The sequence below is a fragment of the Conexibacter sp. W3-3-2 genome, from assembly GCF_009707605.1.
GTDB classification, from domain to species: Bacteria; Actinomycetota; Thermoleophilia; order Solirubrobacterales; family Solirubrobacteraceae; genus Paraconexibacter; species Paraconexibacter algicola.
In genome coordinates, this window is sequence record NZ_WLYW01000001.1 from 2,977,008 (window position 1) to 3,032,171 (window position 55,164).

General features: G+C 75.4%; 55 protein-coding genes and 1 pseudogene (2 of these 56 running past the window's edge). 13 read left to right on the forward strand and 43 right to left on the reverse strand.

Going from position 1 to position 55,164, the window contains the following annotated elements:
- The 4 genes in view from GKE82_RS14390 to flhA are tightly spaced (at most 3 nt apart) and all read right to left on the reverse strand, a layout consistent with a single transcriptional unit that may run on beyond the window.
- Positions 1-322, reverse strand: the 5' end (the start) of a protein-coding gene (locus GKE82_RS14390) for a glycosyltransferase family 2 protein (protein WP_154733776.1). It extends 914 nt beyond the left edge of the window; 322 of the gene's 1,236 nt are visible here — the first part of the coding sequence; it begins with the start codon at positions 320-322; its stop codon lies off the left edge, out of view.
- Positions 319-714 carry a hypothetical protein gene (locus tag GKE82_RS14395; RefSeq protein WP_154733777.1) on the reverse strand — a complete coding sequence of 132 codons (396 nt, stop codon included), beginning with the start codon at positions 712-714 and terminating at the stop codon, positions 319-321. The genes GKE82_RS14390 and GKE82_RS14395 overlap by 4 nt, the downstream gene beginning before the upstream one ends.
- 3 nt (positions 715-717) lie before the next feature.
- Positions 718-2,001: a hypothetical protein gene (locus GKE82_RS14400; RefSeq protein WP_154733778.1), complete on the reverse strand. Its 1,284-nt coding sequence runs from the start codon at positions 1,999-2,001 to the stop codon at positions 718-720.
- The gene (gene flhA, locus GKE82_RS14405; protein WP_309233610.1) at positions 1,998-4,097 is read right to left on the reverse strand and encodes a flagellar biosynthesis protein FlhA; all 2,100 of its coding nucleotides are present in this window, start codon (positions 4,095-4,097) and stop codon (positions 1,998-2,000) included. The genes GKE82_RS14400 and flhA overlap by 4 nt, the downstream gene beginning before the upstream one ends.
- Positions 4,098-4,315: 218 nt before the next feature.
- Here flhA and GKE82_RS14410 point away from each other — a divergent pair.
- Positions 4,316-4,792, forward strand: a pseudogene (locus GKE82_RS14410) (Uma2 family endonuclease); the annotation flags it as partial.
- A gap of 131 nt (positions 4,793-4,923) precedes the next feature.
- Here GKE82_RS14410 and GKE82_RS14415 read toward each other — a convergent pair.
- Entirely contained in the window at positions 4,924-5,088 is a 165-nt protein-coding gene (locus tag GKE82_RS14415) for a hypothetical protein (protein WP_154733780.1), read from the reverse strand.
- Positions 5,089-5,116: 28 nt separating this feature from the next.
- Here GKE82_RS14415 and GKE82_RS14420 point away from each other — a divergent pair, with 28 nt between their 5' ends.
- Positions 5,117-5,296 carry a ribbon-helix-helix protein, CopG family gene (locus GKE82_RS14420; protein WP_154733781.1) on the forward strand — a complete coding sequence of 60 codons (180 nt, stop codon included), beginning with the start codon at positions 5,117-5,119 and terminating at the stop codon, positions 5,294-5,296.
- A gap of 344 nt (positions 5,297-5,640) precedes the next feature.
- Complete coding sequence (locus GKE82_RS14425) at positions 5,641-5,946, forward strand: hypothetical protein (RefSeq protein ID WP_154733782.1); 306 nt, start codon at positions 5,641-5,643, stop codon at positions 5,944-5,946.
- 269 nt (positions 5,947-6,215) lie between these two features.
- On the opposite strand, the gene GKE82_RS14430 is transcribed toward GKE82_RS14425, so the two are convergent.
- On the reverse strand, positions 6,216-6,356 hold the full coding sequence (locus GKE82_RS14430; protein WP_154733783.1) for a hypothetical protein: 141 nt from the start codon (positions 6,354-6,356) through the stop codon (positions 6,216-6,218).
- A gap of 226 nt (positions 6,357-6,582) precedes the next feature.
- Between GKE82_RS14430 and GKE82_RS14435 the strand changes: the two genes are divergently transcribed.
- The gene (locus GKE82_RS14435) at positions 6,583-7,059 is read left to right on the forward strand and encodes a hypothetical protein (protein ID WP_154733784.1); all 477 of its coding nucleotides are present in this window, start codon (positions 6,583-6,585) and stop codon (positions 7,057-7,059) included.
- 1,463 nt (positions 7,060-8,522) lie between these two features.
- Positions 8,523-11,489, forward strand: coding sequence for a hypothetical protein (locus tag GKE82_RS14440; RefSeq protein ID WP_154733785.1), 2,967 nt, complete (start codon positions 8,523-8,525; stop codon positions 11,487-11,489).
- A gap of 92 nt (positions 11,490-11,581) precedes the next feature.
- Here the strand turns inward: GKE82_RS14440 and flhB are convergent, their stop codons facing one another.
- Genes flhB through GKE82_RS29945 form a run of 5 tightly spaced genes read right to left on the reverse strand, consistent with a single transcriptional unit; the run spans position 11,582 to position 14,890 of the window.
- Positions 11,582-12,655 carry a flagellar biosynthesis protein FlhB gene (gene flhB / locus GKE82_RS14445; protein ID WP_154733786.1) on the reverse strand — a complete coding sequence of 358 codons (1,074 nt, stop codon included), beginning with the start codon at positions 12,653-12,655 and terminating at the stop codon, positions 11,582-11,584.
- A 6-nt stretch (positions 12,656-12,661) separates the two neighbouring features.
- Positions 12,662-13,450, reverse strand: a complete 789-nt coding sequence (gene fliR / locus GKE82_RS14450; protein ID WP_154733787.1) for a flagellar biosynthetic protein FliR — start codon at positions 13,448-13,450, stop codon at positions 12,662-12,664.
- Positions 13,451-13,454: 4 nt separating this feature from the next.
- Positions 13,455-13,724 (reverse strand): flagellar biosynthesis protein FliQ, encoded by a 270-nt coding sequence (gene fliQ, locus GKE82_RS14455; RefSeq protein ID WP_107567582.1) that lies wholly within the window; start codon positions 13,722-13,724, stop codon positions 13,455-13,457.
- 12 nt (positions 13,725-13,736) lie between these two features.
- Entirely contained in the window at positions 13,737-14,369 is a 633-nt protein-coding gene (gene fliP / locus GKE82_RS14460) for a flagellar type III secretion system pore protein FliP (protein ID WP_107567583.1), read from the reverse strand.
- Complete coding sequence (locus tag GKE82_RS29945; protein WP_196189239.1) at positions 14,366-14,890, reverse strand: flagellar biosynthetic protein FliO; 525 nt, start codon at positions 14,888-14,890, stop codon at positions 14,366-14,368. The genes fliP and GKE82_RS29945 overlap by 4 nt, the downstream gene beginning before the upstream one ends.
- 130 nt (positions 14,891-15,020) lie before the next feature.
- On the opposite strand from GKE82_RS29945, the gene GKE82_RS14470 reads away from it, so the two are divergent.
- The 4 genes from GKE82_RS14470 (at position 15,021) to GKE82_RS14490 (ending at position 18,094) form a co-directional block, all read left to right on the forward strand.
- Entirely contained in the window at positions 15,021-16,175 is a 1,155-nt protein-coding gene (locus GKE82_RS14470) for a glycoside hydrolase family 3 N-terminal domain-containing protein (protein ID WP_196189240.1), read from the forward strand.
- A gap of 305 nt (positions 16,176-16,480) precedes the next feature.
- Positions 16,481-16,903 carry a VOC family protein gene (locus GKE82_RS31460; RefSeq protein ID WP_375337044.1) on the forward strand — a complete coding sequence of 141 codons (423 nt, stop codon included), beginning with the start codon at positions 16,481-16,483 and terminating at the stop codon, positions 16,901-16,903.
- 21 nt (positions 16,904-16,924) lie between these two features.
- A complete protein-coding gene (locus GKE82_RS14485; RefSeq protein ID WP_154733789.1) occupies positions 16,925-17,818 on the forward strand; it encodes a bifunctional 2-polyprenyl-6-hydroxyphenol methylase/3-demethylubiquinol 3-O-methyltransferase UbiG in 894 nt (297 codons plus the stop codon).
- Positions 17,819-17,890: 72 nt separating this feature from the next.
- Positions 17,891-18,094 carry a twin-arginine translocase TatA/TatE family subunit gene (locus GKE82_RS14490; protein ID WP_154733790.1) on the forward strand — a complete coding sequence of 68 codons (204 nt, stop codon included), beginning with the start codon at positions 17,891-17,893 and terminating at the stop codon, positions 18,092-18,094.
- A 17-nt stretch (positions 18,095-18,111) separates the two neighbouring features.
- Here the strand turns inward: GKE82_RS14490 and fliN are convergent, their stop codons facing one another.
- Genes fliN through GKE82_RS14510 form a run of 4 tightly spaced genes read right to left on the reverse strand, consistent with a single transcriptional unit; the run spans position 18,112 to position 20,786 of the window.
- Entirely contained in the window at positions 18,112-18,489 is a 378-nt protein-coding gene (gene fliN, locus GKE82_RS14495; RefSeq protein WP_154733791.1) for a flagellar motor switch protein FliN, read from the reverse strand.
- Between the two features lie 2 nt (positions 18,490-18,491).
- The gene (locus tag GKE82_RS14500) at positions 18,492-19,070 is read right to left on the reverse strand and encodes a flagellar basal body-associated FliL family protein (protein ID WP_154733792.1); all 579 of its coding nucleotides are present in this window, start codon (positions 19,068-19,070) and stop codon (positions 18,492-18,494) included.
- Entirely contained in the window at positions 19,067-19,954 is an 888-nt protein-coding gene (locus GKE82_RS14505; RefSeq protein ID WP_154733793.1) for a flagellar motor protein MotB, read from the reverse strand. The genes GKE82_RS14500 and GKE82_RS14505 overlap by 4 nt, the downstream gene beginning before the upstream one ends.
- Before the next feature lie 10 nt (positions 19,955-19,964).
- Positions 19,965-20,786: a flagellar motor protein gene (locus tag GKE82_RS14510; RefSeq protein ID WP_154733794.1), complete on the reverse strand. Its 822-nt coding sequence runs from the start codon at positions 20,784-20,786 to the stop codon at positions 19,965-19,967.
- Positions 20,787-20,912: 126 nt separating this feature from the next.
- On the opposite strand from GKE82_RS14510, the gene GKE82_RS14515 reads away from it, so the two are divergent.
- On the forward strand, positions 20,913-22,502 hold the full coding sequence (locus GKE82_RS14515) for a hypothetical protein (RefSeq protein WP_154733795.1): 1,590 nt from the start codon (positions 20,913-20,915) through the stop codon (positions 22,500-22,502).
- A gap of 77 nt (positions 22,503-22,579) precedes the next feature.
- Here the strand turns inward: GKE82_RS14515 and GKE82_RS14520 are convergent, their stop codons facing one another.
- The 3 genes from GKE82_RS14520 to GKE82_RS28590 form a co-directional block, all read right to left on the reverse strand.
- Positions 22,580-25,540, reverse strand: a complete 2,961-nt coding sequence (locus tag GKE82_RS14520) for an amidase (protein WP_154733796.1) — start codon at positions 25,538-25,540, stop codon at positions 22,580-22,582.
- Positions 25,541-25,848: 308 nt separating this feature from the next.
- Entirely contained in the window at positions 25,849-29,313 is a 3,465-nt protein-coding gene (locus GKE82_RS14525; protein ID WP_309233810.1) for a PKD domain-containing protein, read from the reverse strand.
- Positions 29,201-31,537 carry a PKD domain-containing protein gene (locus GKE82_RS28590; RefSeq protein WP_230316175.1) on the reverse strand — a complete coding sequence of 779 codons (2,337 nt, stop codon included), beginning with the start codon at positions 31,535-31,537 and terminating at the stop codon, positions 29,201-29,203. The genes GKE82_RS14525 and GKE82_RS28590 overlap by 113 nt, the downstream gene beginning before the upstream one ends.
- 130 nt (positions 31,538-31,667) lie before the next feature.
- On the opposite strand from GKE82_RS28590, the gene GKE82_RS14530 reads away from it, so the two are divergent.
- Complete coding sequence (locus tag GKE82_RS14530; RefSeq protein WP_154733798.1) at positions 31,668-34,547, forward strand: AAA family ATPase; 2,880 nt, start codon at positions 31,668-31,670, stop codon at positions 34,545-34,547.
- Here GKE82_RS14530 and GKE82_RS14535 read toward each other — a convergent pair.
- Genes GKE82_RS14535 through GKE82_RS14575 form a run of 9 tightly spaced genes read right to left on the reverse strand, consistent with a single transcriptional unit; the run spans position 34,489 to position 42,382 of the window.
- The gene (locus GKE82_RS14535) at positions 34,489-34,851 is read right to left on the reverse strand and encodes a response regulator (protein ID WP_154733799.1); all 363 of its coding nucleotides are present in this window, start codon (positions 34,849-34,851) and stop codon (positions 34,489-34,491) included. The two genes, GKE82_RS14530 and GKE82_RS14535, sit on opposite strands and share 59 nt — an antisense overlap.
- Positions 34,852-34,856: 5 nt before the next feature.
- Positions 34,857-35,738 carry a FliM/FliN family flagellar motor switch protein gene (locus GKE82_RS14540; protein WP_154733800.1) on the reverse strand — a complete coding sequence of 294 codons (882 nt, stop codon included), beginning with the start codon at positions 35,736-35,738 and terminating at the stop codon, positions 34,857-34,859.
- Positions 35,735-36,718 carry a flagellar motor switch protein FliM gene (locus GKE82_RS14545; protein ID WP_154733801.1) on the reverse strand — a complete coding sequence of 328 codons (984 nt, stop codon included), beginning with the start codon at positions 36,716-36,718 and terminating at the stop codon, positions 35,735-35,737. The genes GKE82_RS14540 and GKE82_RS14545 overlap by 4 nt, the downstream gene beginning before the upstream one ends.
- Positions 36,715-37,233, reverse strand: a complete 519-nt coding sequence (locus tag GKE82_RS14550) for a chemotaxis protein CheD (protein ID WP_154733802.1) — start codon at positions 37,231-37,233, stop codon at positions 36,715-36,717. Before GKE82_RS14550 ends, GKE82_RS14545 begins: the two co-directional genes overlap by 4 nt.
- 13 nt (positions 37,234-37,246) lie before the next feature.
- A complete protein-coding gene (locus tag GKE82_RS14555) occupies positions 37,247-37,831 on the reverse strand; it encodes a chemotaxis protein CheC (RefSeq protein WP_107567596.1) in 585 nt (194 codons plus the stop codon).
- Positions 37,828-39,918 carry a chemotaxis protein CheA gene (locus GKE82_RS14560; protein ID WP_196189241.1) on the reverse strand — a complete coding sequence of 697 codons (2,091 nt, stop codon included), beginning with the start codon at positions 39,916-39,918 and terminating at the stop codon, positions 37,828-37,830. Before GKE82_RS14560 ends, GKE82_RS14555 begins: the two co-directional genes overlap by 4 nt.
- 8 nt (positions 39,919-39,926) lie before the next feature.
- On the reverse strand, positions 39,927-40,739 hold the full coding sequence (locus GKE82_RS14565) for a protein-glutamate O-methyltransferase CheR (protein WP_154733804.1): 813 nt from the start codon (positions 40,737-40,739) through the stop codon (positions 39,927-39,929).
- Positions 40,736-41,830 carry a chemotaxis-specific protein-glutamate methyltransferase CheB gene (gene cheB, locus GKE82_RS14570; protein WP_107567599.1) on the reverse strand — a complete coding sequence of 365 codons (1,095 nt, stop codon included), beginning with the start codon at positions 41,828-41,830 and terminating at the stop codon, positions 40,736-40,738. The genes GKE82_RS14565 and cheB overlap by 4 nt, the downstream gene beginning before the upstream one ends.
- A gap of 9 nt (positions 41,831-41,839) precedes the next feature.
- On the reverse strand, positions 41,840-42,382 hold the full coding sequence (locus tag GKE82_RS14575) for a chemotaxis protein CheW (protein ID WP_107567600.1): 543 nt from the start codon (positions 42,380-42,382) through the stop codon (positions 41,840-41,842).
- 155 nt (positions 42,383-42,537) lie between these two features.
- On the opposite strand from GKE82_RS14575, the gene GKE82_RS14580 reads away from it, so the two are divergent.
- A complete protein-coding gene (locus GKE82_RS14580) occupies positions 42,538-42,942 on the forward strand; it encodes a helix-turn-helix transcriptional regulator (protein WP_230316176.1) in 405 nt (134 codons plus the stop codon).
- Positions 42,943-42,986: 44 nt separating this feature from the next.
- Here GKE82_RS14580 and GKE82_RS14585 read toward each other — a convergent pair whose 3' ends face one another.
- The 7 genes from GKE82_RS14585 to fliJ form a co-directional block, all read right to left on the reverse strand.
- A complete protein-coding gene (locus GKE82_RS14585; RefSeq protein WP_107567601.1) occupies positions 42,987-43,217 on the reverse strand; it encodes a flagellar FlbD family protein in 231 nt (76 codons plus the stop codon).
- Positions 43,218-43,222: 5 nt separating this feature from the next.
- Positions 43,223-44,041, reverse strand: a complete 819-nt coding sequence (locus GKE82_RS14590) for a flagellar hook-basal body complex protein (RefSeq protein ID WP_154733805.1) — start codon at positions 44,039-44,041, stop codon at positions 43,223-43,225.
- A gap of 30 nt (positions 44,042-44,071) precedes the next feature.
- Complete coding sequence (locus GKE82_RS14595; protein WP_154733806.1) at positions 44,072-44,458, reverse strand: TIGR02530 family flagellar biosynthesis protein; 387 nt, start codon at positions 44,456-44,458, stop codon at positions 44,072-44,074.
- A gap of 2 nt (positions 44,459-44,460) precedes the next feature.
- On the reverse strand, positions 44,461-44,868 hold the full coding sequence (locus GKE82_RS14600) for a flagellar hook capping FlgD N-terminal domain-containing protein (RefSeq protein WP_107567604.1): 408 nt from the start codon (positions 44,866-44,868) through the stop codon (positions 44,461-44,463).
- A gap of 18 nt (positions 44,869-44,886) precedes the next feature.
- Positions 44,887-46,212 carry a flagellar hook-length control protein FliK gene (locus GKE82_RS14605; protein WP_154733807.1) on the reverse strand — a complete coding sequence of 442 codons (1,326 nt, stop codon included), beginning with the start codon at positions 46,210-46,212 and terminating at the stop codon, positions 44,887-44,889.
- A 6-nt stretch (positions 46,213-46,218) separates the two neighbouring features.
- Complete coding sequence (locus GKE82_RS14610; protein WP_154733808.1) at positions 46,219-46,809, reverse strand: lytic transglycosylase domain-containing protein; 591 nt, start codon at positions 46,807-46,809, stop codon at positions 46,219-46,221.
- Between the two features lie 76 nt (positions 46,810-46,885).
- Complete coding sequence (fliJ, locus tag GKE82_RS14615) at positions 46,886-47,338, reverse strand: flagellar export protein FliJ (protein ID WP_154733809.1); 453 nt, start codon at positions 47,336-47,338, stop codon at positions 46,886-46,888.
- A 300-nt stretch (positions 47,339-47,638) separates the two neighbouring features.
- Between fliJ and GKE82_RS14620 the strand changes: the two genes are divergently transcribed.
- Entirely contained in the window at positions 47,639-48,472 is an 834-nt protein-coding gene (locus tag GKE82_RS14620) for a CHAP domain-containing protein (protein ID WP_154733810.1), read from the forward strand.
- Positions 48,473-48,499: 27 nt separating this feature from the next.
- Here GKE82_RS14620 and GKE82_RS14625 read toward each other — a convergent pair whose 3' ends face one another.
- The 9 genes from GKE82_RS14625 to fliS form a co-directional block, all read right to left on the reverse strand.
- Positions 48,500-49,957: a FliI/YscN family ATPase gene (locus GKE82_RS14625; protein WP_309233611.1), complete on the reverse strand. Its 1,458-nt coding sequence runs from the start codon at positions 49,955-49,957 to the stop codon at positions 48,500-48,502.
- Positions 49,954-50,580, reverse strand: a complete 627-nt coding sequence (locus GKE82_RS28595) for a FliH/SctL family protein (RefSeq protein WP_107567610.1) — start codon at positions 50,578-50,580, stop codon at positions 49,954-49,956. Before GKE82_RS28595 ends, GKE82_RS14625 begins: the two co-directional genes overlap by 4 nt.
- Positions 50,580-51,656: a flagellar motor switch protein FliG gene (gene fliG / locus GKE82_RS14635; RefSeq protein ID WP_107567611.1), complete on the reverse strand. Its 1,077-nt coding sequence runs from the start codon at positions 51,654-51,656 to the stop codon at positions 50,580-50,582. Before fliG ends, GKE82_RS28595 begins: the two co-directional genes overlap by 1 nt.
- The gene (fliF, locus tag GKE82_RS14640; RefSeq protein WP_154733811.1) at positions 51,657-53,231 is read right to left on the reverse strand and encodes a flagellar basal-body MS-ring/collar protein FliF; all 1,575 of its coding nucleotides are present in this window, start codon (positions 53,229-53,231) and stop codon (positions 51,657-51,659) included. It abuts the gene before it with no gap.
- A gap of 6 nt (positions 53,232-53,237) precedes the next feature.
- On the reverse strand, positions 53,238-53,570 hold the full coding sequence (locus GKE82_RS14645) for a flagellar hook-basal body complex protein FliE (protein ID WP_107567613.1): 333 nt from the start codon (positions 53,568-53,570) through the stop codon (positions 53,238-53,240).
- Complete coding sequence (gene flgC / locus GKE82_RS14650) at positions 53,570-54,025, reverse strand: flagellar basal body rod protein FlgC (RefSeq protein WP_107567614.1); 456 nt, start codon at positions 54,023-54,025, stop codon at positions 53,570-53,572. The genes GKE82_RS14645 and flgC overlap by 1 nt, the downstream gene beginning before the upstream one ends.
- A gap of 7 nt (positions 54,026-54,032) precedes the next feature.
- Positions 54,033-54,392, reverse strand: a complete 360-nt coding sequence (gene flgB, locus GKE82_RS14655) for a flagellar basal body rod protein FlgB (RefSeq protein ID WP_107567615.1) — start codon at positions 54,390-54,392, stop codon at positions 54,033-54,035.
- A 253-nt stretch (positions 54,393-54,645) separates the two neighbouring features.
- A complete protein-coding gene (locus GKE82_RS14660; protein WP_107567616.1) occupies positions 54,646-54,945 on the reverse strand; it encodes a hypothetical protein in 300 nt (99 codons plus the stop codon).
- Positions 54,942-55,164: the 3' portion of a flagellar export chaperone FliS gene (gene fliS / locus GKE82_RS14665; protein ID WP_107567617.1), read on the reverse strand. Its footprint extends 203 nt past the window's final position; only the last 223 of its 426 coding nucleotides appear in the window; its start codon lies off the right edge, out of view; the stop codon is at positions 54,942-54,944. Before fliS ends, GKE82_RS14660 begins: the two co-directional genes overlap by 4 nt.

Here is a 55,164-nt window from a genome sequence, read left to right on the forward strand (position 1 = left end):
CGGCGTCGAGGGCGTGGTGGAGCGCGGCGAGCCAGCCGGGCGTCACGTGCGCTGCGTCGCGCACGAGCGCGACAGTCGGCGCGGCGGCCCGGGCGGTCCCGGCCGCGATCGCCCCGGCCAGGCCGGTGCGGTGGTCGACGCGGACGACCTCGACGTCACCCGCGACGCGCGCGAGGAGGTCGTCGAGGGTGCCGCCGGCGTCGACGAGGAGCAGGACCTCGTGGGCGGGCGCCTCGGGCAGGCCGGCGATCGCCTCGAGCGCGGCGAGCGCGGCAGCGGGGGACGGCGGGAGCGGGACGAGGACCGAGATGAGCGGGGTCATGCGTGACGGGCCTCCTTGGCCTCGAGTTCGGCGCGGCGGCGGGCGACCTCGGCCTCCGCCTGCTCGGCGGCCGCGACGAGGATGCGGCGCATCTCCTCGATCTCGGCGCGCGCGATCTGCTTCCAGACGACGACGGCGACCGCCCACACGAGCAGGTAGGCGACGGCGCCGATCATGATCGCCCGGAGGATCGCGTCGCTCGTCGGCAGCCCGGCGCGGGTGGCGAGCAGCAGGCCCAGGCCGAAGCCGGCGAGGCCGCCCCAGCCCTTCGCGGTGGCGATCGTGCGCCGGGCGCGCGGGTGGTCGGTGAGGCGCAGCCCGCCGCTGGTGTCCGGGCCGGCGGCCGCGCCGGAGGCCTCCTCGTCCTGCCCCTTCTTCGCCTTCCGGGCCATGGTCTAGGCCGCGATGAGCGCGGTGGCCAGCTCGCCGGCGTCGGCCGGTCGCAGGCCGCTGGTGACGCCCTGCCCGCGGCCGAGGAAGGAGAGCGGCAGGCCGCTGTCGATCGCCAGGTCGACGACGGTGCCGAGCGCGTCGGTCTCGTCGGCGTGCGTGAGCGCGATCGCGCAGGGCCGCAGCGACCGGGTGCCCATGACGAGCTCGCGGGCGGGACGCGACGCGATCGTGGCGGGGACGGTGAGGTGCAGCTCGTCGGCGCGCAGCTGCGCGAGCTCGGCGGCGAGGACGCGCAGCTCGGCCTCGGCGCGCGGGCTGACCCCGGGCGTGTCGAGGACGACGAGCGACGTGGCGCGCAGCTCCTCGATGCGGGCGGCGGCCCACTCCGCGTCGAGCGCCGAGTGGACGGTGACGCCGGGCGCGGTCTCGGCGAGCAGCTCGCGCAGCTCGGCGCCCTGGTCGGGGGCGCGCAGCGTCACGCACGCGACCGGGATCTGGGTGCGGGCGGCGTAGGCGGCGGCGAGCCGGGCGACGCAGCGGGTCTTGCCGGAGCCGCCGGGGCCGACGAAGCCGATGACGCGGCCGTGCGCGCCGCGGGTGACGTGCACGGGGATGCGCGCGGCGAGCGTGCGCTGCACGAGCGGGACGAGCGCGCTGCCCGCCCCGGCGAACGGCACGAGCGTGGTGACGGTCTCGGTGACGACCTCGTCGGCGAGCGCGGTCGTCAGGCCCATGTCGACGAGCGTGTCGCGGGCCAGCGCCGCGTCGCTGCCGGGGGCGAGCACCGTCGCGGACGGCACCGGGACGGGCGCGGCGACAACGGGCTCGACGGCGAGCGACACGAGCGCGTCGGCGTCGTCCTCCACGACCGGGGCGGCGGCGAACGCCTGGGCCATCGCCTCGGCGGTGAGCGCCGGCTCGACGGGCTCGGGGACGGCGGTGACCTCGGGCGCGACGACGGGCCGCACGACCGGGGCGGGCGGCGCGGCCTGACCGGCCAGGAGCGCCTTGAGGTGCTCCTCGAAGGTGCCCTCCTGCGCGCCGGACTCGCCGTCGTGGGCGGCCAGGGGCGCGGGGAGGGCGGGCGTGTCGTCGACGAGGTCGACGGTCGTGGCGGCCGCGGTCGCCTCCAGCTCGATCACGCGCTTGCTGAAGAAGCCGCCGACGCCGCCCTCGGCGCCCTCGCCGCGGCGGACGATGACGGCGTCCTCGCCGAGCTCCTCGCGGATCTGGGCGAGCAGCTCGTCCATCACGCGGCCGCGGTAGGTCTTCGTCCGGTTGGTCATGCGGTCACGACTCCGATCGTCTCGACGTTGATGCCGGGCGCGATCTCGTTGTACGCGCACACGGACAGCTGGGGGAGCGCCTGCTCGCACAGGCGCCGCAGGTGCCGTCGCACGCGCGACGAGCACAGCAGGACGGGGCGGCGGCCGCGGGCGATCGCCGCGTCCACCTGGTCGCCGAGCGAGCGCACGAGGTCGGCGGCCCGGTCGGGGTTCATCGCGAGGTACTCGCCGTCGGCGGTCTGGGCGATCGACTCGCTGACCTCCATCTCGATCGCCGGGTCCAGCGCGATCGCGCGCAGCCGCTGCTCCTCGTCGAGGTAGGGCGCGACGATCGTGCGGCCCAGCGCCTGCCGCGCGTACTCGGCGAGCAGGTCGGGGTCGCGGGTGATGCGCGCCCGGTCGCCGGCCGCCTCGACGATCGCGCCGAGGTCGCGGATCGAGACGCCCTCGCGCAGCAGCGCCTGCAGGACGCGCTGCAGCTCGCCGACGCTGAGCAGGTCGGGGACGACCTCCTCGACGACGGCGGCGTTGCTCTCCTGCAGGCGGTCGAGGAGCGCGCGGGTGTCCTGGCGGGTGAGGAGCTCGGCGACGTGCCGGCGGATCGTCTCGGTGAGGTGCGTGACGATCACGGACTCGGCGTCCACGACCGTGTAGCCGAGCGCCTCGGCCTCGGCGCGCGCCATGTCCGGGATCCAGACGGCGGGCAGGCCGAAGGCGGGCTCGGTGGTCGGGATGCCGTCGAGCGTGCCGACCGCGTCGCCCGGGTCCATCGCGAGCTGGTGGCCGGGGGTGATGCGACCGCGGCCGACGATCGAGCCGCGGACCTTCATGACGTACTCGTGGGAGCCGAGCCCGACCTCGTCGTGGATGCGGACCGACGGGATGATCGTGCCGACCTCGCCGGCGATCTGGCGGCGGACGGCGCCGACCCGCTGCAGCAGCGCGCCGCGCGGCGCGCCGGGGGCGCTGGCCTCCGCGCCGCCGGCGCTGGCGGACACGAGCGGCACGAGCCCGAAGCCGATGCAGAGCTCCAGGGCGTCCATGCCGATCGCCTCGAGTGCCTGCTCGCGCGGGGAGGCGACGGGCGCGGGAGCGAGCGCGGCGGCGGCCGCCTCCTGCTCGTCGGCCTGCGCCTTCTCGGCGTCGGCCTTCATCAGGGCGCGCCCGGCGAAGAAGAAGATGCAGCCGATCACGAGGAACGGCAGCTTCGGCAGCCCGGGGACGAGCGCGAAGCAGCAGACGACGACGCCCGCGACCATCGGGGCCTTGCTCTGGGAGGAGAGCTGCCCGGCGATGTCGGAGCCGAGGTCCTGGTCGGACGCGGCGCGCGTGACGATGATGCCGGTGGCGACGGAGATCAGCAGCGCGGGGATCTGCGCGGCGAGGCCGTCGCCGATCGTCAGCAGGGAGAAGTGCTGGGCGGCCTCCCCGAACGGCATGCCCTGCTGCATGACGCCGACGATGATGCCGCCGACGAGGTTGATCAACGTGATCAGGACGGCGGCGATCGCGTCGCCCTTAACGAACTTCGAGGCGCCGTCCATCGCGCCGTAGAAGTCCGCCTCCTTGGAGATGTCCTGGCGGCGCTGGCGGGCCTGCTCCTCGGTGATCTGCCCGGCGTTGAGGTCGGCGTCGATCGCCATCTGCTTGCCGGGCATCGCGTCGAGCGTGAACCGCGCCCCGACCTCGGCGACGCGGCCCGCGCCGTTGGTGACGACGACGAACTGGATGACGATGAGGACGAGGAAGATGACGAGGCCGACGACCACGTTGCCGCCGACGACGAAGTTGCCGAACGCCTCGACGACGTGCCCGGCGTCCCCTTCGAGCAGGATCAGGCGGGTGACGCTGACGTTGATCGCCAACCGGAACAGGGTGGTGAGCAGCAGCAGCGACGGGAAGGCGCTGAAGTCGAGCGCGCGCGGGATGTAGAGCGTCGCGACGACGATCGCGAGGGCGAGCGAGATGTTCAGCGTGATCGCGAGGTCCAGCAGCGCCGGCGGGAGCGGCACCACGAGCATCACGACGATGAGGACGACGACCGCGGCGGCGGCGAGGTCCGAGTACTTCCCGATGCGGGAGAGGGTGGTGGTCACTGGTCGTCACAGGCGTCCGCGGTGGAGGGAGGCCGCGGGGCCTGACCTGGGTGGTCGGACGGGGTGACGGGGACTTGAGACGGGAGCGAGTTTCCGGCGCCCGGGCCCGAGGAACGACGTGGACACCCGAGCAGGAGGCACCGACGATGACCGGCCGATGAGCGCCGCACCACGCATGAAGACCGCGGAGTTCCTCGCACTCCCCGAGACCCCACGGTCCGCGACTCGAGCTCCTCGACGGTGAGGTGCTCGAGATGAACCCGCCGAGCCGGGCGCATCAGCGCGTGGCGCTCCGTGTGGCCTCCGCGCTCCTGATCTGGACAGACGCCGCGACCGGCCGCGACGAGGTGCTCCCGGAGGTCGCCGTCGATCCGGGGTCGGCCAGCATCCTGGTTCCCGACATCCAATGGTTCGCCGCCGGGCCGGGACCTGCCGGCGGATGCGCGCGCGTGGCCGGTCGGCGACCTCGTCGTCGAGGTCCGCCGGAGAGCACGGCGCGCTACGACCGCGAGGTCAAGCGCGAGCGCTACCTCGAGGCCGGCACCCGCGAGGTGTGGCTCGTCGGCCCGCTCACCGCGACGGTCGTCGTCACCCGTCCCGGCGAGCCGGACGCCCTGCTCGGTACCGGCGAGACGCTGACGTCGCCGCTCCTCCCCGGCTTCTCGCTGCCGCTCGTGCGGCTGCGGGTCGACTGAGCGCTCCCCGGTTCACCTGAACCGCCGTCGCGGTGGGGTCCCGGTGCCGCACCTCGCGCTCGGCGAGCGCTCACGCGCGCTCGTTCATGGCGGCGCGTGCTTGTCGCGCAATGCGAGAGCCTTGAGGGCATTCAGCGCGGGCGCTGGCAGTACGTCCGGTTCGGATTCGAGGTCCGGCCCTTGAGTTTCGTGAGCGAACGGCGCTGCGCCGCACCGTCTTGGGTCCAGTAGACCTCGTTGGCGCCGACAGCCAGCGAGAGCGGTGGGATCGCTCCCGCCGCCGCAAGCGTGACCACGCCGTCGGCATCGTTCTTGTAGACCCAAGTGACTCCCGAGCTCGCCGACGCGGAGGTTCACGTCTCAAAGGGAAGCCCGGACATCCTTGTGACGGTCACGGTGCCCGTCGACGCCGGCACGCTGGACGCGCTGACAGAACGCGCCGACCGGGAGGGTCGCAACGTCGAGCAGATCGTCGCCGACGCTCTTCGCGCCGCAGCGGCCTGATTCAGCGGGGCCGGCACAAAGGACTGGCTCGGCCTCGGGTCACCGCCGGATGTGAAACGCGCGGTTCGCCGGAGGCCGGCGCAACGCGCACGCCCGGCAGTCGTGCGAGCTCCGACACAAGATCCGCGAGCCGCGACGGAGTCATCGGTCAACTCTCTCACGCCCGCTCGCTGCTCCTTGTGCGACGGTCGCGTCCGCGCGGAAGCGAGCCAGCCGCCACGCTTGCCTCCACGCATAGGAGGAGTCACGGATGTTGAACCACTGCTTTGCTCGCTTGGGGCGCCGCTCAACGGTCGACTCTCATCGGAGCGCCAGCGGTCGTGCCTGGCGCAAGGCTGACGAAGATGCAACGTGATGACGGCCTGCCCTCCGATCCCGACCGTCACGCGGCGGTGGCGCTCGAGGGTTTGCGTCGGTTCGACGCGAGCGTCCTGATCCTCATCTCGGCTCGCCGGGGCGCGACCGAACGTGAGCTCAGGAAGGCCAAAGGTTGGCGGGGGTTCAGGGTGCCGCGGGTACTGCGCCGCCTGGAGGAGCGGGGCCTCGAAGCGCAGGATGCTGCCGGCTGGTCGGAGACAGCACGCGGCCGTCGGACCGCACGGGCGGCGGCGGTGACCCTTGGTCTCGGGGACTTCGCCGGTCCCCTATGACGCCCGAGTGAACGCGGCAGCTGCCTCCGCGTGGTCGTCGCGCAGGGCGCTCGCGGCCCAGGGGCTTCCGTGGAAGCCTCCCTGCCCGAACTGGGTGGACGAAAGCCCATATGTGGGCATCGCTCCACCCAGTTCGCCCCCGGGCGCGTCGGCGTGGAAGCACGGCACCCGGGCGACGCTCGCCAGCACTCGCCGGGCGCCGCCGTGCCGAGCCGAGTGGGCGACCTGAAGAGGCGAAAGCACGGGCGAGGAGCACCCGAGCTGGAGGGTCACCGGCCGACCTCCACCGTCGGCGAGTAGCACGTCCAGCCGCAGGGGTCCTCCTCGGAGGCGGGCCAGACGCTGACGGCGACCGCGACGCCGATCGCGAGGAACAGGACGACGAGCAGGGATGCCCGCAGGCGACGCACGACGCGGACGGTACCGGCAATGACGCGCCGCTCCCCGCCGAACGCCAGCGCAAACGCGCCACATGCCGCAATTTCGGTGCGCGCTGCGGCCTCCACGCCGATGTCTCCGCGAGGCCCGACCGTGCTCCCCGGCGAACACCTGCTCGAGAACCGGAGATCGACGCTGCTCGCGGCGCTCCCGAACCGGCGTCCTTGGGCGCGGCGTCGCGTGCTCGCTGCCCGGACGGTGGAAGACCTGACCGCGCTGGAGCGATCGCTGCGCCTCGCGCCGGCCGACCCGGCGGCCGTCGTCCCCGCGCCCCCGGACTGGCGGCCGGGCGTGCGCCAGCTCGAGGCGGACCTGCTCGAGCGCTTTCCCCAGGCCCTCGCCGGCTGCTGGCGCCAGGACGGCCGGATCTTCGTCGGCGTCGTCGGCCCGCTCGCCGACCTCCCGGCCACGGCCCGCGCCCTGTCCGCGTGGCCCGGGCGGCTGCGGTTCCACCCCCACCGCGCGACGCTGCTCGCGCTCCGCGAGGCGCTGGAGACGAACGTCTTCACCAGCGGCAGCGGCCCCGGCTTCGAGGTCCACATCGGCTGGCTCGATCACCGGCACAACGGCATCCGGCTCGGGATCAGCGGCGACCTCGACCTCGCGCGCCGCGCGCTGCTCGGGCGCCCCCACGTGCTCGCCGTGACGCTCGAGGAGGAGGCGACCGCCTGCTGAAGGGGTCGGCCGGGACCAGCCCTTGGGCTGCTGCGCCGGCCGCGCGCACACGCGATGGTCCGGACCATGCGCCGACCGCTCGCCGTGCTCGCCCTGCTGCTGCCCGTGCTCGTCGGGGCCGCCGCGCCCGGGACCGCGGGCGCGGCGGTGCCGATGGCGCCCGTCGCCGACCTCGTCTCGGCGACCGCGGACGGCACGCCCGCCGGGGCGCGGGAGGTCGCGCTCGCCGGCTCGCGCTACGCCGTCTTCACCTCGGACGCGGCCGACGTCGTCGCCGGCCAGGCTGGCTACGACACCAACGGCACGTGCGACGTGTTCCGGCGCGACCTGCTCACCGGCGAGACCGTCGTCGTCAGCCGCGTGCCCGGCGGGTCGACCGGGGGCGGCTGCTCGGACAAGCCCCGGATCTCGCACCGCGGGACCGTCGTCGCGTTCGCGACCGACGCCGCGAACCTCATCACCGCGGCCGGGGGCGGGGCCGCGCCGCCCGCCGGGGTCGAGCAGGTCCTCGTCGCCGACCTCTCCGGTCCGACCCCGACGCTCACGGTCGCCAGCCGCGCCGACGGGGACGCCGGGGCGCTCGATGGCAGCCCGACCGCCGACTTCGACCTCAGCGGCGACGGGCAGCACGTCGCCTTCACCGCGGACGGCCAGGTCTGGCAGCGCAACCTCGACGTGAGCCCGCGCACGACCGTGCTCGTCTCCGCCCAGGACGGCACGGCCGCCACGCCGATCGCCGCGACCGCCGCCACCCCGTCGATCGACGAGTACGGCCTGCGCGTCGCGTTCGCCGCCGACCTGCGCGTCTACGTGCGCCAGCCCGGGAACGTCACGACGCTCGCGTCGGTCACGACGCTCGGCACCCAGCTCGACGGCCTGCGGCCGGACCTCTCCGCCGCCGGCAACGCGGTCGCGTTCGCGACTCGGGCGCTGTCGCCGTCGTTCCGGCTGCAGGTCGCCGTGCGCGACCTCGTCGTCGGGACCACGACGCTCGTCAGCCACCCGGCCGGCGCCCCCGACACGACCGCGAACGAGGACGCCGGACCCCCGACGATCTCCGGGCGCGGACGGGTCGTCGCGTTCGCGTCGACCGCGACGAACCTCGCGGCCGGCGACCCGCGCGGCCGCGCGCAGGTGTACGTCGCCGACCTCCGCCGGGACCTGCTGACGCTCGCCTCGCGCAGCGGCGCCACCGGTGGCGACGCCGACAGCAGCACCGGCGGGGAGGGCGCCCTGGTCGCTCCCGCGCTCGCCCAGGACGGCATCACCGTCGCGTTCACGTCGCTGGCCACCGACCTCGTCGCCGCGGACACGACCGCGGCGCGCGACGCGGTCGTCCGTCGCGTGCGCACTCCCGTGGCGCCCCCGCCGACACGCTGCGCGAGCAGTCCGTCGGCGGGCTCGACGGCCGCAACGTCGGGGAGCAGTTCCGCAGCAGCGTCGGCGCGACCACCACCGCCGGGATGGGCGTGGGCGGTACCGCGCTGTCCGCGGACGGCCGGTACGTCGCGTTCGTCGCGCACGGCAACGACAGCTACAGCGGGGACGCGCGGATCCCCGGGAACGAGAACGCGGCGGCGGTGTACGTCCGCGACCGGCTCACCGGGGAGGTCGAGGCGGTCAGCCGCAGCAGCGACGTCGCCGGCCGGCCGGGCGCGCTCGTGCCGTTCGTGAGCGGCGGAAGCGAGCTGAGCATCGACGCGACCGGCCGCCACGTGACGTTCCCGTGCGACGGTGGACGGCTCTGCCGCCGCGACCGCGTCACCGGGACCACCGCCCGGGTCGACCCGGGCGCCAACGGCGACGCGTTCCTCGCCGGCATGAGCGCGACCGGCCGCTACGTCGTCTTCGGCTCGTACGCCACGAACCTGCCGGGCGCGGGCACCTCCAACGGCCTGCCGCGGCTGTACCGGCGCGACATGAGCAGCGGGTCGATCGTCCGCGTCGACCTGCGCGACGGGCGCACCGACGACACCGGCTTCGTGCCGCAGGGGCCCGCCGTCGACCAGCCGACCGTCAGCGAGGACGGCCGCTACGTGACCTGGACCTCCGCGGACGTCCTCGTCGCCGGGACCGGTTTCGACCCCGGCTACCGGCAGGCCTACCTGCGCGACCTGCAGACCGACCGGACCTACGCGCTCAACCGCTCGGCGAGCGGGGACTACGGCCGCTTCGGCGGCGGGGCGACCGGCCAGACGGAGTCCGGTGGCGCGCGGATCACCCCGGACGGCCGGTACGTCGCGTTCGACAGCAACGCCGGGAACCTCGTCGCCGGGAAGACGAGCACGAGCTTCGGGGTGTACCGGCAGCGGCTGACGTTCGGTGGCCCGGCCGGCGCGATCGACGGCGCCCTGGACCTCGTCTCGGTGCCGCGCCCCGGCGGCGGGACGCAGCTCGACAACAACGCCTGGCAGCCGGCGATCAGCGACGACGGCGAGCGGGTCGCGTACGTCGGTGCGAGCCCGACGAACGTCGTCAGCGGGGTGACGGGCTTCCAGGTCTACGCCCGTGACCTGCCGGGCGGGACGACCGTGCTCGTCAGCCGCGCGGACGGGGCGGGCGGGGCACCGGCCTCCGGCGGGCAGATCGCGTTCCCGCCCGCCGTGTCGCTCGACGGGCGGGTCGTGCTCTTCAGCACCTCGTCCGCGACGCTCGACGGGGACGCGGGCCTCCAGTACAAGGCGTTCGCGCGCGTGCTGCCGCCGACGAGCGGTCCGCCGGTCCCCGCACCGCAGAACACGACGCTCCCCTCGGTCTCCCCGGCCGAGCCGGTCACCGGGCAGTCCGCGACGTGCGACCCGGGCAGCTGGACCGGCAGCCCGACGTTCGCCTACGAGTGGCTCGTGGACGACGCGGCCGCCGCCGGGACGGGCCCGACGTTCGTGCCGCCGCCGACCGCCGCCGGCAAGCAGCTGCGTTGTCGCGTGACCGGGGCGAACGCCGCCGGGAGCGCGACCGCGACGAGCGCCCCGCGACCGGTGGTCGCCCCGCCGCCGACCGCGGAGGTGACGGGCGACGCGCGCTTCGACGAGACGGTCACGTGCGACGCCGGCCGCTTCGACGCCGACCCGTCGCTCACGGTCACCTGGCTCGTCGGGCCGGGGATCACCGAGCCGGGCACCCCGATCGCGGGGGCGACCGGCCGGACCTTCACGCTCGACGACCCGGCGCTCGTCGAGCGGTGGATCCGCTGTCGGGCGAGCATCGTCGAGAACGGCACGCCGCGGACGGTCACCTCGGGGGCGCGGTACGTGCACCTCGACGTCACGGTGGTTCGGCCGACCGCCCCGCTGACCCCGCCGCGGGAGGGCGAGCGCTTCACCTGCAGCGACACCGAGGTGCGCGTGCGTCCGGCCGGCTACGGGGTCACCCACTCCTACTCCATCCGGGCGCTGCGCGACAACGGGGAGATCGCCGCCGACTACCCGGCCTCCCCCACGCCGACGTCGCTCGGGCCGCTGGCCGACGGGACCGCCGGGGGGCGCGTCGTCTGCCTGGACGAGGGACGGGCGGGAGCGGCGACCCGGTTCAGCTCCGACGGCCCGCTCGCGACGATCCTCGCCCGCAGCGCGCCCGCCCCGACGCCGGCGCCCGCCGCGCTCCCGGGCCCGCCGCGGGCCACCGCGCCGCCGACCGTCGGGGCCTACCGTCAGCTCGACCGGACCTGCCGGACCGCGACCTACGACGGGCCGCTCACGGGCCTGCGCACCCGGATCGTCTGGCGCCTGCACCTGGCCGGCGGGCAGACGACCGTCGTCCCCGCCTCCTCGCTGCAGCCGCTGGTGTTCGACGGCCAGATCTACCGCGACGCATCGCTCGCCTTCACCGGCCCGACGCCGCCGGTCGGCCTGTCCTGCGAGCAGCTCGTGACCGGACGCAACGGCGTCGAGCAGGGGACGCGCAGCGCGGTCGTGCGGCCGAACCCGTACTGCGTGGAGTGGCAGGTGCAGGGCGGCCGGCCGGGCCGCGACGGGATCCCCTACGCGGTGACCTCCGCGTGGTGCACGGACTACCGAGACGACGGGAACGACACCGTGGTGACGGCCGCGCCGCCGCTCCCGCGCCCGCCGCTGACGGTCGACGCGTCGGGGGTCGCCCGGATCGTGGTCGGGTGCGGCGCCACGGTCGCGACGACGAACGGCTGCGCGTTCACCGTGTCCCTGCACGCGATCGGGACGACGTTCGCGGGCCGGGCGGCCGGTCCGCCACGGCCGGTGACGAAGACGACCCGGCTCGGCCGGCGGCTCGGGCGGGCGACCGCGCGCGTGCCGCGCGGCCGGCGGGCGGTGACGGTGCGCGTGCGGGTCGACGCCGCGACGCGCAGGCAGCTGCGCCGCGGACGGACGGTCGCCACCGTGCTCGTGGTGCGCTACCGCGGCCGGGCGACCGCGGTGCGGGTCGGCGCGCCGGTGCTGCGCCGCGCCCGGTAGCGGCCGGGGGGCGCGACGGGCTGGGGCGCCGGGACCCGCGCCTCTGCGTCTGAGCGCACCACTCTGGTGAGCTGCGGCGCACTCGCCGGGGGTCAGCCCGTGACCGCGCGGCGGCGGCGCGCGACGCGGTACACGAACGCCAGCACCTGGGCGACGGCGGCGTAGAACTCCTCGGGGATCTGCTGGCCGACCTCGACGCTGGCGTGCAGGCCGCGGGCCAGGGGCGGGTTGGGCACGAGCGGCACGCCGTTCTCGGTGGCGAGCTCGCGGATCCGGGCGGCGAGGATGTCCTTGCCCTTGGCGACGACGATCGGCGCCGCCTCGCCGTGCTCGTACTTCAGGGCCACCGCGTAGTGCGTCGGGTTGGTGATGACGACGTCCGCGGTCGGGACGTCCTCCATCATCCGGCCGCGCGCCGCCTGCATCGCCCGGCGGCGCTGCGCGGAGCGGACCTCGGCCGGGAGCGACTGGCCCTTGGCCTCCTCCTTGACCTCCTGCTTGTCCATCCGCAGCTGCTTCTCGTTGCGCCACTTCTGGTAGCCGAAGTCGACGAGGCCGATCAGCAGGTAGGCGGACGCGGCGCGCAGCGCGATCGCCCGCACCTCGCCGGTCAGGGCGGCCGCGAGCTGCGCGGGCTCCACCCCGACCATCGCCCCGAGCTGCGTGAGCTTCGGGCCGACCGCGGCGAACACGATCGCCCCGACGATCCCGACCTTCGAGCAGCTCTTCACCGCCTCGGCGATCGCGTTGGGCCCGAAGATGTTCTTGAACCCGTTGACCGGGTTCATCCGCTGGGGGTCCGGCATCAGCGCCTTGGGCATCGGCTGCGGCCCGACCTGGATGACGCCGATCGCCGCGCCCGCGATCGCGCACGCGACCGCGACCGGCGCCACGCACAGCACCGACGTCACCAGCGCGTCCATCAGCAGCCGCCCGACGCCCTCGCGGTTGACCTCCTCGAACGCGGCGAGGTTCGCGAGCGTCGACTGCATCGTCGTGCCCATCCGGTCGACGTACGCCGGTCCCGCCCAGCCGAGGACGACGACCCCGACGAGCATCACGATCGCGCCGCTGAGATCGGGGGAGCGCGCGACCTGGCCCTTCTCGCGGGCCTCCGCGCGCTTCTTCGGTGTCGCCTTCTCGGTCTTGTCCGACCCGCCGCCCACCGCCGCTCACCCCGCGAGCTTCAGGGTCTGCAGGGCGGCGCCGACGTCGCGCTGCAGCTCGTCGGCGATCCAGCCGGCGACGAACGGCAGCGTCGTGCCGAGCAGCAGCAGGCCGACGAACACCTTGGCCGGGAAGCCGACCGCGAACACGTTGAGCTGCGGCACGACGCGCGACACGACCCCGAACGCGGCGTCGGTCACGATCAGCGCGAGGACGACCGGGCCGGCGACCTGGATCGCGGCGGCGAACACGCCGACGAACGCGTCGTCGGCGCCCTGCACGAGCGCGCCGAGCTGCGGGTAGGCGTCCATCGGCACGAGCTCGTAGGTGCGGGCCATGCCCTCGATCACCCAGGCGTCCCCGCCGATCGCGATGAAGATCGCGACGCCGACGAACGCGTACAGCTGCGTGAGGACCGCGGACTGCGTGCCGGTGACCGGGTCGATCAGGCCGCCGTAGGAGAACCCGACGAGCGTGTCGAGGAACGCGCCCGCGACCTGGATCGCCGCGAAGAACGCGGCGAGCGCGAACGCGAACGACGCGCCGACCAGCAGCTCCTTGCCGATCAGCGCCGCGAGGTTCCAGACGTCGAGGTCGACCTGCGCGTCACGGCCGACGACCGGGCCGAGGCCGATCGCCAGCGCCACCGCGACGATCCCGCGCACGCGCGCGGGGACGCTGCGCGAGCTGAACAGCGGCGCCAGCACGAACAGCGGGCTGACGCGCGCGAGGACGAGGAAGAACGCGACGACCTGCTGCTCGCCGAACTCGTTGATCAGCTGCTCGACGGTCAACGGCTCAGCCGATCTGCGACGGGATCGACCCCCACAGCTCGGTCGTGTAGACCATCAGCTGGTTGAGCATCCACGGGCCGCCGACGACGAGCACGACGGCGAGCGCGAGGATCTTCGGGATGAACGAGAGCGTCTGCTCCTGGATCTGCGTGACCGCCTGGAAGACGGAGACGAGCAGGCCGACGACGAGGCCGCACAGCAGCAGCGGCAGCGCGATCTTCAGCGACAGCTCCATCGCCTGCGTCGAGAGGTTGACGACGGTGTCCTGGTCCACGGCGACGTGCTCCTAGGCGAAGCTCTGCACGAGCGATTGGGTGACGAGGTGCCACCCGTCCACGAGGACGAACAGCAGGATCTTGAACGGCAGGGAGATGAAGACCGGGGGCAGCATCACCATGCCCATCGACATGAGCGTCGAGCTGACGACGAGGTCGATGACGAGGAACGGCAGGAAGATCAGGAACCCGATCTGGAACGCCGTCTTGAGCTCGCTGATGATGAACGCGGGGATCAGCACGTAGGTCGGGACGTCGGCGCGGGTCTTCGGCCGCTCGAGCTTCGCGAGCTTCACGAACAGCGCGAGATCGCTCGTGCGGGTCTGCTGGAACATGAACTCGCGCAGCGGCTTCTGGCCGCGCTCGAACGCCTCGGCCTGCGTGATCTTCTCCGCGGTGAGCGGGTCGATCGCCTGCTCCTTGATCTGCGTGAACGTCGGGGCCATCACGAAGATCGTCAGGAAGATCGCGATGCCGACGAGCACCTGGTTGGGCGGCGCGGTCGGCGTGCCCAGCCCGGTGCGGATGAAGCCCAGGACGATGAGGATGCGCGTGAAGCCCGTGACGGTGAACAGCAGCGCCGGGACGAGCGTGATGCCGCCGATCAGGATCAGCAGCTGGACCGCGTTGCCGCCGTCGTTCATCGCTGCGTCCGGCGGCGGACCGCGTCCAGGAGCGCGCCGACCCCGTCGGTGCGCGGGTTGCTGAGGGCGCGCTGCGGGGCGACGGGGTCCCCGTCGGCGTCGAGCGCGTCGTCGGGGATGAGCCCGAGGTCGACCGCCTCCTGGCGGGTGTAGGTGCGGATCGGGGTGACGCCCTGCTCGGCGACGCCGACGAGCACGAGCTCGCGGCCGGCGTGCACGAGGTGCAGCGCCCGGTTGGGGCCGAGCGCGATCGTGGCGGCGGGCCGCAGCCCGTGGCCCATCGTGCGCTCCTCGCGGCTGGCCTTGACCTGCCGCAGCACCCAGCTGAGGCCGTAGATGACGCCGATGACGACGGCGAGGCCGACGATCGTGCGGACGATCGAGCCGCCCCCGCCGCCGACGGCGGACGCCTGGTCGGCGCGCTCCGCCGGGAGGTTCAGGGGCGTGTCCTCGCCGCTGCCGGCGACCCCGGGTGCGGCGAGCGCCACGGGAGCGAGCAGGAGCAGGGAGGCGCCGGCCACCGTCGTGGCACGCGCTGCGGTTCGAAGATGCATGGAGGGAGGGAGTGACCGGCGCCGCGGGAGGGAGGGAGCGGCGGGTCTGCCCGGTAGTCGGCCGGCGGCCCCGGGCCTTGACTGCGAGACTGGACGCATGGTCGACCTGGCACGACGCCCGTCGCAGATCGCCTGTCTGGTGGCGCTGACCGTCGCCGTCCCGGCGTGCGGCGCGGGCCGCGACGACGATCCGCGTCCGCGCGCGCAGACGACGGCGGCGCCGCGCGCGCTGAACCTCGCCTCGCTGACCCCGGGGCAGCTCGCGGGCCAGCGGCTCGTCGCGACGTTCCGCGACACGCAGGTGCCGGGTCCCGCGATCCGGCGGCTGATCCGCCGCGGCGAGCTCGGCGCGGTGATCCTCTTCACGTCCTCGGCGCCGACGGTCGCCCGCGCGCGGCGCATCAGCGACGAGCTCCAGGCGCTCGCCCGGCGCAGCCCGGTGCCGGTCCCGCTGCTCGTGACGATCGACCAGGAGGGCGGGGACGGCCGCACGACCGGCGCCAAGCGGCTGAACGACGCGCCGCCGTACCGGTCCGCGCAGCAGCAGGCCGCGGGCGGCGTGGCGACCGTGCGCGCGTCCGGCGTGTCCGCGGGCCGGGCGCTGCGCCGGGCGGGGGTGAACGTCAACCTCGCGCCGGTCGCCGACGTCGGCCGGCCGCGCGCCGCGCTCACGAACGAGGGCCGCTCCTACGGGTCGAGCGCGGCGACCGTCGGTCGGCTGACGGCCGCGTTCGTGCAGGGCCAGGGGCGCTCGGGCGTCGCCTCGACGCTGAAGCACTTCCCGGGCTTCGGGGCCGCCGCCGTGAACACGGACTTCGGGGTCGCGCGCATCGGCCTGTCCGCGGCGACGCTGCGACGGGTCGACGAGGCGGCGTTCCGGCCCGGTGTGCGCGCCGGTGCGCAGCTGGTGATGCTCTCCAACGCGATCTACCCGGCGCTCGACCCCCTGCCCGCCCCGCTGTCGCGGCGGATCGCGGTCGGCGAGCTGCGCGAGCGGTTCGGCTTCCGCGGCGTGTCGATCACCGACGACCTCGAGGCGGACGCGCTGCGCTCCCGCGGGACCCCGGCGCAGCTGGCGGTCCGCGCCGCGCGGGCCGGGGTCGACCTGGCGATCCTCGGCCGGCGCGCGCAGAGCGCCGTCGACGCGCACGCGGCGCTCACGCGCGAGATCGCGACCGGCCGGCTGCCCCGCGCCGAGGCGGAGGCGTCCGCCCAGCGCGTGCTCGCCCTGCGCACCGGGCTGCGCCGATGATCGACCACGTGACGCTGCGGGTCACCGACCTCGACGCGGTCCGGCCCGCCTACGACGCGGTGCTCTCGACGCTCGGGATCGCGCGCAACGTCGACGACCCCACGCTGCCGGAGTGGCGCGACTTCTCGCTGCAGCAGACCGACGCCGAGCATCCGGTGACGACCGGCGCGCACGTCGGGTTCGTCGCCCCCGACCGGGCCGCGGTCGACGCGTTCCACGCCGCCGGGCTGGCCGCGGGCTGGCGGGACGCCGGGCCGCCCGGCCCCCGTCCGCAGTACCTGCCCGACTACTACGGGGCGTTCCTGCTGGACCCCGACGGCACGAGCCTCGAGGCGGTCCACCACGGGCGGCGGCGCACCGACGGGCACGTCGACCACGTCTGGCTGCGCGTCGGCGACCTCGCGGCGACGCGCGCGTTCTACACGGCGTTCCTCGAGCCGGCGGGACTGACCGTCGGGATCGACTCCCCGGACCACCTGCTGCTGCGCGCCGGCGGCGGGTCGGTGTCCTTCGTGCCGGGGGAGCGGCCGTCCGCGCACCTGCACCTGGCGTTCTCGTCCTCCGGTGGCGAGCCCGCGGTCGACGCCTTCCACGCCGCGGCGCTCGCGGCGGGCGGCGTCGACCACGGCCCGCCCGGCCGGCGCCCGATCTACCACCCGGGCTACTACGGGGCGTTCGTGCTCGACCCCGACGGCCACAACGTCGAGGTCGTGCACCACGACCGCTGAGCGGCGCCTATCCTCGCCGCCATGGGTCTCACCTCCGTGCTGCGCGACGCCCTCGACAAGCGCGTCGAGTGGACGATCAGCCTCGTCGACGACCGGCTCGGCCGCCGCCGCGAGACGCTGCACGACCGCCTCGACGACCTCGAGCGGTTCGGCCGCGGCGCCCTGCAGGCGCAGGGCTGGATGGACGGCGACGGGCGTCTGGGCGAGCCGGTCGCGCAGCTGCGCGACACCAACGCCGCGTACCTGAACTGGGCGGCCGGACCGGAGGGGTACGCGGCGCAGGCCGGCCTGTGGTTCAACCCGCCGGTCCCGGTCAACCTCGTGCCCGGCGGCGTCGAGGTGCTGATGGTCAACGAGCGCGTGATCGAGCAGCCGTGGGTGTTCGCCCAGGTCGGCGCCGACCGGCCGCTGCGGATCCTCGACGTCGGCGGCAGCGAGAGCACGGTCGCGGTGTCGCTCGCGACGCTCGGTCACGCGGTCACGGTCGTCGACCCGCGCGGCTACCCGGTCGCGCACCCGGACCTCACGGTCGCCGCGTGCCGGCTGGAGGACTACGACGGGCCCGCGGCGTTCGACGTCGCCGTCTGCCTCAGCGCGGTCGAGCACTTCGGCCTGGACCACTACGGCCAGGAGGCGTCCGCCGCGCGCGCCGACCACGCGGCGCTGCGGACGCTGCGCGGCCTCGTGCGCGCCGACGGCGGCCGGCTGCTGCTCACCGTCCCCTACGGTCCCGCGTTCGCGGTCGCCGGGTTCGAGCGGATCTACGACCGGCCGGCGCTCGACGAGCTGCTCGACGGCTGGACGGTCGCGGAGCGCCGCGTCGCGCAGTGGCGCGACCGGCTCGCGTGGGAGCTGCTGGCCCCCGACGCCGAGCCGACCGGGCGCGCCGTGGCGCTCGTGGCCGCGACGGCCTGAGCGCCGGGCGCTCCCAGCGGGCTCCCAGGGACGTCCCAGGCGCCGCGCAGCGACGGGCCCGACGATCGACGCATGCCCAACGTCGGCCCCATGGAGATCATCATCGTCGTCGCGATCGCCCTGATCGTGCTCGGCCCGCGCAAGCTGCCGGAGGCCGGTCGCGGCCTCGGACGGGGCCTGCGCGAGTTCAAGGAGGCGATCGGCGGGCTCCGCGACGATCCCGCCCCCGTCGCGTCGGTCGCGGACGAGCGCGCCCGCGAGACGACCGCCGCCTGAGCCGGGCGCGCGTCCGCCTACGCCGCCTCGAGCGCGGGCGGCCCGCCCGCCCCGGGGTCGGCGGCGGCGAGCTCGGTCGACGCGACGGGCTCCGCCCCGATCACCTCGGTGATCCGCAGGCCGAACTCCTCGTCGATCACGACGACCTCGCCGCGGGCGATCGGCCGGCCGTTGCAGAGCAGGTCGACCGGCTTGTCGGCGAGCCGGTCGACGGTCACCACGGAGCCGGGACCGAGCGCCAGCGCCTCCCCGAGCGACATGCGGGTGCGGCCGACCTCGACGGTCAGCTCGACCTTCACGTCGGTCAACCGCTCGAGGTCCAGGCGCCCGTCGGACCCGACCACGGGCGCGCCCGGGGCGGGCTGCAGGTCGTCGAACTGGAGATCGTCGGTCATGGCTACTGGACCGCGATGTCGGTGATGAGCACGTCGTGGACCTTCACGTCGGTCTCCTTGTGGAAGCGCTCGAGCAGGTGCTTGCGCAGCTTCTTGCGGCCCTTCGCGCTCATGAGCTCGCGGGACGCGGTCTGCGTCAGCTCGTCGGTCACGATCGCGCGGATCAGCGCCTCCTGCTTCAGGACGCCGTAGCCCTCCGGCGGCTTCGGGGGCGGGGCGCCGCCACCGGCGAACACCGTCCGTGGCGCGACAGGAGCCGGCGCGGTCCTCCGCGACGCGGGCGGGATGTCCGACCACCCGGACCGCGGCACGGACGCGAGCGCCACCCGCGTCGTCGCCCCGGCCGGCGGCGTCACCGCGGCCACCGGGGCCGAGTGGAAGCCGTGGTCGAAGACGAGCGCCACCGAGAGCTTCGCGAACTTGCCGTCCTCGAGGTTCACGAGGAACTCCTTCGGCAGGACGTACACCTCACCCTCGACCTTCGGGGGCGGGCCCGCGTCCGCCGGCTTGGCGAGCACGAACTTGTAGGCGCCGCCGAGCGCGACGAGGAGGATCGGGATGATGATCTTGATGTTCTTCATGGCTGGATCTCGGGGCTGATCGAGGGGAACGCGGCGTCGACGGCGGCAGTCACCGCCGGGTCGCCGGAGGTCGTCGCGCCGGCGCCGGTGGGCGGCGCGACCTGACGCGGGAGCAGGATCTCCACGCGACGGTTGAGCGCCCGTCCGGACGCGGTGCGATTGCTGGCGATGCCGTCGAGGTCGGCGCGACCCTGCGCGGTGAGCCGCTTCGCCGGGATCCCTGCGGCCGTCAGTGCGCGCACGACGCCGGTGGCGCGCGCGGAGCTGAGCTCCCAGTTGGTCGGGAACTGCGCGGTGGCGATGGGCACGTCGTCGGTGTGACCCTCGACGACGACCGGGTGCTGGCTCTCCATCCCGAGGATCTCGCCGACGTCCCGCAGCAGCCCGGCGCCGCGCTCCTGCACGACGGCGCTGCCCGAGGCGAACAGCAGGTCGTCGGTGAGCAGTCGGACCTCCAGTCCGCGTCGGGTGACACGGGTGCGCACGCGACTCGACAGGCCACGGTCGCGGACCGCGCCGGCGATCGCCTTGCGCAGCGCCTCGAGGTTCTCGCCCTCCGCCTTGGCGGCGGCGGCCTGCTGCTTGGCGGTCCCGTCCTGCGCGACGAGCGCCGAGGTGTCCGGCGCCTTCACGACGGAGCTGACGCTCGGGTCGCTGCCGCCGCTCTCCTGGATGCCCTTGCCGCCCGGCAGCACCTTGCCGCTGAACGCGTTGGACAGGGAGCGCTGCAGGTCCTCGAACTTGCTGATGTTCACCGAGCTGATCGAGAACAGCACCATGAACAGCGCGACGAGCAGGGTCATCATGTCCGCGTAGGAGACGAGCCAGGACTCGTCGAAGTGCTCCTCGTGCTCCTCGTGGCCCTTGTGGCGCCGGGCGGCCATGGCGTGCGGGTCAGGCGGCCTGCGCCGCGCCGCCCTCGACGGCCGTCAGGTTGGGCTTGCCGCCGCCCTCGCCGACCTCGGCGCGCTCCGCGGGGGCGAGGAAGCTCAGGAGCTTCTGCTGCACGATGCGCGGGTTGTCGCCGGCCTGGATCGCGATGATCCCCTCGAGGATCAGCTGACGGGACTCCACCTCCTCGGTGGAGAGGACCTTCAGGCGGGTGCCGACGGGCAGGAAGATGAGGTTCGCGCTCGCGATCCCGTAGAGCGTCGCGATGAACGCGGTGGCGATCGACGGGCCGAGCGTCTCGGGCGCGGAGAGGTTTCCCAGGACGGACACCAGCCCGACGACGGTGCCCATGACGCCGATGGTCGGCGCGAACTGCCCGGCCTTCATGAAGGTCTCCGCGTTGGCCTTGTGCCGCGCGTGCATCGCGCGGGTGTCGGCCTCCATGATCTCGATGAGGAGGTCCGGGTCGGTGCCGTCGACGACGAGCTGCATGCCGGTCTTCGTGAACTCGTCCTCGATGCCCTCGATCTCCTCCTCGAGCGCGAGCAGGCCGTCCTTGCGCGCCCGCTCGGCGAAGCCGGTGAGCTGCGTGACCGAGCCGGCGAGGTTCAGCTCCGGCGGCGAGAACGCGCGCTTGTACATCGCGGGGATGAGCTTGAAGCGCGCCATGCCGACCGCGGCGAGCGTGCAGCCCGCGACCGTCGGGATGATGATCACGAACGCCGCCGGGTTGATCAGCGACATGGGCTGGGTGCCCTTCATGATGCCGCCCACCACGAGGCTGACGATCGCGAGGAGCACTCCGATGGCGGTTGCGGCCTTCATCGTCCCTGATCGTCGGACGCCCGCCGCCGATCTTCAGGCGCGTCCAGCCGGCGGTGGACGGAGGGTGTGGAAGGTCGAGCCCCAGGTGTGCGGTCGCGGGCCGCGCGCGCCGCGAGGATGCCGCCCATGCGCCCCGCTTCCACCGCCACCGCCGCGCTCGCCACGGCCGCCCTGCTCCCCGCCCTCGCGCCGACCGTGGCCGACGCCGCGCCGGCCCAGCCGTCCTGGCTGGGCACGACCAGCTGGACGACGTACGCCGACCAGGCGACCGTCGGCGGCCGGCCGACCGCGGTCGCCTACGCGCCCGACGGCGCGACCGCCTACGAGGTCCGCGCGACCGCCGACGGGGCGCGGCTCGTCGTGCTGCGCCAGTCCGCGACGACCGGGGAGCTGACCCGCGTGCCCGGCCTGCCGGGCTGCTTCAGCTTCCCGGTCTCCAGCGGCTGCACCGCGCTCCCGGCGACGCCCTCCGCGATCACCGACGTGGTCGTCGACCCCGACGGCGGCGCCGTCCGGCTCGTCGGCCAGGGCGTGATGACGCTGCAGCGCGACCGGGCGACCGGCGCGCTCACGGTGCCCGTCCCCGGTGCCCACGGGTGCCTGCCGTCCGCGGGGGCCGCGGTCTGCGGCGCCGCCGGCGAGCCGCTGCGCCTGCGCCTCGCCGGCGGCGGTCGCGCGCTCGCGCTCTCCCCCACGCGCCTGCTGTCGCTGACGGTCGACCCGGCCGACCGGGGGCTCACGCCCGTCGCCGGACCGGCGGGCTGCCTGTCCGCGGGCCCGTCGGAGGGCTGCACCCCGGCGCGCGGCACGGGCTGGAGCGACGACCTCGCGATCGGCCCGGACGGGCGGGACGCCTACGCGGTCGGGGCGCGGACCGGGACGCTCACCGTCCTGCGGGCGCGGATCGGCGCGGACGGCGCGCTCACGCAGCCCGGCGGCGCGGCGGGCCTGCCGCTCGAGCGCCCGGGCACCTGCGCCGTGGGGGCCGACGACCCGTGCGTGCCGGTGACCGCGATCCTCCCGCGGGACGGCGGGCACCTGTACCTGACCAGCCCGCGCGCGGAGGACGCGAGCCGCGACACCGACCGCGGCGACGTCCTGACCCGGTCCGCGACCGGGGACCTGACGCCGGCCCCGTGCACGACGGCCGCCGCCTGCCCCACGCTGCACGGGCCCGCCACCGCGAGCGTCGACGGCCGCCAGATCTACTCGACCTACCGCCGCACGGTCAGCGAGGCGCCGCGCGACGGGCAGTTCATCCAGACCTGGGCGCGCGACGCCGACAGCGGCCGGCTGACCGGGCGCGGGTCCGGCACCCTGCTGGCGATCGCTGACGGGGACGCCCCGTACACGCAGCTCGTCGCCGGGCCGACCGGCCGCTGGCTGCTGACGAACTCGCTCGAGGTGCTGCGCCGCGCGGACACGAAGCCCCCGACGGTGACCGTCCGGGGGATCCCCGGCCGCTGCGCGCGCGGCCCGGTGACCGTGCGGATCACGGTGACCGGCGCCCGCGACCCGCGGCGCAAGGTGCAGGCGAGCGCCTACGAGGAGATCGGCTACGACCGCGGCCCGGACGTCGCGGCCCGCTCGGCGAAGGCCGCCCGGCTGACCCTGCGGATCCCGCGCCGGCGAGGCACGGAGCTGACGCTCGCCGTGGACGTCCCCGGGATGCTGCGCAACGACGTGCACGTCGAGCGGACCGTGCGGTTCTGCTGAGCCGAGCCGAGCCGAGGGCCTGACGCCGCCCGGCGCGCCGCGCGCCGGGCGGGTGGTCGACCGCGACCGCCGGCGCCTCAGCGCCGCACGGTCGCGACGGTGTTGACGGAGCGCAGGCGCCCGTCGGCGTCCAGCGAGGTGACGACGAACGTCACCCGCAGGGTGCGGCCCGGTCGCAGCGCCCGCCGGGCGCTGCGCGTCAGCAGGATCCTCGCCGTCCGCTGGGCGCCCGCCACGGTCCGGACGGTCGCCCGGCCGATCGTCACCCGGGAGCGGCCGACGCGGGCGCGGAGCGTCACCGTGGTGAGCAGCGCCGCGGGGTCGCGGTTGACGACCGTGACGCGGACGCGACCGTCGCGCAGCCGCAGGCCCGCCGCGGTCGTCACGAGGTCGAGCGCGATCCGCCCCCGCGGGACGGCGGGCGCGGGGGCCGGCGTGCCGGGACCGGCGTTGCTCGGGGGCTGCACCGGGGCCGGCGTGACCGGCGCGGGCGCGGGCTCCGGCTGCTCGATCTCCAGCGGCTGCGCGCTGGCGTCGTAGGCGAGCTTCGGGCTGGCCGGGCTGACGAGCCGCAGGCCGAGGCGCTGCTCGAGCGCGTAGCCGTACCCGAGCACCGTGGCGTCGGCGAAGCTGCGGCCGAGGATCTGCAGGCTCACCGGGTCACCGGACGGGCCGAGGCCCACCGGCAGCGTGACGGTCGGCATGCCCGCGTTGGAGACCGGGATCCCGGAGTTGCGGTCGGAGCTGAGCGTGGCGCCGTCGTTGTCGAAGTTCTCGCTGCGGAAGCCCGGGTAGAGCACCGCGTCGACGGCGTTGTCGGTCATCCACTGGTCCAGGCGGCGCTTGTACTCCCGGCGGTAGTCGAGGATCTGCGTGACCTCGGCGTCGGTCAGGCCGGGGCCGTCGGTCAGCGTCTGCCGGTTGTACGGCAGCACCTTGGGGGACGAGAGGACCCCCGCGGCGGTCGTGAACGGCGGCGAGGCCGAGCGCGCGAAGTACCGCTTCCAGCCCTCGTTGCGGCGTCCCGCGCCCGCCGGCTGCGGGAAGCCCTGGGCGGTTGTCGGGGCCGCCGGGGGCGCCGGGATCTCGACGACGGTCGCGCCCGCCGCGGTCAGCGCCGTGAAGCTCGCGCGGACCGCGTCGATCGTCCGCGGGTCACCGTACGTGGTGCCGAACGCGTCGGCGACGAACCCGAAGCGCTTGCCCTCGAGCGCGTCCTTGCGCAGCCCGGTGGTCCAGTCGGCGGGACGCCGGGCGTCCGCGTCGGCGTCGACCGTCTGGACGTCGTCGGGATCGGTGCCCGAGGTGACGTTCAGCAGCAGCGCGAGGTCCTCGACCGTGCGGGCGATCGGCCCGCCGTGGTCCTGCAGGAAGGTCAGCGGCGCGATCCCGGCGCCCGAGGTCATGCCGTCGGTCGCCCGGAGGGTCGCGAGGCCGTTGCCGGTCGACGGGGCGTACAGCGAGACGCCGGTCTGGGAGCCCAGGCCCGCCGCGGCCATGCTCGAGGCGATCGCCACCGCGGTGCCGCCGGAGGAGCCGAACGAGGTCTTCGACGGGTTCCAGGCGTTCCAGGTCTGGCCCCATCCGGACTCGCTGAAGCCACCGGAGTTCGCGAACTCCGAGAGGTTCGCCTTGCCGATGAAGATCGCGCCGGCGGCCCGGAGCTTGGCGACCTGCCCGGCGTCGCGGTCGGGCACGTAGCCCTCGAGCGCGAGCGTGCCGTTGGTGGTGGGCATGTCCTTCGTGTCGTAGTTGTCCTTGAGCGCCAGCGGGATGCCGAGCAGCGGCCGGGTGTCGCCGGCGGCGCGGGCCTCGTCGGCCGCGCGGGCCTGGGCCATCACCCGCTCGTTGAGGTGGATGAACGCCTTGAAGCCGTAGGGCCCGCCGTCGTAGGCGCCGATGCGGTCGAGGTAGGCGCGCACCACCTCCTGCGAGGTCGTGCGCCCGGCCTCCAGGTCGGCCTTGATCTCCGACAGGGACCGGCCGACGACGTCGTACGGGCTGGTCGTGCGGGCGAGCGCGAGGACCGGCTGGGCGCTGGGCGGCTCGGGGGCGGGGATCGCCGCGCACAGGCCGGGGTCGAAGTTCGGGATCGTGGCGAGGTCCCAGTTGGCGAGCTCGCAGACCTCCCCGGTGGTGAGGCCGGTGACGTCGGGGGTGGCGGCGAGGCCCGCCGCGGCGGTCGTCGTCGCGCTGATCTGGGTGCCGGCGGTCCCGGCGGTCTCGGTGCGGCCGATCACGACGTAGCGCAGCAGCGTCTTCGTCTCGCCCGGCGCGAGCGTGAGCGTGTTCCGGTAGCCGTAGAAGTTGGCCTCCATGCCGGTCGTCGGGAGCGGCGTGGCGAACGGGTCGCGCTGGTGGACGCCGGTGCCGGCCAGCGCCCCGGTGAACGGGGCGGGGGTGCCGAGCACGACCGCGGACGGTGCGCCGAGCGCGGGGCCGGCGGCCGGGTTGGCGACCGTCGAGGCGACGCCGCCGGTCGCGACCCACGCGTCCTCGGGGCCGATCGTGAGGTCGCCGCTGCCGCTGGCGAGGACCCGGCTCTGGCCCGTGCCGGTGTTCTGGCCGGCGGCCCCGCCGAAGGAGACCTCGACGGTCTTCGTCGCGGTCGTGGTGTTGGTGAACGTGTCGAGCCAGCGGGCCCAGTTCGCGGTCCGCTTGACGAGCACGTCGCGGGCGACGGCGACGCCGCCGAGGCGGACGGCGCTGGTGGTCTCGAAGCGGTCGACGCCGTCGAAGGTCAGGCCGAAGCCCCGGAGCATCTGCCCGTTGAGCCGGGCGCTCGGGTCGGTCGCGGCGATCGGCGACACCTTGACGCGGATCGACCCGAAGCCGAGCAGGGGGTTCTGCGTCACCGCGCGCACCGATCCGGTGTCGAGACCGGGGCGGGCGGCGTCGTGGATCTGCCAGACCGAGGTGTTCGCGGCGGGGACGCTGTTGACGGCGGCCGCGGGGGTCGCGGATCCGGCCAGGACGGCGAGTGCCGCGAGCACCGCGGCGGGAGTTCGGAGCGGGCGGGACGTCGTGGGGTGGGGCATGCCCGCCACACCTTGTCGGGGTGCCCTGCCGTTCCACACCGCCCGGTCGACGAAAGCCACTCGACCGTCGGTCGAGTGGCTGGTCCCGCGACGGGGTGTCGCGGAAGCGGGGCGCCGCGCGGGCGGCGCCCCCGCTCAGGCGGCGAGCGCCTTCTCGACCGCGATGCCCGCGACGGCCAGGACGATGCCGACGGGAGTCGCTGCCTTCATCGTCGGCGCCTGTCGCGGATCTCGGGAGCGTCAAGGCGGTCCGGACGCCGTCCGGGACGACCGCCCCGCCACCCCGGGCGGGTGCGGCCGTCCCCCGGCTACCGGCGCAGCGACACGCGCGCGGCGACCGTCCCGCCCGCCAGGCGGCGCGCGGTGACCGTCACGCGGACCGCGCCGGCGCGGACGCCGCGGAACGTCGCGTCCGTCGCGCCGCGGGGCCGCAGCAGCGTCGTGGTGCGACCGCGGGCGTCGCGCAGCGCGAGGGTCCACGAGCGCACCGCCTCCGGACCGCCGCGCCAGCCCACCCGGACGGTCGTCCCGCGGCGCGTGAGGCGCAGCCCCCGGGCGCGGGCGTCGGCGGGCCGCGAGGCCCGACGGGAGTCGCGCTGCCCGGGCGCGACCGCGGCGCGGATCGTCCGGCCACGCTCCCCGGCGGGCCCGACCGGCACGACGGACACCCGGACCCCCGCGGCGGCCGGCAGCTCGGGCAGCGTGAGGCGCGGCGTGCGCAGCGACTGCTCCAGCCGGCGGCCGGTGGTCGTGGACCAGGCGACCGTCCAGCCGCCCGCCGGGCGCGGGCCGCGCCACGTCGCGCGGACGGTGCGGCCGCGGCGCACGACGCGCAGGTCTCGCGCCGCCGACGGCCGGAACGCCGGGGCGGTGTAGCGCGCGACGGTGCGCTGGACGCGCACGAGGCCGTCGGTCCGCACGCCGGCGAGGATCGCGCGACGGCCACCGCCGGGCGCGGGCGTGAACCTGCGCTCGCCGCTGGACCGGGTGGTCCGCAGCAGCACGGCGCCGCCGCGCGTGCCGGTCGTCGCGCGCTCGGCGAGCTCGAGCTCCTGCCCGGGCAGCAGGGCGGGGCGCACCTGCCAGCGCAGCACGTGCCCGCCGCCGCGCGTGCGCCGCACGGAGGCGCTGACGCGCCGCTCGGCGACGCCGACCGCGGTGCGGACCTGCCGGAGCGCCGGACCGGCCTCGCGCACGACGTAGAGGGCGCCGGACGGCGGGCGCTTGAGCAGGATCGAGGTCCGCCCGGCCTCGACGTCGTGCTGGACGAGCGCGCGGCTCGTCAGGACGTCCCCGCCCGTGGTCGACACGACCGTCGTGCCGCGGGCGTCGACGATGCGAGCCTCGGGCGGAGCGCCGGGCGCTCCCTGCAGGCGCACCGCGAGCTGCGGCGTCCCCGGCGCGACGTCGATCCGTTCCCCGGTGGCCGGCGTGGCCTGCGACGTCGAGGCGACCAGCCGCCGGTCCGCGCGCTGGAGGCTGCGCGTGGTCAGCGGCGAGCCCGGCCGGATGACCTCGTCCAGGGAGGCGGGCAGGTCCGCCGGCCGCTGGGTCGTGTACGGCCCGAGGTCGCACCCATCGAAGGTGGCGAACCGCTCGCCCCACCGCTGCCCGAGGCCGCCGCCGACGTTCAGCACGGGGATCCGCCCGCACGCCGCGTAGCCCGTCGAGGAGACCACGGCGCTGCCGCCCAGCAGCTCGACGTCGCGGCCGCTGATCCGCAGCCCGACCGATGCGTCGCCCGCGGCGTTGAAGCCGGTGGACGCGACCCAGGCGTCGAGCCCCAGCCGGAAGAACCCGGGTCCGTAGGTCCCGCCCACGGTGCCCTTTGCCGCGACGAACCCGTTCTGGGACACGAGCACCGAGGCGCTGGCGATCGGCAGGACGTTGGCGATCGTGGCCCGTCCGTTGATGCCGAAGATGGCCGGTGCACCGTTGACCGGGAGCTGCAGGACGAAGTCGCCGTCGGCGAGCAGGATCGCGATGCCGGGGTCGTCGGCCGGCTTGTTCGGCAGCTTCACCCGCGGGCCGGCGGAGAGCTGCACACCACCCAGGATCCGCACGGGGTCGGTGGTCGCACCGGCGCGGACGCCTTGCAGGAAGATGCCCTTGCCGATCAACCGGTTGAGGCCGGTGGCCTCGCCGAACAGCGAGTCGAGCGCCCCGTCCTTGATCTGGATCGCGGCCCCGATCTCGAACGCCTTCGGGAACGGCAGCTCCATCTGCAGCGCGCCGCGGAAGAGCTGGTCGGCGCGGACGTAGCGCAGGTCGAGCTTGCGGAGCTTGACGACCTTGGCGAGCAGGCTCGTGTCGAGCTTGAGCAGCAGCTCGTCCAGGCGGGCGCCCTCGCCCGCCCGGGCCTCGACGTCGACCGCGACCGCCGCGCCGCCGATGATCGTCGGCAGGGCCGCGTTGACCTTCACCTGCGTGCGGCCGGTGGACGGGAAGCGCACCTCGGCCTCACCGGTCACCGGTAGCCCGAGCAGGCCGACCCGCGGGGGGAGCCGCACGAGGAACCCGTCGGCGCCCTTCCCGAACGGCAGGTCGAGCTCGATCGGGCCGAGCGACAGCGGCAGGTTCACCTCGCTGCCCGTGAGCTTCAGCGCCACGGGCCGCGACGACCAGAGCTTCCCGGCGGCGAGGTCCAGCGCGATCGAGGCGCTCCCTCCGCGCTGGTTGAACGCCCTCTGCGCCTCGCGGCAGTCCGCGGTGGTGCAGTCGGGGAACGTGCGGGGGACGAACGTCGAGCCGTCGGCGCCGGTGATCCGCAGGCCGTTGAGGTCGACGTCCCCGAAGGCGACGAACAGCGGCCCGGCGCTCCCCCGGTCGATGCGGGTGAAGCACGCACGGGCGCCGATCGGCCCGAGGCTGACGGTCCGCAGCACGGAGCTCCCGGCGCAGCCGGCGAGGTCGTCGGCGGTGGTCCGCACGACGATCTCGGCCCGCTTCTCGGCGCTCAGGCCGTACGGATCGGTGGCGCGGACGCCGAGCGTGACCGGGCCGCGGTCGCGCAGCCGCGCGGTCGCCTTCGGCGTCGTGCCGGTCGGGGTCTCGTAGGTGCCGTCGCCGTCGAGGTCGAACGCGTAGGTGAGGGTCGGGTCCTCCTCCTGGCCGCGCGAGCCCGTCGCGTCGAGCTCCACCGCCACGTCGGCGCCGGTGAGGCGCACCTCCGCCGGGGCCTTGAGCACGACCAGCGGCGGGCGGGTCGGCGTGCCGCGGACGACGACCTCCAGCGGGCCGGCGAGACCGGTGCGCCCGGCGCCGTCGGTGATGCGGGCGCGGACGGTCCGGGTCCCGGTGTCCGGGTAGGTCGTCTCGACCTCGGTGCTCGTCGCGGTGTCGGTCTCGTAGCTGCCGTCGCCGTCGAGGTCCCACTGGAAGCGCGGGGCGCCGGCGGCGCGCAGCACGAGGTCCTGGAGCGCGAACCGCACGGGGCGGCCGGCGAACGCCGAGCCGTCCGGGCTCACGCGGACGAGGCGCGCGGTGGGCGCCGCGTCGTCACGGACGCCGGGGGCGACCGTGAGGGCGAGCTCACCGGGCGGCGAGTCGTTGACCTGCCCGGAGCGCTCGTCCCGCACGGTGACCGAGGCGGTCACCGGCCCCGACGCCGCGTACACGTGCTCGGCGAACGGGCTCGCCTGGTCGAGCACCGGGGTGCCGTCACCGAAGTCGAACCGGTAGCGGGACGGGGTCCCGTCCGGGCCCTTCAGCGAGGAGCCGGACGCGTCGAAGCGCACGACGTCCTCCCCGCTGCGCGGCTGCGCGGGGGGCACGGCCTGACCGGCGACGGTCGCGGCGAGCACCGCCTGCGGCGGCGTCAGGCCGGCCGGGGTGACGACGACCGTCTTCGGGGCGGACTCGTCGACGTTGCCGTCGGCGTCCCGGACGCGGAGCTTCGCCGCGCGCGAGCCGGCGGTCGGGTACGCGGCGGTCGTGGTGGCCGACGCGGTGAACGCGCCGAAGCCGGCCCCGAGACCCGGGTCCCAGGCGAACGTGAACGGCGGGGCGGTCCCCAGGGTCGTGGACTTCGCGGTCAGCGTCGCCGTGTCGCCCGGGAAGAGCGTCGCGGGCGTGACGGAGACGATCGTCGCCTCGGGGCCGTCGACGAGCGTGAGGGTGCGGGTGGCGACCGTCGTCGCGGCGTCGCTGTCGGTGACGGCGAGCCGCAGGTGGTAGGTGCGGACCGCCTGGCCGCGCGAGAGCACCGGGGTGGTGAACGTCCCCCCCGGCCTGCTGGCGCACGATCGGGCCGGCGGCGTCGCCCTCGCGCAGCGTCCATCCCCAGGTGACCGGGTTGCCCGTGTCGGGGTCGCCCGAGCCGTTCGCGTCGAAGGTGACCTGCGCGATCGACGGGGCGTCGAACGGCAGGGCGATGCGGCTGGTCGACGGGCCGATGACCGCGGTCGGCGGGACGTTGGTGACGGTGTACGGGGCTGCCGCCATGTCGACGTACCCGCTCGTGTCGCGCGCCAGCACGCGGGCCGTCTGCGCGCTCTGGCGGTTGGGGAACTGGCGGGTGTCCTGCCCGGTGGCGCTGAACACGCGGCCGCCGTCGGCCTCGAAGCGCAGGGACCGGGGGAACGGGCCCGCGACGGTGTCCGAGCCGTCGAGCGTCAGGGTGCCGCCACGCGCGACCTGCGCCGGCGACGCCGCGATCGACGCGACCAGGGCGGCGCCGTTCGCGCGGGTGCCGACGGTGTGGTCCGGGTTGATCCGGATGCCGTCGCCGGCGCACACCCCGAGGGCGTTGCCGGAGCCGTCGAAGCCGAGCGGGTCCGGCAGGTGGTCGGGCCCGGCGCCGCGCCCGACGAGCGCCGACCGCCACGTGTCGCGGTTGGTCTGGACGCCGTCGAAGATGCCGAGCGCGAGGTCCAGCGGGATCGTCGCGACGCCGTCGGTGGCCGAGATCGGGACGCTCTCCCGCAGCAGCACCATGTCGGTGGCGAGGTCGGGCAGGCAGACGTTCGTGCCCGACGCCAGCGGGCTCCCCGAGCGCTTGCGGAAGACGTCGACCAGGACGTGGTCGGTGGTGCCGTTGCGCAGCCGCACCGCGCCGATCGGAACCCCGCGGGTGCTCTCGGTGTCGAGCCAGCCCGAGAACAGGTAGACGGTCGCGGCTGCACCGGTGGCCGTGGTGGCCGAGCGGAAGCGCACGAGGAGGTCGGCGGGGTTGACGGTCACCGCGCCGGGCGTGGTCCCGAGCGCGGTGGGGTCCGCGTTGGGCTGCGTGCCGGTGAACTGGCGGATCTCGGCGGAGAGCAGGTCGCCGTCGGACTGCGCGTCGGGCGCGGTGCCGTCGAGCAGCCGCTGCCGGCGGGGTCCGGCGCTGGTCTGGCCGCGGTCGGTGCCTCGCACCATGGCGACGTCCACGCCCCTCGACGTGCACGGCGCGCCCGACCGGGCCGCGTCGGGCAGGTGGTCGCGCTGCGGGGCGCCCTCGCTGAGCTCGAGCGCCACCGTGACCATCCGGGGCGCGAGCGCGAGGCCCGCGCCGTAGGCGGCGAGGGCGGAGCTGGGCAGCACGACCTCGAGGCGCCGGTCGTTGCCGCTCACCGACTGCGGCACGGTCGTCGTGAAGGTGGGTCCGGAGGTCGGGAAGCCGCGGAAGTAGCAGTTGACGGAGCCCTCGGAGACGCCGGGCGGTCCGGCCTGCACGCTGACCGGGCCGGTCCCGAGCCCCCCGGCGGTGGCGATGAGGAGGTCCGGGACCCCGTCGCGGTCGGCGTCGAGGTACGTCGACGTCTGCGCCCAGCCGCCCGCGTTGGACTGGCGTAGCGAGAGCCGCGCCCCGTTGGTCGGCCAGCCGCGGGCGTCCCAGCGGTGCGCGACGAGGTCGCCGAGCCCGCCGGCGGCGTCCCCGGTCGAGTCGGTGGCGTTCAGCTGCGGTCCCTCCGGCTCGGCCGCAGACGCGACGGGAGCCGTCCCGCCGACCGCGACGAGGACGGCGATCACGGCGCCCGTGATCGCGCGCCGGCGCCGGAGGTTGCTGCTGCTCATGTCCTGCTCCCGTGTGGTGGCCCTGGAACCCTGCGGGCGCACCCTGCCGCAGGGACGTCGCGTTCGCGCCGGGGATCACCCCGGGAAACTCGGCGCCCCACCCCGGGGTTCTGGCGGCTAGCGTGTGCCCATGGCGACGCAGGAGCTGCTCGAGCGGGAGGCCGAGCTGGCGGCGATCACCCGGGCCCTCGACGCGGCCACCGCCGGGGACGAGGGGCACTCGGTCCTGGTGGAGGGCCCGGCGGGCATCGGCAAGAGCGCGCTGCTGCGGGCGGCGGCCACGCTGGCGCGCGCCCGGGGCGTCTCGGCGGTCACCGTCGCGGGCCTGGAGCTGGAGCGGGACGTCCCGTTCGGCCTCGGCACCCGGCTGGCGCAGGAGCTCCTCGACGACCTCGACGGCGGCGACCGCGACGCCGTCCTGCAGGGCCCGGCCGGCCTCGTCGCGCCGCTGCTGCGTCCCGGGGACCCCGGGCGCCCCCCGGTCGACCGGGACCTCGGCGTCGGGCAGGGCCTCCGCGCGCTCGTCGCGGAGCGGGCCCGCCGCACGCCCCTGACCCTCCTCCTCGACGATCTCCAGTGGGTGGACGGCCCGAGCCTGCGCGCCGTCGTCGGGCTCGCGGCGTCCGTCCCCCGGGGCCTGGTGGTGGTCGGCGCGATCCGTGCCGGGGATCCCGGCGCCCCCGAGGACCTGCTCGACCGCCTGCGCGCCGGGACCGGCACGACGCTCCTGCGGCCGGATCCACTCACGCAGGACGGGACCGCCCGGCTGCTGGCGCGCGAGCTCGGGTCCGTGGACCCGGCGTTCGCGGAGGCGTGCGGCCGGGCGAGCGGCGGCAACCCGCTGCTCGTCGAGGAGGTCGCGGCCAGCCTGCGCGCGCAGGGCGCCCCGGCGGACGCGGCCGCCGCGTTCGCGCTGCGCGAGCGCGCGCTGGAGGGTGTGCGGCGGACGGTCGCCGTGCGGCTGCACCGGCTGCCGGTCGCGGGCCAGGACGTCGCCCGCGCCGTCGCGGTGCTGGGGGACGGCGCCTCACCCGAGGTCGTCGCGGCGCTCGCCGAGCGCGACCGGCGCGAGGTCGAGGACGCCGCCGACGCCCTGGCGGCGGCCGACGTCCTGCTGCCCGGCGCCCCGCTGCGGTTCCGCCACGCGCTCGTCGCCGACGCGGTCCGCGCCACCATCCCGGATCTCGCGCGGGCCCGCCTGCACGCGCGCGCGGCCCAGCTCCTGGCGCGGGACGGGGCGCCGGTCGACCGCGTCGCCGCTCAGCTCGTGCACGCCAGCCCGGGGGCGTGGGACGGCGCGGGCGCGGCGCTCGCCGACGCCGGGCGCAACGCGATCGTCGCCGGGGACCCGCCGGCGGGCCGTCGGATGCTCGAGCGCGCGCTCGACGAGCCGCTCGAGGAGCGGGATCGCTGGCGCGTGCAGATCGGGCTCGTGCTGGCGCGCACCGACGAGGGCATCCCCGGCGAGGAGGACCTCGACGAGACGCTGCGCGACATCCGCGACGGCGAGCTCGTCGCCGAGGGGTGTCACGCGCTCGCCCTGCGCGCCTACCTGCAGGGCGCCTACGGGGAGGTCGTCCGGGCGTGCGAGCGCGGGCTCGCCGCGGCCCCCGACGACAGCCCGCACGCCGAGCCGCTGCGGGACCTGCGGTACGCGGCCCGGTCGTTCTCGCCCGCCCACGCGCAGGACGCGGCGCAGGAGCGCGCCGTGCGCGTGGCCTCCTGGCGCGAGCGCGGGGAGCGCGGCTCGGTGGCCGCCCGCGGGCTGCTCGCGTCGACGCTGGCGGCGATCGCCGCACCGCCCACCGAGATCCTGGCGCTCACCGACGGCATCGCCGACCAGCTCGAGGACGCGGACCCGATGGTGTCCATGTTCTCCACGTCGTTCAGCGCCATCGCGCTGCTGTGGAGCGACGAGCTCGACGCGGTCGAGGCGCTCGTCGACGCCGCGTTCGCGCAGGCCCGGCGCCTCGGGTCGCTGACCGCGTTCACCACCGCCGCCCAGGCCCGCGTCATCCTGCGGCTGCGCCAGGGGCGCTTCGCCGAGGCGATCGCCGAGTCCCGCCTGCCGCGGGAGCTCGGGGGCGCCGGCTGGGTGCTCTACCGCGACTGGTCCGCGGGGCGGGTCGCCCAGGCGCACGTCCGGCGCGGCGAGTACGCGGAGGCGCGCGCGGCCCTGGCGGAGGCGGATCCCGGGGAGCGCATGGAGCGCGGCTTCCTGGAGGAGGCCATCGGCGACCTGGCGCTCGCCGAGGACCGGCCGCAGGACGCGTACGCCGCCTACCTGACCGCGGGACGCATGCTCGAACGCTGGAACGTCCACCACCCGGGCGCGGTGCTGTGGCGGCCGCAGGCGGCCCTTGCCGCGCACCGCCTGGGCCGGGCGCAGGAGGCGCGGGAGCGGGCCGCCGAGGCGGTCGCGATCGCGCGCGCCAACGGGGCGCGGCACGCGGTCGGCCGCGCGCTGCGCGTGCTGGGTGCGGTCACCGGCGACCCCGCCCCGCTCGAGGAGGCGGTCGCGGTGCTGCGGGACTCGCCCTCGCTCTGGGAGCGGGCCGGCGGGCTGGCCGACCTCGGGGCGGCCCAGCGGCGCGTCGGCCGGATCGCGCTCGCCCGCCCGACGCTGCGCGAGGCGATCGCGCTGGCCGAGACGTGCGGGGCCGCGCCCCTCGTCGCGCAGGCGGCCGGGGAGCTCGCGGCCGCGGGCGGGCGCCGCTCGCGCGCGCGGGAGCTCGACGGCCTCGCGGCGCTGACGCCGAGCGAACGCCGGATCGCCGCCCGCGCCGCGGCGGGACGGTCGAATCCGGAGATCGCCGCCGAGCTCTTCCTCACCACCAAGACGGTGGAGTGGCACCTGGCGAACGCGTACCGCAAGCTCGGCATCTCCTCCCGCCGCGCGCTGCGCCGGGAGTGGTTCGCGGACGTGCCGTCGGCCGACGGCGACGAGGTCGCTAGGCCGCGAGCGCCTTCTCGACCGCGGCGCGGACGCGGTCCGGCTGGAACGGCTTGACGACGAAGTCCTTGGCGCCGAGCTTGATCGACTCGAGCACCTTGGACTCCTGGCCGCGGGCGGAGCACATGATGACCTTCGCGCCGGGCTCCAGGGCGATGATCTCCTGCAGGGCGGCGATGCCGTCCTTCTCGGGCATCGTGATGTCCAGGGTCATGACGTCGGGGCGCAGCTCCTGGAAGCGCTGGACCGCCTCGGCGCCGTTGCCGGCCTCCCCGACGATCTCGTGACCGCCGCCGCTCAGGGCGTCGGTGACCATCTTGCGCATGAACGCGGCATCGTCGACGACGAGCACTCGGGCCATGGTTCTCATACCTCCACTGGGTGGTTCGTGTTGAAGGACGGTCCCGCGCCGTCCGCCGCGTCCGCGGCGGTGACGAGGGACTCGATGCGGACGGCGTAGCCGCCCTCCGCGGTGACGAGCAGGCGGCCGGTGGCGATCCGCATGCCGTCGGCGTACAGGTCGATCGGCGCGTCGGACTCCCGGTCGAGCTCGACGAGCGAGCCGGCGGGCATCCCGACGAGCTGGCCGAGCGGCATCCGGGCGCGGCCGAGCTCGGCCCACACGCGGACGGCGACGCCGCGCAGCGAGTCGCTGAGCGGCACCTCCCCGTCGTACTCGGCGGTGATCTCGTCGAACGCGCGGGTCATCCGGACGATGAACGCGTTGGGGACGAGCTGGATCAGCGTGCAGGGCGCACCCCCGACGGTGAAGGTGACGATCGTCGCCTGGCCGGAGTGCTCCCAGTGCTCGGTCGCCTCCTCGATCGTGCGGACCAGGCGGACGTCCGGCGGCGCGATCTCGACCTCCTCGTCGAGGACCGCGCTCGTCGCCATCGCGGCGGCGGACATCATCTGGTTCATCGCCTCGCCGATGGCGCTGAACTCGAGCTCGCTCGGCGCGTCGGCGGGCTCGAGGTCCTCCGGGGCCATGCCCATCATCACGGCGGCGAGCCGGCGCGCGCCGGCCACGGACATGACGAGGACGTTGCCGCCGCTGACCCCGTCGACGAACGACACGTCGGCGAGCACGGCGGGCACCTGGATGTCGGCGAGCGGGTGCGTGCCGGGCGGCACGACCTTCACGACACCGGGGGCGACCTGGCCGGGGGCGAAGATCTCCAGGACGTCCTGGACCGCGTCGGCGGTCGAGCCGCCGAGCCGCAGGAGGGCGTTGTCGGCGGCGCTCATGTCTCCTCCTCGGCGGGACGGGTGAGCTGGACGGCGCGGCGGCCGGAGTGGCGGCCCGCGCGCCCGTGGTGCACGGGGGTGCGGTCGGCCCACAGCGTGACGTCGTCGCCGGCGCGGCCGTTCAGCGCGACGACGTCGCCGGGCGTGAGCGCGAGGATCTGCTCGAGCGTCATGACGGTGTCGGCGACCTCGGCGCGGATGCTGACGTCGACGCGCTCCAGGCCGGCGCGCAGCGCGCGGACGGAGCCCGGGTCGCGGCGGCCCTCGTCCTCGTCGCGGCGGCTGAACGCGGCGCCGACGGGGGCGATCGCGGCGAACGGGACGAGCAGCGCGACGGTCGCGGTGACGCGGTGCAGGCGCGCCTCCATCGTGAGCACGAGCGTCGGCTCGCTGCCGGACGCGACCTGCACGGTCTCGGTCTGGGTGTCGATCCGCTCGGTCTCCAGGGTGACCTCCGCGAGGTCGAACCAGCCGGCGGACATGAGCTCGACGAGCGTGCTGATGAAGCGGCGCACGAGGATCAGGTCGAGGTCGCTGAGCTCGCGCTCGGGGACCGCGTCCTGCGCGTTGCCGCCGAGCAGCCCCTCCAGGGCGGTGCACAGCAGCGCGCGCTCGGCGCTGATCAGCATCTTCGCCTCGTGCGGGGCGGTGCGGATCGTCGCGTGGACGGAGTGGTCGGGCAGCAGCGCGAACGCGTTGGCCCACGTGAGCTGCTGCACGTCGATGACCTCGAACTCGACGGGTAGCCGGTGCTCGGCGACGAGCCGCGTGGTGCTGTTCTGGCAGAACGTGTCGAGCAGTCGGCGCAGGCGCCGCTCCTGGTCGGTGGAGAACTTCGTCGGCCGCGTGAAGTCGACGGTGCGCAGCCAGCGCGCGCGGCGACCGCCCGTCTGGTGACGGTCGGTCTCCATCGGGAGGTTGCCCTCCGACGCGCGCTCGAAGAGCTTCTCGATCTCGTCGGGCGACAGGAAGTCGGTCATGCCGCCACCCGGAGCCCGACGGGGGTGGAGAACAGCTCGACCTCGGTGCCGCCCGCCTCCTTGTAGACGACGCGGCCGTCCGCGACCCGCACGCGCATCGTGCGCCCGCGGGTGCCGCCGGTCGCCTCGGCCCGCGGGTGCAGGCGCAGCTTCGCCAGCTCGGCGTGCACGGCCTCCGCGTTGCGCGCCCCGACCTGCTGGCCGCCGTCGGTGCCGAAGCTGAACATCGACGCGCCGCCGACCAGCACCGCGTCGATGCGGTGGCGGGCGGCGCCGAGCTCAAGGACGGCCTCCAGGAGCGCGGGGACCGCGTGGTCGGCGTGCTTGCCGTTGGGGGTGCCGGAGGCCGGGGCGGCGGGGAGCATGATGTGCGCGAGCCCGGCGACGGTGGCGCGGCGGTCGATCAGCGCGAGGCCGATGCAGGAGCCCAGGCCGACGCAGGCCAGCACGTCGCTGGCGTCCGCGGACACGACCTGCTCTCCCATCCGGGCGAGGTGCTCCGTGCCGGTGGCCACGAGCGTCACGGGTCTACAGCCCGAGCCGCGCGAGGAGGTCCTCGACGCCGCCGCTCTCGGGCAGCAGGAGGAAGGACATCGAGCACTCCTCGCCCTCGACGGTCAGGTCGCTGTCGAGCACGAGGGCGACCTCGAGGTCCTCTCCGCGGCCCATGAGGACGGAGGCGAGGATCGCGCCGAGCATGTCGTGGACGACCTGCGGCGGCGCGGGCTCGAGCGCCATGCCGGTCATCTGGGCGAGCACGTTGATGTAGGAGGTGCCGAGGATGTTCCCGACCTCCTGCAGCATCGAGCGGCCGTCGTCGCTGTGCGGGTCCAGGCCGTAGACGCTGCAGAGCGTCTGCGCGTCCTCGTCGGGCACGAGCAGGACGACGGCGGCCTGCATGTCGCCGATGATCGGGACGAGGATGCCGTGGCGCTCCTCGTCGGGCTGGCCGGCGACGGCGACCGCGTCGGCGAGCGGCAGCGCCGCGGCCGTGGGCACGGAGATGTCGGTGGGCTTGCCCAGCAGCGACGACAGCGACGCGGCGGCCTGGCCGGAGCCGATGTTCGCCAGCTCCCGCAGGGCGTCGAGCTGGAGGTCGGAGTACGTGGTCATGACGGCAGGGGCTCCTGGGTGCGCGTGGTGGTCGAGGTGGGGGCGGCGTCCGCGAGGGCGTCGCAGTCGGCCAGCAGGACGATCTGCCCGCTGGAGAGGACGGCCGCGCCGGAGACCGCGGCGGCGTCGGCGACCCCGGGCGGCAGCGGGCGGGTGACGAGCTCGGTCTGGCCGATCAGGTGGCCGACCGAGAGCGCGACGAGACGGTCCCCGGCGCGGATCAGGACGATGTGCTGGTCCTCGGGGGCGTCGGCGGCCTGGTCGCCCTTGTGGCCGAAGACCTCGCGGCCGCGCAGGAGCGGGATCGCCTCCTCCTCGAGCACGAGCATCCGCCGCCCGGTGACCGAGCGCACGATGCCGTCCTGGACGCGCATGGTCCGCTCGACGCGACCGAGCGGGATGCCGTAGGGCAGGCCGTCGCAGTCGACGAGCAGGGCGCTCATGATCGCGAGCGTCAGCGGCAGCCGGATCTCGGCGCTGGTGCCCTGGCCGGGCACGGCGGTGAGGACGACCTCGCCGCCGAGCGCGCGGATCTTCGTGCGGACCGCGTCCATGCCGACGCCGCGGCCGGACAGGTCGCCGACGGTCTCGGCGGTGCTGAACCCGGGCGCGAACAGCAGCTCGATCGCGCCGGCGACGTCGAGCGTCGCCGCCTGCTCGGCGGTGATCAGGCCGCGCTGCACGGCGCGGGCGCCGACCTTCTGCGGGTCGATGCCGCGGCCGTCGTCGCTGACCGCGATGACGATGCTGCCGCCCGCGTGCCGTGCGGTGATCGACAGCGTGCCGGTCGCGGGCTTGCCGGCGGCGACGCGCTCGTCGGGGCCCTCGAGGCCGTGGTCGAGCGCGTTGCGGATCAGGTGGACCATCGGGTCGCCGAGCGCGTCGACGACGGTGCGGTCGAGCTCGGTCTCCTGCCCGACGATGTCGAGGTCGACCTGCTTGCCGAGCTTGCTGGAGACGTCGCGGACGAGCCGCGGGAAGCGCAGGAAGACCGCCTCCACGGGGATCATGCGGATCTGCATGACCATCGCCTGGAGGGCGTGCGAGGTGCGGGTGAGCTCCTGCATCGCCTGGGTCAGGCCGGGGATGTCGGCCTCGCCGGCGAGGCCCTCGACGAGCGTGCGCTGGACGACGAGCTCGCCCATCGCGTGCATCAGCTGGTCGAGGCGCTCGGCGTCGACGCGCACGGTGGTGGCGCCCTTCTTCGCCGGTGCGGCCGCGGCGGCGGCCTGCGCGCCGGCGGCGGCCGCCTCGCGCGGGGTGGGGGCGGCGACGGGGGCGGCCGGGGTCGGGGTCGCCGCGGCGGCCGGGGTCGGGGCGGGCGCGCCGTCGGCGGTCGCGAGCTCCAGCGGGGCGGGCTCCTGCGCGTCGGCGGCGGACGGGACGGGCGCCTCGACGCGGACGTCGGTGACGTCCTCGACGGAGCGGCAGGCGGCGACGAGCGCGTCGTCCTCCGCGCCGCAGACGACGGTGGCCTCGATCGTGCGGCCGGCGAAGTCGTCGACCTCGTCCGGGGTCGGGGAGCTGCTGACGACCTCGCCGTGCTCGGCGATGGCCGCGAGCACCATGAACGCGCGGACCGCGGGCATCATCGCGTCGGGGCCGAGCGTGACGGTGACGTGCAGCAGCCGCTCCCCGTCCTGGAGCTCGGGGACGACGGCCGGGGCGGGACCGGGGCGCGGGCCGGGGTCGGCGAGCGGATCCTCGACGTCCTCCTCGCGCACGAGCGCCGCGAGGCGGGAGATCAGCGCGTCGGGGTCGATCTGCTCGCCACCGGACGCCTCGATCGCGTCGATCGCGGCCTCGAGCGCGTCGAGGCACTCGAGCAGCACGTCGACGACCGCGGCGGGCAGCGTCGCGGTGCGCTGGCGCAGCAGTTCGAAGACGTCCTCCATCTGGTGCGTGAGCCGGGCGACGCCCTCGAAGCCCATCGTCGCGCTCATGCCCTTCAGCGAGTGCGCGGCGCGGAAGATCTCGTCGAGGACCGCGCGGTCGTCGGGGCGCTCCTCGAGCGTCACGACCGCGGTGTTCAGCTCCTGCAGGTGCTCGCGGCACTCGGCCACGAACATCGGGAGGTACTCGGACATGTCCATGGTCAGCCGACCTTCCGGTAGGTGAACGGGTGCGTCGGCTCGAGGCCGAGGTCGGCGGCGCGCGCGACCCGCTCGGTCGCGCCGACGATGAGGTAGCCGCCCGGTCGGAGCGCCTCGACGAGCCGCTCGTGCAGCGCGTCGCGGACCTCCTCGGTGAAGTAGATGACCGTGTTGCGGCAGAGGATCAGGTCGTGGTGCTCGCGCCGCGGGCGGACCCGCAGCAGGTCGCCCTGCTCGAAGCGCACGAGCGCGCGCAGCGCGGGCCGCGCCGCCCAGGTGCCGTCGGTGGTCTGCTCGAAGTGGCGCAGCAGCGCGTCGCGCGGGGCGTCGCGCGCGTCGGCGTCGGAGAAGATCCCGCGCCGGGCCCGGGCGACGACCCGGTTGTCGATGTCGGTGCCGACGATCTCGGCGCGGACGCCGGGACCGGCGTCGAGCACGTGCGCGGCGAGCGTGTACGCCTCCGCCCCGTAGGAGCAGCCGGCGCTCCAGATCCGCAGCGGCCGTGCCGGGCCGGCGGCGCGCAGGTCGGGCAGCACGTCGCGGCCGATCCGCTCCCACTGCTCGGGGTTGCGCCACAGCTGGCTGACGTTGATCGTCATGCGGTCGAGGAACGCGTCGAGCTCCTCGTCGTCGGCGCGCAGCCGCCGCAGCTCGGCGAGCAGGTCGTCGTCGCCGTGGCGCGCGGTGATCCAGGTGCGGATCCGGCGCTCCATCTGCGGGCGCTTGTACTGGTCCAGGTCGATCCCGGTCAGGCGCCGCAGGCCGGCGGTGAACTCGGGGTACGGGTCGTGCGCGGTGCGTTCCGCGATGCTCATCGCAGGGCCTCCTCGGCGATGACGTCGGCGAGCTGGTGCAGCGGGACGACGCGGTCGGCCAGGCCGGCCTCGACGACCGCGCGGGGCATGCCGTAGACGGTGCAGGTCGACTCGTCCTCGACGATGACGCGCCCGCCGGCGGCCTTCACCTTGGCGGCGCCCTCCTCCCCGTCGCGGCCCATGCCGGTGAGGACGACGAGCAGCAGCCGCGAGCCCCAGGCCGCGACGGCGTCGTCGATCGTGAGGTCGGCGCGGGGACGCAGCGCGCCCACCGGGGGCGCGTCGCTGAGCACGAGCCGCCGGTCGAGGCCGATCCGCAGGTGGCTGCCGCCCGGGCACATGAGCAGCCGGCCGGGCTCGAGCACGTCGCCGGTGCGGGCCTCGGCGACGGTCAGGGTCGCGGTCCGGTCCAGGCGCGCGGCGAGCGAGGCGGTGAAGCCGGGCGGCATGTGCTGCACGATCACCGAGCCGAGCCCGAGCTCCGCGGGGAGCGCGGGGATCAGCTCGGCCAGCGCGCGCGGCCCGCCGGTCGAGGAGGCGATGAGCACGACGCGCTCGGTGCCGGTGCGCGCGCGGGTCGCGGCCCGCGGGGCGGGCGGCGCGACCGGGGCGGTGGCGGGCGCGCCGTCACGGGCGGGGGCGGCGGGCGCGCCACCGGGACGGCGCGGGGTGCGGCCGCGGCGGCGCAGGCCGGCGGCGGCGTGCACCTTCTCGGCGAGCTCGCCGGCGAAGCCGTCGAGGCCGGCGCCGACGGCGGGCTTGGCGACGAGGTCGAAGGCGCCCTCGGCGAGCGCGTCGACCGCGCGGGCCCCGTGCGCGGGGCTGAAGGCGGAGACCACGACGACGGGCACGGAGCGGCCGTCGCGGCGCAGCTCGCGCAGCACGCCGATGCCGTCCATGCCGGGCATCGCGAGGTCGAGCGTCATCGCGTCGGGCTGGTGGGTGCGCCAGAGCGCGAGCGCCTCGTCCCCGTCGCGGGCCTGGCCGACCACCTCGAAGCCGCTCTCGGTGAGCGACTGCGTGAGGATGCGGCGCATCAGGCCCGAGTCGTCGGCGACGAGGACGCGCTCCTTGGTGAGGGTGGCGGACACGGACGGCGCCTACGCGGCGACCGCGACGTCGGAGGCGGCCTCGTCGGCGCCGACCGCGACGTCCTCGGGACGGACGGTGGCGGCGGCCGCGACCTCGGCCTGGGCGGAGCTGAAGTCGGCGCCGATGGCGACGATCGCCTCGGGGCTGAGCAGGACGACGAGCCGGTCGTCGATCTTGGCGATGCCGTCGATGACGGCGCCGGAGATGCCGCCGAGCGCGCTGCCGTCGTCGATCAGCTGCTCCTCGACGGTGAGGACCTCCTCGACGGAGTCGACGACGACGCCGGCCATCTCGCTGCCGGTCTCGACGATGACGATCTTGGAGCGCTCCTCCGGCTCGCCCGCGGTGATCCCCAGGCGGGTGGCGAGGTCGAAGACCGGAAGGATCTTGCCGCGCAGGCTGATGACGCCGCGGACGCTGTGGTCGGCCGACGCGACGGTGCGCGGCTCGGTGTACCGGATGATCTCGTGGACGTAGCTGATCGGCAGCGCGTACTCCTCCTCACCGAGGGTGAAGACGACGAGCTGACGGGCGTCGTTGCGGTCGGACATGGGGAAGGTGCTCCTGGTCGGTGCGCGTCGGGGAATGCCGCGGGTGCGGCTGGTTGACCGGTGATCGGCCCGTTCCCCGGTGCCTTGAGCGTGACTGGACGCGTGCACCGTCCCTCCGGATTGGCCCGTAACGTGTCGTGGTCCGTATGACGGGCATGGACAACGTCACGCATCGCCCGTCCACCATCCGTGGACGGCGCGAGCTCTACGAAGCGGTCATGGAGCGACTGGGCGAGCGGCTTGGCGAGCCGGATCTCCAGATCCATGACATCGCGGCGGACACGTTCGCCTCCCGCCGGCAGATCCAGCGGGTCATGGAGGAGCAGGACACCACCTTCCGCGCGGAGCTCGCGAAGATCCGCATGGACCGGGCGGCCGAGCTCCTCGCCTCCACCACCCTGCCGGTCCGCGAGGTCGCGGCCCGCGTCGGGTATCGCCAGCCCGCCCAGTTCGCGAAGGCGTTCCGGCTGCGTCACGGCTCGGCGCCCTCCGCGTACCGCGGTGAGCACGGGCACGGGCACCGCAACGGCTACGGACTGGTCCGCAGCACCGCGGCCTGAGGCGTCGGCGGCGGGCGTCGGTCCCGCCGCGGGCGCCCCGCCGCTCAGGCGAGGCTGATCGTCGGCCGTCCGGCCGCCGCAAGGCCCTCGGCGAGGATGGTGACGCGCCAGGCGCGGATCGCCGCGGTCACCTCCGCGGGGGTCTCCTCGACGAGGTAGCGGGTCCCGGTCGTCAACGTGACCGAGGTGTCGGGCGCGGCCTCGACGTGTTGGACGAGATCCGGGTTCACGAGGAACGCCTCGCGGCTGCGCCCGAGTCGGTGGAGCTCGATCATCGCGATCAGCGCTTGAGGTTCACGAGGTCCTGCAGCATCTCGTCGGACGTCGAGATCACGCGCGAGTTCGCCTGGAAGCCGCGCTGGGCGACGATCATCTGGGTGAACTCGGCGGCGAGGTCGACGTTGCTCATCTCGAGCGTGCCGGAGGTCGTCACGCCGAACGTGCCGCCGGGGGTGCCGACGATCTCGGTGCCGGACGCGGGGTCGGCGATCCAGCGGTTGCCGGACACGCGGGTGAGCCCCTCCTCGTTGGGGAACTGCGCCAGCGAGATCGTGCCCGCGCTCGTGCGCGCGCCGCCACCGGACGGGATGTAGGAGACCGAGCCGTCCTCGCCGACGATCGTGTCGGTCGCGCCGAGCGGGATCTGGATGTAGGCGTCGGCGGTGCCGGTGCGGCCCATGACGTAGTAGCCGTCGGCGGTGACGAGGTAGCCCTGGTCGTTGCGGCGGAAGTTGCCGGCGCGCGTGTACTGGGTCTCGGTCGGCATGGCGGGCGGGGCGCCGAGGCCGACCCGGAACCAGCCGTCGCCCTGGATCGCGACGTCGAGCGGGTTGCCCGTCGCCTGCAGGGACCCGGAGCCCATCTGGTTGTCGATCGTGCCGAGCTGGACGCCGAGGCCGACCTGCCGGCCGTTGAGGCCACCCGTGGTCGGGCCGGCGGCGGTGCCGAACTGGTAGGTCTGCTGCAGCTGGTCCTTGAACGACGCGCGGCTGCTCTTGAACCCGACGGTGTTGACGTTCGCCAGGTTGTTGGCCGTCACATCGAGCATGATCTGGTGGTTGCGCAGACCGCTGATGGCGCTGAACATGCCTCGGATCATCTGGTGCTCCCTCTGGTGGTGCCGGCCGCGCTAGGCGATGACGGCGCTGTCGATGTTGGTGAAGACGTGATCGCGCATCTGCTCGCGATCGATGGCGGTGATCACGGTCCGGTTGCGGACCGACACGACGAACGCGCTCTGGTCGACGAGCACGACGGTCTCGCGCGCGCCCTTGCCGGCGGCGCGGGTGACGCCGTCGTCGAGGCGCTGCAGCGTGGCCTGGTCGACCTCGATGCCGCGGCGACCGAGCCGCTGGAGCGCGTGGTTGGAGAACTGCACCCCGTGTGATCGGTGGGCGAGCAGCTCGCTGAAGGCCGGGCCGGACGTCTGTTGCGTCCGGGCGGGCTGGGTGGGATGCGGCCCGACCGGCCCCGAGACGCCCGGGGGCACCAGCGCGGGGTTCGGGAGGACGCTCATGGTCAGCGCACGTCCGTGACCTGGCCGACGGAGACGAGCGCCTCGCCGACCTTGAGGTAGGAGGTGCCGTCCTGGGCGACGACGCTGCCGACGACGCCCTCCTGGCGGGTCTTGGTGGCGTCGAGGTAGCCGACGGTCTTGCCGAGCATGCCGACCGCGCGCGCGTCGCGGGTCTCGGCGGCCAGCGACGTCGTGGCGTTGGCCATGTTCGTGATCTGCTCCAGGCTCGTCATCTGGCTGAGCTGGGCGACGAACTCCTTGGAGTCGGCGGCGTTGGTCGGGTCCTGGTTGCGCAGGTTCTCGACCATCATCTTCAGGAAGGCGTCCTTGCCGAGGCTGAGCGTCTGCTCGGCGGCGGTCTGGGTGGACGGCTGGGCGGGCGTGCTGGTCGTGACGCCGGTGACGGGCATGGGCGGGTCCTCCGCGGGTCAGGCCACGACGTCGACGAGCGCGCCCGCGGGCGCGGCGGCCGACGGGGCCGGGTCGGTGACGAGGTCGGTGTCGGTGTCGGCGAGCGCGTCGGCGATCGCTGCGGTGGTGGCCGCCCGGCCGGGGGCGTCCTCGCGGCCGCGGGCGTGGGCGTGCTGCTGCCAGGGGGAGCCGGCGTCGCCGTCGGCGGCGAGCCGGATGTCGAGGCTGGCGAGCTGCAGGCCGCGCTCCTCGAGCGAGCGGCGCAGCTCGGCGCCGGCCTGCGCGACGGCCTGGACGGCGTCCCCGTTCTGCGCGGTGATCTGGGCGACGAGCCCGTCGGCGCTCTGGCGCAGCCGGACCTCGATGCCGCCGAGCTCCTGCGGGTGCAGCTGCAGGCGGGCGCGGGCGACGCCGCGGGCGGTGGCGACGTGGACGAGGTCGATCATGCGGTCGACGGTCTGGGCCAGGCCGCGCTGCGCCCAGGCCTGCGGCAGCTCGCCGGGCGCGGGGGCGGGCGCCGGCGCGGTCGGGGCCGGTGCGGCGGTGGTCGCGGACGTGGGCGCCGGGGCGGGCGCGGCCGCGGTCGGGGCCGCGGCGGCCGCGGCGGCGGGTGCGCCGTCGGCGCGCTCGCCCGCGGTCGTCGGGGCGGCGGTCGCGTCGCCGGCCGCGGTCGTCTGCCCGTCGGCGGCGGGGGCGCCGGCCGGGAGCGGCGGGCCGCCGGGCAGGCCCGGAGCAGGGGTGGGCGCGGGCGCCGCGGTGCCCGTGGGGGCCGCGTCGCCGGGAAGGTCGTCGGCGTCCGCCCCCGCGGCCACCGGTGCACCGGTGGCCGCGGTCGGGACGCCTTCCGTGCCCGCACCGCCGAGGCCGGGGAGGACCGTGGGCGCCGTCCCTCCGACAGCGCCCGGGTCCCCGGTCTCGGTGGTGGGCACGGACTCCGGCGCCGTCGCGCCGGGGACGGTGGGGAGGACCGGGACGGCGGGGGTCGCGCCCGCCGGGGGCGCGGGGACCGCGGTCGGGGCGGCCGTGGCCGCCGGGTCCTGCAGCTCGGGGGACGCGGGACCGCCGGCGGCGGCCGCGTCGGGTGTGGAGGCCGCGGGCGCCGGGGTCGCGGCGGGCCGCTCGTCGCGGCGCGCGTCGTCGCGGCGCAGCCGGCCGTCGTGGTCGCGTCGCAGGTCGCGACGCTCGCGCGGCGTCTCGGTTCGGTGGCCTTCCGCAGGGGCGGTCCGGGCCGTGGTCTCGGTGAGGAGGGCGGGGAAGCCCGACGGGTCCGCCGGGCGGGCCTCGTTGCGGGCCCGTCCGCCGGGCGGAGCGCCGGGCGGCTCCGCGACTGGGGATGTCCGCATGTCGTCCTAGACGGTCGAGTAGGGCAGGGCGCCCGAGGTCGTGGGGGTGGTGACGGGCGTCGGCGTGAGCGCCGGCACCGGGGTGGTGGCGAGGCCGCCGGCGGGGCGCGCGGCACGCTCGGTCGCGGCGTAGCCGAGCACGCGCTCGACGTACTGCTGCGTCTCGGCGTAGGGCGGCACGCCGCCGTGGCGGGAGACCGCGCCGGGGCCGGCGTTGTACGCGGCCAGCGCCAGCCGCTCGTCGCCACCGAAGCGATCGAGCTGCTGGCGCAGGTAGCGCGCTCCACCGTCGAGGGCCTGGACCGGGTCGGTGGGGTCGGTGACCCCGAGCGACGCGGCGGTGCCGGGCATGAGCTGGGTGAGGCCGGAGGCACCGGCGGGGCTGCGGGCCGCGGGATCGAACCCGGACTCCTGGCGCACGAGGGCGCGCAGGAGGGCGGGGTCGATCCCGTGCTTGGCCGCGGCCGCGTCGATCTCGGCTCCGAACGGTTGACCGGACGCGCTCGGCGTCGTCGTCGCGGGGGTGGTCCCGGCGGCGGCGAGCTGCGTCGCGAAGGTGGGGGCGGCGGTCGTCTGCGCGGGCGCGGGGGCGTGCAGCGCGACGGGGGGTGCGGGCGGCGGCGGTGAGCTGCTGGAGCTCGGCGACGCGGTCGAAGGCGGCGATCGGCACGGGTCAGGCGGCCTTCGCGCGGAGGTGACCCTGCAGGGCGATCTCGTCCAGGCGCACGCCCTCGGCGCGCGCGACCTCGAGGCGGTGCGCGGCGGCCTGGCGGTCGCGCAGCCGGTCGAGGACCTCGCGCTTGCGCGAGGCGGCGGTGACGACGGTGCGGCGCGCGTCGACCTCGGCGTCGGCCCGGTCGACCTCGAGCGCGGCGACCAGGCGCGTGCGCTCGAGCCGCTCCACGTACGCCTGGCGGGCGCGCAGGGCGGCGACGTCGACGGCCGCCTCGGCGGCGAGCGGCGCGGCGAAGCGGGCGGACTCGAGCTGCGCGGCGACGGCCTGCAGGCGCGCCTCGTGCCGCTCGCGGTGCGCGAGGCTGGCCGCCAGGGCCTCCTTCGCGCGGTCCTCGTCGTGGACGCGCACCCGGCGCACCCGCTCGAGACCGAAGTCGAACCGCTCCTTCATGACCGGGGTGGTCGGCGGGCCGCCGCGGGCGTGAAGGCCCCTGGACGCAGGTCGGGGTCGCCTCCCCACTTCTGGGGATGGGCTCGAGCTGCGGTCCGCGGAGCGACCGCCGTACGTTTCCCGCGCTCAGCGCAGGGGTTCGTACGGCGCTTCGCCCGGCCGGATCGTGAGGGTCCTCATGCGATGTGAGAAGTCCGTGAGGGCACCGCCACCCGCGGCGGCCGACGCGATTCACTCTGCGCCATCGGCGACCCGCGTCGCCGGTCACCGGCTCAGACCACTGCTCTCGGAGGACTCCCCATGCACCTGTCCAGGACCCAGGGGCGGCGCCGTGCGCTGCTCGCCACCACCACCGTCGCCGCCGCGCTGACGCTCGTCGGGGCCGCCGGCGCGAAGACCGCCGACGGCCCGACGGCGCGGGCGGCCGCCGCGCCCGGGACCGTGAAGGTCAACGCCGGCTACACGCTGGCGGTGCGCGCCACCCCGTCCAGCAGCGGCCGGGTGGTCCGCAAGCTCGCGAACGACACGAAGGTCCGCATCGTCTGCCAGACGCAGGGCGACCGGGTGACCGGCCGCTTCGGCACCTCGACGCTGTGGGACAAGCTGTCCGGCGGCGGCTACGTCTCCGACACCTACGTCTACACCGGCAGCGACCAGCGCGTCGCCCCGGACTGCGGCGGCGCCACCACGCCGGTGAACACGCAGCCCTCCCCCGCTCCGAGCAGCGGCCTGCCCGCGAGCGTGAAGCTCCGCGACGACTACCCGTACCCGACGCGCAGCTGGAACGGCGTCGACCCGTGGAACTTCTACTTCCGCGAGTGCACGAGCTTCGTCGCGTACCGGATCAGCAAGGTCATCCGCGGCTTCGCCAACGGCTACAAGGGCGGCCGCTTCGGCAACGCGATGACCTGGGACGACAACGCCCGCAGGATCGGCATGAAGGTCGACCGCACGCCGAAGGTCGGCTCGATCATGGTCCGCAACTCCGGCCGCTACGGCCACGTCGCGATCGTCGCGAAGGTCGGCAGCGGCGGGAAGCGGATCTTCGTCGAGCAGTACAACGCCGGCGGCACGCACCGGTACTCCAAGGAGTGGCTGACCAAGACGTCGGTGATGACGTTCATCCACCCGTAGCGCCCGGCCGGGCCGGGTCCCGCCGCGTCAGACCGCGAGGTTGAGCGGCGGGATCGCGCTCGGCGAGGCCGCGTGCTGCGGGTCGGCCGGCAGGCCGACCGCAGGGTCGGCGGCCACCGACCCCTCGACGATCCCCGGCACGACGCGCGCTGCGCCCCCGACGACGGCGGCGAGCGCGGCGTCGGCCGCGAGCGCGTCCGGCCGCTCGTCGACCGTCTGCTTCAGGAACGCGTCGATCGCGGGCTTCAGGTCGATGGCGCGGTCGGCGACCGGGTCGGTCCCGCGCTCGTACGCGCCGATCGCGACGAGGTCGCGCTTGTCCTTCTCCGCGGCCATCAGCGCGCGCAGCTCCGTCGCCGCGGCGCGCGCCGCCGGGTCCATGATCTCCCCGACCAGGCGGGAGACGGACTGCAGGACGTCGACCGCCGGGTAGTGGCCCTGGTGGGCGAGCTCGCGCGTGAGGACGACGTGCCCGTCGAGGATCGAGCGGACCGCGTCGGCGATCGGCTCGTTCATGTCGTCGCCGTCGACGAGCACCGTGTAGAGCCCGGTGATCGAGCCGAGCGCGCTGGTGCCCGAGCGCTCCAGCAGCTTCGGCAGGAGCGCGAACACGCTGGGGGTGTAGCCGCGGGTCGCGGGCGGCTCCCCGATCGCCAGGCCGATCTCGCGCTGGGCCATCGCGAAGCGCGTCACCGAGTCCATCATCAGCAGCACGTCGGCGCCCATGTCGCGGAACGACTCGGCGATCGTCGTGGCGGTGAGCGCCGCCTTGATCCGCACGAGCGCGGGCTGGTCGCTGGTGGCGACGACGACCACCGAGCGCGCGAGACCCTCGGGCCCCAGGTCGCGGTCGAGGAACTCGCGGACCTCGCGGCCGCGCTCGCCGACGAGGCAGATGACGTTCACGTCCGCCTCGGTGGCCCGGGCGATCATGCCCAGCAGCGAGGACTTGCCCACGCCGGAGCCGGCGAAGATGCCGAGCCGCTGCCCGCGGCCGCAGGGGACGAGCGCGTCGAGCGCCCGGACCCCGAGCGACACGCGGTCGGTGATCCGCGGCCGCTCCATCGGGGACGGCGGGGACGCCTCGACGCTCGCGAGCACGAGGTCGTCGCCGAGCGCCAGCGGCGGACCGCCGTCGATCGGACGGCCGAGACCGTCCAGCACGCGGCCGAGCAGCGACGCGCCGGTCGGCACGCGCACCGGTGCGCCCATCGCGGTGACGCGGTCCCCGGGACCGATCCCGACGAGCTCGCCCAGCGGCATCAGCAGCGTGCGCCCGGCGCGGAAGCCGACGACCTCAGCGGGCGTCGGGGGCCGGTCGCGGCCGGTCTCGATCTCGCAGACCTCGCCGACCTCCGCCTCGAGGCCGGTCGCCTCGACGATCAGGCCGATCAGGTCGGTGACGCGTCCGCGGCGCCGGTGCAGGTCGGCGCGCCGGACGGTAGCGGCGTGCGCCTCGAGGCGCTCGGCGAGCCCGCCGGTCACGGGATCGCGGGGTCCTCGGCGGTGCGCGCGGCGAGCACGCCGTCGCGGACCGCCTCGCGGGCACGGTCGAGCTTCGTGGCGAGCGTCGCGTCGATCTCCCCCGCGACGGTGCGCACGAGCGCGCCGCCGCGCACCACACGGCGCTCGGTCTGCACCTCGCAGTGCTCGATGCCGCCGAGCTGGGCGACGAGGTCCGGGACCGCGTCGCGGACGAGGTCGAGGTCGTCGGGGTGCACGAGCACGGTGACGCGCTCGCGCTCCACGAGGCAGCGCAGCGCGCCGCGCACGACGTCGACCACGAGCGCGGGGTGCGCGTCGAGCGCGCCGGCGAGGACCTGCTCGGCGATCGCGAACGCCAGCTCGACCGCCGCGTCCTCGGCCTCGCGGGCCAGGCCGTCGCGGACGGCGGCCACCTCGGCGGCCGCCTGCTGCAGCAGCCCGACGGCGGGGGCGACCGCGGCGTGCGCGTCGGCGCGGCCCGCGGCGAGCCCCTCGGCGTGCGCGGCCGCGCGGATCGCGTCGGCCTGGGCCTGCGCCTCGGCGACGAGGTCGCGGGTGCGGTGCAGCGCGGTCCCGGCGACGGGCTCCAGCGCCGGGAAGTCGAAGGCGGCGATCTCGGCCATCAGATGACCTCGTCCTCGGCGTCCTCGCCGCCGCGGCCGAGCGTGATCGCCCCCGCCTCCTCGAGGCGGCGGATGGCGGCGACGACGCGGCCCTGCGCCTCCTCGACGACGGCGCGCCGCTGCGGCTGCGAGGTCTCGAGGTCCTCCTTGAGCATCTCCGCGCCGCGCGTGGACATGTTCGCGAAGATCCGCTCGGCGACCTCGGCCCCGACGCCGCGCAGCGCGGTCCCAAGGTCCTTCTGGTCGACCTCGCGCAGCACCAGCTGGATGTCGCGGTCGGACAGGACGACGATGTCGTCGAAGGTGAACAGCCGCTGGCGGATCTCGTCGGCGAGGTCCTGGTCGTGCTCGGCGACGGCCTGCAGGACGTTGCGCTCGGTCGACCGGCCGGCCCGGTTGAGGATCTCCGCGAGCGAGTCGACGCCACCCGCGGACGAGAACTCCTGGGTGAGGACGTTGGCGAGCTTCAGCCGCAGGCCGCGCTCGATGTCCTCGACGACGCCGGGGTTCGTGTCGCTCATCGTGGCGATGCGCAGCGCCACGTCGGCCTGGGCGTCGGGCGGCAGCGCGGCGAGCACCTTCGCGCCGAGCGTCGTGTGCAGCGAGGCGACGACGAGCGCCTGGGTCTGGCGGGCCTCGTCGGCGAGGAACGTGGCGATCTGCTCGGGCGGCGTCTTGCGCAGGAAGTCGAACGGGCGCAGCTCCGCCGAGGCGGCGAGCGACCCGATGATCTCCTCGGCGCGCTCCTCCCCCAGCAGGTGGACGAGGACCTCGCGGGCGAACTCGGGGCCGCCGATCGCGTAGTAGTCCTTGGCGCTGAACTGCTCGGCGAGCTCGGCGATGACCGCGCGGGTCGTCTCCGCCTTGACGCGCCACATCGACGCCATCTCCGCCGACAGCGCCTCGACCTCGCGCTCGGTGAGGTGGCGCAGGATCTCGGCGGCGCGCTCGGAGCCGATCGAGATGAGGAAGATCGCCGCCTTCTGGCGGCCGTTGAGCCCGTTGAGGAGGATCCGGTCCTCCTGCGTGACGAGCTGGATCTCGGTGTTGACCGCGACCGCCGTGCTCGTGGACATCTACTTCTCCTCCGTGATCCAGGCGCGCAGCTGGCCGGCGACCCGCTCGGGCTCGCGGGCGACGAGCTCCTCGAGCGCCATCGCGCGCGGATCGTTCTTGAACACGCTGAGCGCCTCGTCGGGCGGCGACAGGTCGATCGGGTCCATCTCCTTGCGCGGCGCGGGCAGCGCGGCGTGCCCCTCGACGACCGGCAGCGCGCGCAGCCAGCTCGGCTCGTCGGCGAACGGGTCCGCCTCGCGGCGGCGCAGGTGCCGGGTGACGAAGAAGAGGAACAGCAGCGCGCCGAGGCCGATCGCGACCGCCTTGACGATCCCCTGCATGCCGACGGGGATCAGCAGCGGGCCGGCCGCGGGCGCCGTGGTCGCGGCGGGCGTGGCGGCGAACGCGACCTGGCTGACGGCGAGCGTGTCGCCGCGCGCGGCGCGGATGCCCGCCGCGGAGGTGAGGGCGGTGCGCAGCGCGGCGACGTCGGCGGCGGGGACCTTCTTGTCGACGACGACGGCGACGTCGAGGCGCTGCACCGTGCCGGGCGCGACCTTCGTGCGGGTGACGGTCTTGTCGACGCCGAGGTCGCGCTGCGCGGTCGTCTTGCGGTAGTTGGAGTTGCCGCCCGCCGCGCCGCCGCCGGCCGCGTAGGTCGGGATGTTTGCCGCGGTGCCCGCGGTCGCACCGGTGCCGCCGCCCTGGCTGGTCAGCGTCTCGGTCTCGGTGGTCTCCTTCAGCGGCGTGCCGCGGCGCGCGTACTGGAGCTTCTCCTGCGTGGACTCGCTGAGGTCGAGGTCGGCGGCGACCTGCACCGTCGCCTTGCCGGGCCCGAGCGTGCGGACGAGCAGCGCGTCGAGGGAGGACTCGAGCTGCGCGGCGTAGCGGGCCTCCGCGGCGGGCTTGCCGAGCGTGCCGCCACCGTCACCGGCCATCCCGGTGCCGTCGCCCTGCGGCCAGACGAGCTGCCCGGCGCCGTCGGTGATCGTGACCTTCTTGGGGTCGAGGTCCGGCACGGAGGACGCGACGAGGTTCGCGATCCCGCGGATGGCGGACGGCTCGAGCTCCTCGGCCTTGCCGGTGAGCAGGACCGCGGCGGTGGCGGGCTTCGCCTCGTCGGCGAACAGCTCGTCCTTGGGGAGCGTCAGGCGCACCTGGGCGCCGCCGACCCCGTCGATCGTGCCGAGCGTCTGGGCGATCTGACCCTCGAGGGCGCGCTGGTAGGCGACCTGCTGCTGGAACGAGGAGGCGCCGAGCTTCTGCTTGTCGAGCAGCTCGAAGCCGGGCTGCTTCGGTGCGCCGGAGGTGACGACGCCGGCGGAGGCGAGCGCCATCCGCGCGTCGGTCTCCATGCCCTTCTCGACCGCGAGCTCGGTGCCGCCGCGACGGATCTCGTACTTCACCCCGGCGGCGTCGAGCGCGCCGGTGACCTTCGTGGTCTCGGCCGGGTCCATGCCCGCGGCGACCGTCGAGTAGCTCGGGGCCCCCGCGATCTTCAGCAGCAGGAACGCGACGACCACGAACGCCAGCGCGCTCGCGGCGATCGTGATCTTGCCCCGGGTGGACATGGTCGTGAGGAGCTGCGTGGGCATGGAGGGCTACACCTGGGTTCGCATGACGTCGCTGATCGCGTCGACGGCCTTCGTGCGCAGCTGCGCGGCGAGCTGCATCGCCAGCTGCGCCCGCTCGACGGCGACGACGACCTGGGAGGGATCGGTCGCGGTGCCGTCGGCGAGGCTGCGGGAGGCCTTGGCGGCGTCGTTCTGGAGGGATTCGAGCTTCTGGATCTGGTCGCCGAGCATGCCGCCGAAGCCGCCGCCACCGCCGACGCCACCGGCCGCGCCGGTGCCACCGCCGCCGACCGCGTCGGCCTCGGTGATCGAGGGGATCTGCCACTCGGCGGCCGCCCCGGCCAGTGCCTCGATCGGCATCAGCGCAGGAGGTCGAGCGTGCGGGTGAACATGGACTTCGCCGTCTGCATGGCGGTCGCGTTGGCCTCGTAGGCGCGCGAGGAGCTGATGAGCTCGACCATCTCGGTGACGGTGTTGACGTTGGGCAGCTCGACGTAGCCGTCCTGGCCGGCGTCGGGGTGCCCGGGGTCGTAGACGCGCCGGTTGGGCGCGCTGTCCTGCACGATCGCCGCGACCTGCACGCCGCGTGAGGGCGCGGCGCCGGTGCGGCCCATGGCGCCCTCGAGGGCGGAGGCGAAGGTCGCGCGGGCGCCGCCCGCGGCCTCCTGGAGGACGACCTCCTTGCGGCGGTACGGCTGGCCGTCCGCGCCGCGGGTGGTCTGCGCGTTGGCGAGGTTCTCGGACGTGACGTCCATGCGCAGGCGCTCGGCGCTGAGGCCACTGCCCGCGATGTCGATGGCGTCGAACAGGCCCATGGGGGACTCAGCGGTTCCCGATCGCGGACTGGATGATCCCGGTGCGCGCCTTCGTGACCGCGACGAGGGCCTGGTACATGAGGCCGTTGCGGGCCTGGCCGGCCGCCTCGACGTCCATGTCGACGGAGTTGCCGTCGATGCGGACCGGGGCCGACGCGTCGGTGCGCTGCACGATCGCGGTGCGCCGGACGGCGTCGCGGTCGTCGGCGGCCATCGCGGCGGAGAGCTGGCCCTCGAAGTCGACCTCCTGGCGGCGGTAGCCGGGGGTGTTGACGTTCGCGATGTTCTGCGCGATCGCCGTCTGCCGCTGCGAGGTGCCGTGCATGGCGGCCTCGAGGGCGAGCTGGGTGGTGTCGAAGAGCTGCACGGATGGCGTCCTTGGGTGGTGCACCCCTGCCGCCCGTCCTGGGCTGGTGGTGCGGCGACCGCCGTCCGTGGAGGTCACTCGGGGTGGTCGGCCCGGACGCCCGCGGGTTGAGCGCGACACCTGTCGCGGTGGACGCGCGGCCTCCCCAGAACTGGGGACCCCCGGCGCGGGCGGCGGGCGGCGCCGCGGGGCGCCGCGGCCCGGTCGGGGCCACGGGCGCGAGCGCGCGCGCACGAGGGCGGGGCCGCGCGGCTCAGGCGGCGGCGCGGGCGTAGCCCGCGGCGGCGCTGCGGCCGCGGTGCAGGCCGCCGAGCTGGGCGCGGGCGGCGGCGACGGCGTCGCCGAGCGCGAGCGTCACGAGCTGCTGGGTGCCGGCGGCGCGCTCGAGCGCGGCGCGGTCCTCGGGCCGCAGCCCGGCCGGGGCGAGGTCCATCAGGCGGCCCATGAGCGCCTCGCGGCGCACGTGGAGCGCGTCGAGCTCGTCGGCGCGACCGTCGAGGACGAGCGCGAGCTCCTCCTCGGCGAGCGCGGCGAGGGCGACCGCGGGGCTCACGCGACCATCGGCGGGAGCGACCCGCCGCCGCCGGGGGTGGTGCCGCCGGGCTGGCTGCCCGCGGCGAGCTGCGCCCACGCGTCGCGCAGGTCGTCGAGCAGCCGGATGACGGTGCGGAGCTTGTCCGCGTCGCGCTCCAGGCGCGCCTCGATCATCTGCCGCTTGCAGTAGACGTAGATCGCCTGGAGGCGCTCGGCGAGCTCGCCGGCGTCCATGTTC

Coding starts and splice junctions, on each gene's coding strand:
- GKE82_RS14395 (WP_154733777.1), bottom strand. CDS start 714: ATGGCCCGGAAGGCGAAGAAGGGGCAGGACGAGGAGGCCTCCGGCGCG.
- GKE82_RS14400 (WP_154733778.1), bottom strand. CDS start 2,001: ATGACCAACCGGACGAAGACCTACCGCGGCCGCGTGATGGACGAGCTG.
- GKE82_RS14425 (WP_154733782.1), top strand. CDS start 5,641: ATGCAACGTGATGACGGCCTGCCCTCCGATCCCGACCGTCACGCGGCG.
- GKE82_RS14440 (WP_154733785.1), top strand. CDS start 8,523: ATGGGCGTGGGCGGTACCGCGCTGTCCGCGGACGGCCGGTACGTCGCG.
- fliP (WP_107567583.1), bottom strand. CDS start 14,369: ATGAACGACGGCGGCAACGCGGTCCAGCTGCTGATCCTGATCGGCGGC.
- GKE82_RS14470 (WP_196189240.1), top strand. CDS start 15,021: ATGGTCGACCTGGCACGACGCCCGTCGCAGATCGCCTGTCTGGTGGCG.
- GKE82_RS14485 (WP_154733789.1), top strand. CDS start 16,925: ATGGGTCTCACCTCCGTGCTGCGCGACGCCCTCGACAAGCGCGTCGAG.
- GKE82_RS14490 (WP_154733790.1), top strand. CDS start 17,891: ATGCCCAACGTCGGCCCCATGGAGATCATCATCGTCGTCGCGATCGCC.
- fliN (WP_154733791.1), bottom strand. CDS start 18,489: ATGACCGACGATCTCCAGTTCGACGACCTGCAGCCCGCCCCGGGCGCG.
- GKE82_RS14500 (WP_154733792.1), bottom strand. CDS start 19,070: ATGAAGAACATCAAGATCATCATCCCGATCCTCCTCGTCGCGCTCGGC.
- GKE82_RS14505 (WP_154733793.1), bottom strand. CDS start 19,954: ATGGCCGCCCGGCGCCACAAGGGCCACGAGGAGCACGAGGAGCACTTC.
- GKE82_RS14510 (WP_154733794.1), bottom strand. CDS start 20,786: ATGAAGGCCGCAACCGCCATCGGAGTGCTCCTCGCGATCGTCAGCCTC.
- GKE82_RS14515 (WP_154733795.1), top strand. CDS start 20,913: ATGCGCCCCGCTTCCACCGCCACCGCCGCGCTCGCCACGGCCGCCCTG.
- GKE82_RS14520 (WP_154733796.1), bottom strand. CDS start 25,540: ATGCCCCACCCCACGACGTCCCGCCCGCTCCGAACTCCCGCCGCGGTG.
- GKE82_RS28590 (WP_230316175.1), bottom strand. CDS start 31,537: ATGAGCAGCAGCAACCTCCGGCGCCGGCGCGCGATCACGGGCGCCGTG.
- GKE82_RS14530 (WP_154733798.1), top strand. CDS start 31,668: ATGGCGACGCAGGAGCTGCTCGAGCGGGAGGCCGAGCTGGCGGCGATC.
- GKE82_RS14535 (WP_154733799.1), bottom strand. CDS start 34,851: ATGGCCCGAGTGCTCGTCGTCGACGATGCCGCGTTCATGCGCAAGATG.
- GKE82_RS14540 (WP_154733800.1), bottom strand. CDS start 35,738: ATGAGCGCCGCCGACAACGCCCTCCTGCGGCTCGGCGGCTCGACCGCC.
- GKE82_RS14545 (WP_154733801.1), bottom strand. CDS start 36,718: ATGACCGACTTCCTGTCGCCCGACGAGATCGAGAAGCTCTTCGAGCGC.
- GKE82_RS14555 (WP_107567596.1), bottom strand. CDS start 37,831: ATGACCACGTACTCCGACCTCCAGCTCGACGCCCTGCGGGAGCTGGCG.
- GKE82_RS14560 (WP_196189241.1), bottom strand. CDS start 39,918: ATGTCCGAGTACCTCCCGATGTTCGTGGCCGAGTGCCGCGAGCACCTG.
- GKE82_RS14565 (WP_154733804.1), bottom strand. CDS start 40,739: ATGAGCATCGCGGAACGCACCGCGCACGACCCGTACCCCGAGTTCACC.
- GKE82_RS14575 (WP_107567600.1), bottom strand. CDS start 42,382: ATGTCCGACCGCAACGACGCCCGTCAGCTCGTCGTCTTCACCCTCGGT.
- GKE82_RS14580 (WP_230316176.1), top strand. CDS start 42,538: ATGGACAACGTCACGCATCGCCCGTCCACCATCCGTGGACGGCGCGAG.
- GKE82_RS14585 (WP_107567601.1), bottom strand. CDS start 43,217: ATGATCGAGCTCCACCGACTCGGGCGCAGCCGCGAGGCGTTCCTCGTG.
- GKE82_RS14590 (WP_154733805.1), bottom strand. CDS start 44,041: ATGATCCGAGGCATGTTCAGCGCCATCAGCGGTCTGCGCAACCACCAG.
- GKE82_RS14595 (WP_154733806.1), bottom strand. CDS start 44,458: ATGAGCGTCCTCCCGAACCCCGCGCTGGTGCCCCCGGGCGTCTCGGGG.
- GKE82_RS14600 (WP_107567604.1), bottom strand. CDS start 44,868: ATGCCCGTCACCGGCGTCACGACCAGCACGCCCGCCCAGCCGTCCACC.
- GKE82_RS14605 (WP_154733807.1), bottom strand. CDS start 46,212: ATGCGGACATCCCCAGTCGCGGAGCCGCCCGGCGCTCCGCCCGGCGGA.
- fliJ (WP_154733809.1), bottom strand. CDS start 47,338: ATGAAGGAGCGGTTCGACTTCGGTCTCGAGCGGGTGCGCCGGGTGCGC.
- GKE82_RS14620 (WP_154733810.1), top strand. CDS start 47,639: ATGCACCTGTCCAGGACCCAGGGGCGGCGCCGTGCGCTGCTCGCCACC.
- GKE82_RS28595 (WP_107567610.1), bottom strand. CDS start 50,580: ATGGCCGAGATCGCCGCCTTCGACTTCCCGGCGCTGGAGCCCGTCGCC.
- fliG (WP_107567611.1), bottom strand. CDS start 51,656: ATGTCCACGAGCACGGCGGTCGCGGTCAACACCGAGATCCAGCTCGTC.
- fliF (WP_154733811.1), bottom strand. CDS start 53,231: ATGCCCACGCAGCTCCTCACGACCATGTCCACCCGGGGCAAGATCACG.
- GKE82_RS14645 (WP_107567613.1), bottom strand. CDS start 53,570: ATGCCGATCGAGGCACTGGCCGGGGCGGCCGCCGAGTGGCAGATCCCC.
- flgC (WP_107567614.1), bottom strand. CDS start 54,025: ATGGGCCTGTTCGACGCCATCGACATCGCGGGCAGTGGCCTCAGCGCC.